Genomic DNA, 57,671 nt, shown 5'->3' on the forward strand with positions numbered 1-57,671 from the left:
CAGCGCAGCTTCCCAGGCCGAGACAGGCGTCTCGGCATGTTTTGGGCCCGTTTTGCGCGATGAGCGCCGCCCGGCAGTCGGCAATACCCTGGTAGACGAAGCGCTGCGAGGTTTCCTTTGCTCCTCCTTTACAATGGACAATGGCCATGAGCGGTTCCGGCATGGAGATGGAGACGCCAAGAATATCGCCGATTGCGTGCGAAACCGGGGAGCCGCCGGGCACGCAGCCGGTGGACGCCGCCGTATGGTTTGCAATTGCCTTTGCAAAGGCGCGGCACGTGGAAAAACCGCACGCCCCGCAGTCAACGTTGGGGAGTGCGTTGTGGATTTTTTCGGCGGTTTCGTCGTTTCGCAGAAGAAAGGTGCGGGATGCAAGCCCGTACAGCAGGCCGAAAAACAGGCCGAGCATTCCGAGAAACAACGCGGGCAGAACAACGGTCACGGCTTATCCTCCTGTGACGCGGGTGAAATGAAGGCCCCAAAAGCCGAGAAACGCAAGGGACATGAGTCCGGCGCTCAGCAGAGAAATGGGAAATCCCGAGAGTGCTTTTGGGATTCTCGCGTATTCCAGGCGCTGCTGTATGCCCGTCATGAGCACGAGCGCGAGCGTGAAACCGCCACCGGTGGCCAGCCCATTGACAAATGCTTCAAGCAGCGTGAACGGCTGGCGGGTGAAAGGGTTGGTTTGCGCATTGATGAGCGCCAACGCGATCACGGCGCAGTTTGCCGCGATGGAAGGGATGTAGACGCCCGCTTTTTCATGGAGCGCGGGCCACAGTTTGGAAATTCCTGTTTCCGCGAGGAGCGAAAGCGAGACAATCACGAGGATGAACACCATGGTCTGCATGTATTCCATGGAGGCGGGCACCAGCACGTATCTTCGGACAGCCCAGGTGAACACCGAGGTGAAACCCATGACGAACGTCACCGCGATCCCCATGCCGAACCCGTCCGAAAGCTTTTTAGTCCTGCCGAAGCAGGGGCAAACGCCGATCAGGCGCGACAGCACGATGTTGTTGATCAGAATCGAGGCGATGCAAAGATCGAGCAGCGCGTGCAGGTTCATCGCGGCCTCTCTCTTTTTCTCAAACGGAGAAAATTATAAAGTCCGAGCACCAGCGCAAGGGCGAAGAATCCGCCGCAGGGACTCGCAAAAACGAGCAGGGGATTTTCCGACGGCACCACCCGCTGTCCGAAAAGCCGGAAGCTTCCGAGGATCTCACGGACAACGGAACAAAAAAATAACGCGGCGATAAATCCGGCTCCCATGGCCGCGCCGTCGATCACCGACGGTACAAGCCTGTTTTTTGCCGCGAAAGAATCTGTCCGTTCGAGGATGAGGCAGTTAACGGCGATGAGCGGCACGTAAATGCCGAGTCTGCCCCTCAGACCGGGGGCATGCGCCTGCAGAAGCATGTCGGCGATGGTTGCAAAGCACGCGATCATCATGAGGCGGCAGAGCGCGGCGACATTCCGGGGAATCAGGTTACGCGTGAAAGATACCGCGGCGGCAGAGGCGACAAGAACTCCCCAAACACAAAGTCCCATTCCAACCGCGTCGCCCACGGTGGCTGTGACGGCCAGCGCGGGGCAGAGGCCGAGGCCGAGCCTGAACAGGGGATTCTGATCAACAATGCCGCGGTTCAATTCGCCTTTCATCATCTGGCCTCCAACGCGGGAGTTCGGGCTGAATCGGGCGCCGGCGGATGAGCCGGCATATTTTGATGGGCCGGTTCAGCCGTTGCGCCGGCCCTTGCGACGCCGGGATTTGCCGCATGGATCATGGCCACGAGAAGACCGCATAAAAACGCGGTGAGGGTTATGGCAAACACGGATTTGACAAACGCGCTACCCATGTTTTCTCACCTCACCGAAATACCGCCGTCTGGTATATCGGTCAAGAATCGGGACCGCAAGGTTCATGAGGAGCACGGCCCAGCAGACACCGTCGGGATATCCGCCGAATTTTCTGATGACAAAGGTAAGGCCGCCGCAGCCGATGCCGAACAGGATGCGGCCCAAGCCGCTCATGGGCGAGGTGACCGGGTCGGCCGCGAAAAAAAACGCGCCGAGCATCGTGCCGCCGCAGAGCACCTGGTAGAGGGCGGCAATCAGTGAGTCCGCCGAAAACAAATCGCCGACGCCGCTGAAAATCCAGAACAGCACGAACAGTGTGCCCAGGAAAAATAACGGCGTCCTGAACCTTATAATGCCCCGGTAAAAAAGAAAAATCGCGCCCGCACCGACGGCGGCCGCGCTTGTGGCGCCCAAACTCCCGCCCACGTTTCCCCAGAAAAGGCTGGGAATCGCATCCTGAAGGTCAAGGGACGTGAAAACGCCGGAGGCCATGGCCGATTTGAAATACGCCAGCGGCGTGGCGGCGCTGATCCCGTCGAGTCCCCGCTGGAGGCCGCACAATGTGCCGTGGGCCGGAACCGTCCACGACGACATGGCGGCGGGGAACGACACCATGAGGAACGCGCGTGCCGCGAGCGCGGGATTGACAAAGTTGTGTCCGAGCCCGCCGAACGCCATCTTGACAACTGCTATTGCGAACACGGCGCCGCAGGCGGCAATCCACAGGGGCAGGCGGGGAGGGAGCGAGAGGCCGAGCAGCAGGCCGGTGAGCACCGCGCTCAGGTCGCCGGTGGTGAGCGGCCTGCGGAAGAAGGCGCACAGCAGCGCCTCGGAGCCGACGGATGCCACAACGCACAGGGCGACGAGCAGCAGCGCGTAAACGCCGTAAAACACCGCCGACGCGGCGAGCGCCGGCGCAAGCGCGATAATGACCGCCAGCATGATGGAAGGCACCGACTCGCCCTGCCGGATATGGGGCGGCGCCGAGACATACAAGAGCGGTTGCAGGCGGGCGGAAGCGGTATCGTTCATGATGCCGTTCCGCCCGGTGTTGCGGCGGCAGACGGCAGGCTGGCGCTGCTGGCCATGTATTTTCCAAGTTTCATGAAATGCACAAGGTTTATTTTTGCGGGGCAAACGTACGCGCACGACCCGCATTCTACGCACGCCATGACACCCCATTCAATCGGTTCAGCCGTTTTTCCCTTGTCAATGAATTTCATGAGAAAAGATGGGTTCAATTTCATGGGACATGCCTGCATGCACCTTCCGCAGCCGATGCAGTCGTACTTCCGAATGCCGGGGAAAAGCGCCGAAAGTGCGACCACGCCCCGCGTGGTTTTGATGATCGGCGCATCGAGCTCGGCCTGCGCGAGGCCGCGCATGGGCCCGCCCATGATTATTTTTTTCACCGCTTTCATGTCGGCGCCGCAATGTTCAAGCACATGCCTGACGGGGGTGCCGACGCGCACCAGCAAGTTTTTCGGCGACGCCACGCACGGGCCGGCAACCGTGATGACGCGCTGGTAAAGCGGAACGCCGGTCGCGACGGCCTGCGCAATGGCGTAGACCGTGGCGGCGTTGTGCACCACGCAGCCCACGTCCGCAGGGCTGCCTCTGTAAGGCGTTTCCCTTTTGGTAAGCGTCTTGACCAGTATTTTCTCTTCGCTTTGCGGATATTTTGTTTTCGTGGACACCAACAAGAAATCGCTCAATTGCGGGTCCTTTACGGCTTGCGACACGGCTTTCAGGACGCCGGGCGTCTCGGCGGAAACCGCAATCACCGCTTTTTTAGCGCCCAGGATTTTTTTTACCATCAGCGCGCCGGTCAGCACGTCGCCGCACTTTTCGACCACCAGCCGGGCGTCCGCGGTCATGAGGGGTTCGCATTCGGTGCAGTTCAGTATGAAGGTGTCAATTTGTTTGCCGGACGAGGCAAGCTTGACGTGCGCGGGAACGCCGTCTCCGCCCATTCCGACAATGCCGCATTCGCGGACCTTTTGAATGATTTCCTCAGGCGCGGCGTCGCGCCACGGCTTCTGCAGCGGCTTTGCGTCGGCCGCCCTGTCCTGGCCGTCGTTTTCGATTTCAGCCGCGAGCACGCGCTCGCCGTTTGGATGAGGAAACTTGGAAACGGAAAGCACGCTCCCTGAAACCGGCGAATGCACTGCGGCGGAATCAAGGCCGGCGGGCTCGGCAATGACCTGCCCCCGTAAAACCCTGTCGCCGCGTTTTACCACCGGGGTGGCGAGGATACCCGCATGCTGCAGCATCGGCACAATTATTCTTGAGGGCGGAGGAAGTTCTTCGATGGCCAAATGCGCCGTGGTGAGCTTGCCGTTTGGCGGATGGATCCCCCCGCGAAAGCCTAATATCCGCAGCACGTCGTGGGTCCTTTACTTGGCAATGGCGTTTTTCCCCTGCTCCCAGAATTTTTCTTCGGACGGGAAGAGCGGCACCACCTTGCCGATTTCAAGTACGTAAAACACGTCCCATACATTTCCTTCGGGGCAGACGATGGCGATGCTGCCGTCCTGTTTCTTGGCAAGGTAAGAAAGTTTGAGGATGGTTGAAAGTGAATAGCTCGCGATCGTCTTGAGCGCTTCGAGGTTGAGCAGAAAATGCTTTTCTCCTCTGCCGAGCTCTTCGTTGAAGACCTCGCTGAGCTTGCGGGCGCCTTCCCAGTTGAGGTTGCCTGCAAGGTTAAAAACGACAAAGCCGTTTTTCTTTTGGGTATTGAGCAGAAACTGCATCGGTTCTCCCGGCCGGTGTTTTTCTCTGTGTATAAAATTATATTTGGACAAGCATTAGCAAAGCCAAATCTTGTTCATCCCAACGGGGATATCATGGGCATCGCAACCGTCCCGCCGCCGGTAAAACTGTTTATCGCGGAAATGTTCGACGCATCGGTGGATCACCGTGAGGTCCAGAGTGTCCTCGCGCAAAAATTCGGCGGCATTGACGCCACCCTTGGACCAATTACGTTCAATTTCACCGAATATTATAAAGACGAAATGGGCGATGACCTGAAAAAAATGTACCTCACGTTCGAACCGCTCATTCAGCGCGACGCGCTGGCGGCCATCAAGATATTCACCAACGACATTGAACGGCGTTATAGGTCAAACGGCGGGCGCAGGCTCAATCTCGATCCCGGCTATCTTGCGCCCGACAAGCTCGTGCTAGCCAGCACCAAGGATTTTTACCACCGGGTGTACCTTTCGCAGGGGATTTTTGCCGAGGTAACGCTGCATTATCGGAAGGGGAGTTACCGGTATTTTTCGTGGACCTATCCGGATTACAAGGAGCCCTCGTTTCTGGAGTTTTTGGAGGGGGCGAGGGCGGGGTACATGAAGGAAGTGCGGAATCCTTCGCGGTAGCGGGATAAAAAAAGGAGGGGACCCTGAGACGGTCCCCTCCGCCGAAATACGGGAACAACTCCTTTACAAAACCGAAATCACCTGAGCAGCACCAGTTTTTTCGCCATCATGGCCTTTCCGTCCACGATCAGCTTCACAAAATACACCCCGGTGCGCGCCATGCCGTTGTCCGCTGATTGACTTAATGCGACAGGATGCCATCCGGCCGGCTGCTTTAAGGCTGGAATGGTACGCACCACTCTGCCGCTCGCATTCATGATTTCAACCGAAACGTTCGCGGGCACGCTGATGAAATACCGTATCTTGTCGCCGGACGCGGCGACCTCCGTTATCAGCGCTTCCTTGAAATTCTGCGGGGACAATGACGGTTTTCCCGCGACCACCACCTGGTCGGTCACCGGCTTGATATCATACGTGGTGGTCGCCGTGGGAGTGGGGAGCCCGGCCACGGTCGCGGTCACCGTGACGGTGCCTGTGGTAAACTGCGACCGCACCGCTACCATGGCCATGCCGCCTTCGATGTTGAGTTCGGGATCGAGGGGCGCGTGATACCCGTAGGCCTGGCCCGTGGTGACGAATTGGTCGCTGCCGCCGCGGTACGTTGCCGGTCCCGAAACGCTCCAGGTGATCTTGCCGGAATCGGTGGGACACCAGTTGTTGTTTGCATCAACGATCGTGGCCTTGATGAGCGCGACATCATAGCCATTTGCGGTGACCTGGAACGTCGAGCCGTCCGGCTTGGTGGTGTTCTGCTCCTGTGTGAGCACGATGTGGTGGGGCGCGCCGGCCGTCACCTTCTGGTCGGAGCACACAACGGCGCCGCTCGCGTTGAGGCCCTCCGCCTTGAGCGTGCCGGCCTGCCAGGCGACATTGGTAAATGTGCATTGGAAGGGCAGCTGCGTGGTGGTGTTGCTCACGTCATTGATGCCGCCGGCAGCTCCCTGCTGGCCGTTGGGCGCCTGCGTTCCTATAACGTTTCCGTTGACGCTGAGACGCACCTGCGGGCAGTTGCTCCATACGTCAACCCGGACCGTGCCCGAGCGGTTCCAGTGGTTGGAGATCGCGATCCTCGGCTGGGTGGTGTAGGGGATCCAGCACACGCCGTATTGATAATAGAGAAACTTCGGGATGCGGCTGAAATCGGTCATGGAAGAACCGAACGAGCGCGCATTGTTCGAGTTCGTGCCGTCGAGGTACGGGCCGGTTTCTCCAGGCGTTTCCATAAAGTACCATTGCGCCATGCCGAAGCAATTGTTCTTGATGCCCGCGGCCCAGTCACGCAAGAATTCACCCGACTGCATGACCTCCCAGTCGTAGGCGAACCGCTGCGAGTGCCTGCCCCAGTATTCGGACCCCCACCACGGGAAGTTGATGTTGTTGCCGAGGGGCTTCTGCTGCGCGTCGCAGCCCGTGAGCGTGCAGCCGTGCAGGTCGAGTTGGCCTTGGGTGAACGGCTTTCCGCGCAGCGCGGTCGCGCGCGGCGCAAGCGAGTCCCACACCGTGCTGAGCGCGCGCAAGGTGTCGGCATAGAGCGAATCCATGTCGCCGTTGGAAGCCTCCCACGCGAGGATGCACGGGTGGCTGCGGTCGCGGATGATCACGTCCCGGTGAATTTCTTTCTTGAGGGGCCGTTTGGAAGGCGTCTGGTCGATGGCCGGGTCGCTGAACGCTCCTTCGCCTTCGCCGGACGGCTGCACGATCATGATGCCGAACGCGTCGCAGGCCTCGACAAAGGTTCTGCTGCACGACGAATGGCCGGGCCGCCACAGGTTGCCGCCGACGTCGGCGAGCAGTTTCGCGTCGCGCCATTCAACCGCGGGCGGCACCGCGGTGCCGAGCGCCGGGTAGTCATAGCGCGAGGCCGCGCCGTACAGATGGTGCACGTGGCCGTTGATGTAAGGAAAATTCTTGTCCCACGTGATGGTGCGGATGCCCAGCGGGCTCTGCACGAGGTCCACCACGGTCGTTCCCAACTTAACAATGTGATAAACAGTGTGGAGGTTCGGCTTGCCCCACGGGCTGTTGTTCGGGTACCAGAGTTTCGGGTTCGCGATGGTGCCCGACTGGTCGAACACGAAGCTTGACCCTGCCGGGATGGACTGCGTCTGGTCTTTCGAGAGCACCACGTTATTATTGGAGGCGTCAACCACTTTTGTGGTGACCGTGACGCTCTGGGCGGCAGTGCCGTCATTGAGCACGTTAGTGAGCATGCGCACGGTCGCCTGTGATCCGTCGGCGGCGACGTTCGTGGTGGCGACATAGGTGCCCCATTGCTTTGTGCCGGAATATTCATTGGTGGGCACGTGGACCTTGTCGGTCAGTATCAGCCACACCGGCCGGAAAGGCCCGCCCGAGCCTTGTCCGAACCTGAACACTGTGGCAAATCCTGGGTCTGCGAACCATGAAGCGTTCATGGCCACGCGGATGGCGATGACGTTGTCGGAACCGTCGGTAGTGACAAGACTGGTGATATCATTAGTAAATCCGGTAAACCCGACAACATGCGTGGCCGTCGTGTTTATTGAGCTGGAGGTGGGAAGCATGGTTCCGTTGACATACACCTGGCAGCCGAGGTGCACGCCTTCGCACTCCAGGAAAACCTTTTTGCCCGCATATTTCGGGTCAAGCGTGAAGTGCTTGCGGTACCAGTAGGGACCGCCCGGAAGATTGCCGCCGCCGGAAGTGTTGTTGACAAACGTCTGGTCTTCCGCCATGCAGTGCGGAACGCCAATGTCGCTCCATCCGGCGTCGTTGAAGGAGGTGGCCTGGGCGCCTGTTACATCAGACTTGCTTATCTTCCAAGACGTTCCGCCGAGATTGAATACCACCCTGTTGCTCGAATCGGGTGTGTACGTCTGAGCGATACCCGAAATGGCGGCAACAAGAACAACGGCCAATATAAAAATACCGATTCGCCTAACCATCGTCTCCCCCCTTTTTTTAATGAAACGCTTAAAAAATGTTTAAAAGGTTGAAATAAATTATTGGATAAACACAGGTTATACCCGTCACACCTCATTAAATATATCGTTTTTGCGACAATTTCGCCATATTTTTATTCTAAGAAAGAAATGTCGGGGCGGAGGTTTCGCGAAAAATTCAAATCAAGCCGGAAATATCGTGTTGACTGTTTATCCAGAAAGCGGTATTTTCCATGATTACTCCAACGGCAAAATCGGATTTTTATCCGGAAAATTATAACGATGCCTATTTATATAGGAACCTTTCTCATCGCATTCTCCACCCTTGCGCTGGAAGTCACACTCTCAAGACTACTCAGTGTGATCACGTGGTACCACCTGGCGTTTTTCGCGGTGTCGACCGCGATGCTGGGCATGACCGCCGGCGCGGTAATGGTGTATCTACGGCCCGGCTGGTTCGCCGCGGGAAAACTGAACAGAACCCTGGCAAAATCTTCGCTGTGGTACATGCTCATCACGCCTTTCTCGCTTATTGTGCTCTGCGTTCTGCCGATAACGTTTATAAGGTCGGTGATGAGCCTCTTCGTGCTTCTTTTCGCGAGCATCGCCTGCTCTCTGCCGTTTTATTTTTCCGGCATCGCGGTGAGCGCGGTCCTTACCAAGAGCAGCCTGCCCGTTGGTAAACTGTACGCGAGCGACCTCGCGGGAGCTTCGCTGGGATGTCTGTTCGTGCTCGCGGGGCTGCAGGTCATGGACGCCACCAGCCTCATCCTATGCTGCGGCGCCGCGGGCGGCATTGCCGCGCTGGCGTTTGCTTGGGGAGATCCGCTGTTCAGGCGCCGCCGGCTCTGCACGGCCGGCATCATCGTGCTTGCGCTTGTCGCGGCGGTCAATTCGACCACCATCTACGGCATACGGCCGTTCGTGGCGAAAAACGTGATCCAGAACCCGCGGGTATTGCTCATGGAACGGTGGAACACCCTTTCGCGGGTGGCGATTTACAAAGGCGACATGGACGCGCCGCAGTACTGGGGCGCGAGCCCGGCGGCGCCCAGGGACGAGAAAATATTCCAATATTACATGAACATAGACGGCGACGCAGCGACCACGCTGCGCGGTTTCTCGTCTGTCAATGACATCGCGCATCTCCGCTACGACGTGACCAACATCGGCTACTACCTCAGACCGGCCGGAAACGCCTGCGTGATCGGCGTGGGCGGCGGCAGGGACGTGCAGGGCGCGATACTTTTCGGCCATGAAAAAGTGACCGGCATCGACGTGAACCCCGTTTTCATCGACCTTGTCAAAAACAGGTTCAGGGAATTCGCGGGGATTGCCGGCCGGCCGGGCGTCACGCTCGTGGCGGATGAAGCGCGCAGCTATCTCACCAGGAACAAAGAAACGTTCACCACCATCCAGATGTCCCTGATAGACACCTGGGCGTCAACAGGCGCGGGCGCGTATTCGCTTTCCGAAAACGCGCTGTACACCGTGGAGGCGTGGCAGGTCTTTCTCAGCCGCCTCGACGAAAACGGCGTTTTCATGGTGTCGCGCTGGCACAACCCGGACAATCTCGGCGAAACGGGCAGGGTGATAAGCCTCGCCATGGCCACGCTGTTCGGAAACGGCGTAACCGATCCTTCGCGCCATATCGCGCTTGTGACCGCCGACAAAATTTCAACGCTGCTGCTGAGCAAGCGGCCGTTCTCCGCCGCCGACCTTGACACGCTGGAAAAAACCTCCGGTGCGCTGCGTTTCACCCTTGCGGTAGAACCCGGCAAAACACCGGAAAACGCGATCCTCCGGGATATCCTCGCGGCGCGTTCGCCGCAGGCATTGAAGGCCGCCACTGTCGGAATGCCGTTCAACTTCGAGCCGTCAACCGACGAAAAGCCCTATTTCTTCAATATGTTCAAGCTGTCGCGGATAAAGGACATTTTCTCGACCGGACCCGGGGTGACAAAGGGGAACGCGGTTGCCACGCTCGTTCTGCTCGGACTCATACTCTGCCTGGCCGTTTTGGCGGTCGCGACCATCATTGTTCCACTTGCCGTCGCGCCAAAGCTGGGGAAGGGCATGGAGGTGAATACGAAAATCATCTGGCCGGGCGCCGTTTACTTCTCGCTCATCGGCGCGGGCTTCATGTGCGTGGAGATCGCGCTCATCCAGCGGCTGTCGGTGTTCCTGGGGCATCCGGTTTACGCGCTGGGAATCCTGCTCTTCACCATCATCGCGAGCACCGGCATCGGCAGCTTTTTAAGCGAGCGCCTGCCGTACCGTTCGCGCGGGGTGATTGTCGCGCTTCCTGTTGTTTCGGCCCTGGCAATCCTCGGCGTGCGGTTCGGGTTGACAAGCCTGATTGCGGGCACGATCACGGCGCCGGTGATGACGAAGATCCTGCTCTCGATCGCCGTTATTTTTCCGCTCGGCCTGGTCCTGGGATTCTTTTTCCCGACAGGAATGAAAATTCTCAAAATGTCAGCGGCGGGCGAAACGCCGTGGTATTGGGCGCTCAATGGAATATTCGGGGTGCTTTGTTCTGCGCTCGCGGTGTTTATCTCGATCTACGGCGGGATTTCAATAAACTTCTACATCGGATCGGTGTGTTATGCTGCACTTATACCTTGCTTAATCATGATGCCTTCCCCGGAAATAAAATAAAAAATCACCGCAGAGACGCTGAGAACGCACAGAAGAAAGAATATTAAAGAATTGTATCGCTTTGAAAATCATTGGGCCTCGGTGACAAGTTTTATCGAATACACGCAATCGTTGACAATCTCAAACGAAAACCTGAACGGATTGTAGTCCCACAGCTCGCCGTTTTTGTTTTTATTTTTTTTCTTTTCAAACGGCGGCCCCAGCGTTTTAAGTACCAAAGAACTCTTGCTGCCCAGCGTGATCCCGGAAAATGAAATGTTCCGGGTGCAATAGGGTCCCGTTAATTGCAATATGACCGGCCTGCTGTTTTTAAACGTGACCATAAGGTACGTGGGCGGCGCCTCCGATGAGTCAACCGTGAAAACCATGGGTTCGCTTCCGTCATCGTTCTTTTTGGCGACTTCCTGCCGGCCGAACATCCTTTGCAGTTGGGGCAGCGTGATGTCGAAGCCGATCTCGTCGAAATGGTTGCAGCCGTTAGGGTCGTCCCGGTGCGCCGAGTCCTTGATGCAGATGATGTAATGGCCGTCGTAAACATATTGGTTGACATAGCGGCTGAATTTGTCGAAATCCGGTTTCTTGACGTTGACGCCCGGAAACGCGCAGCTAAGGATGAGGGCGGAAAGGGGGAGAAGGACGGGGAGTTTCATGGTAGTAAATTAAAATATGCGGAGGGAATAGTTAAGCCAGAAAAAAAACTGGTGCTAGGTTTTTGCTGATGATTCCAACCGGTTTAGCCGTAAATATCAAGGAAATCTTTCGGTTTCAAAACAGCAATTCCTGAAAACCCTGATTTTTCGCGCAGGTGCCTGTCGCCGCTGATCATGACGGATGTTTTGCCGGCAATCGCCGTAGAGAAGAATTTATCGTCGTTGGGATCTTTGCAAAGTTGAGATTTCAATGAGAGCGAAAGCGTAAGGTGGGATTTCAGGGTTATCATTTCGAAGAGATCAGAGATATCGATGGAAGGAAATTGCAAGCTTACCCGCTGGATGATCCGATATTCGTTTAGAATTTCGCGGCTGATAACAATGTCAAGATGTCCTCTCTTCCACATTTGAAAAATGCGAAAGGGTGGATCTTTGAAGAAGATTCCCGAAACCAGGACATTGGCGTCAAGAATTACCCTCATCAGCCCTTCCGAACCTTCTGAATCTCCTTGGCAATAAAAAGAAGGTGAAAATTGTCAAAAAGCTATAAAAATTGATTCAAAAACATTGCACACGCCATGCAGAAGTTTGCCGCCTATCATTTAGCCGCTCGGCGGAGCTTCGCGATATGACGGGCGGCTTTTACCGCTAGGTCTGCGGCAAATTTGGGCGGGCGTTTCCGACTGCATTCATGCCCAGCCTGCATGGCGTTGTTGGGCGGTCGTGACTGGGCAGGTGTTTGATTTGCACGGGCAAATGTTCGAGAATAAACAGAAGACCCGTATATTTGATTTTCGAATTATATGAAATATTGAGTTTCTTTTCAGTCTACTACGTGCACTGTAATGCTCTTGATGCGAGTTAACAATTTTTTTGCAATATTGCGAATATTGCGGTCACCAGATTTATTTGCAATTAATTTATCAAGTGAAGAAATAATCCTTAATCTCATATTCTCCAATTTATCTTTTTCATTTCCATTATAGTCAGTAAACATCGCGTCGGGCAAATCGAGAAGAAATTCTGCAAATTCAGCAGTGTCTTTGGCAAAATATTTAAGCATTTTAGCGGGACGAAAAACAAGTGCAGGGCCAATGAAATAGCAGATTTCTATAAAAATTGCCCCATCTCGACGTTTCCATGACAGAAAAGCGCGCGATAAAATAGTGTCTGCATTTTTTGAAGTATCGATAATAACTGAATAAATACTATCAGTATGGGCTTGAAACCAATAATACGGATGACTTTTATCTTCCCCTTGGCAAATTGAAGAAAAAGCAATTAAAGTTAATATGATAATTGAAATTCTCATAAAATTACCATTAAACAGCGCCTCTGTAAAAAGCCTCCCCGGCGGGGGAGGTTTGGAGGGCGGGCCACAATAAGCATTTTCCTTACCGGATCTAAAGGCCGGCGAGGCCTTTCCATATCATAAATTTGTATTTGTATTTTCATTTTCTTAACCCAAAACTACCCGTGCAAATTGTCTTCCCGCCAGGCATGCAGCCCAACTACAGGTATGTTGCTATCATAAAGCATACCATCTCGACATGCATGCTGTTACCTACCTGCAACATACCTGCCAGGCATTTCCCCTTAAATCAACATTCACGCCTCCCTAAAAGCAAGTCCTGCGATGATTCAAGGCAATAAAAAAGCCCCCCGCTTTTTTTGCGGGAGGCTTTTGGCAATGGCCGCAGTTCCTTCATTTTAAGGGGCTGTACTCTTTCTTGAGCATGTCGGTCATGTCCTTTCGCAACCCCTGATATTTCGCGTAAAGCGCTTTTCTCTGTTCGTTGTACTTGTCGTGGACCGTTTTCTTCTGGTTTTCCAACCCTTGTATTTCCGTTTTTTCCTGTTCGGCAAGGGCTTGGAGGTCTTTGTCCTCCTGCTCCTTCAGCTTCTTGAACTCCTGGTCCTGCCTGGTGTAAAATTCGGCGAGAGCGGGCTCGTATTGCTTTTCGATGTTCAGTCGTTTCGTCTGGTAGCTGTTTTGGAGGGTAATCTTTTGAGTGTCAAGCGCGCCGATCGCGGCCTGCATTTTGTCGCGAAGGGCCTTTATCTGATCATCGAGCGGTTTGATCTGTCCCTGGTACTGGTCGCGCGTGGTCTTGATGAGCGTGTCGATTTTTGCCATGTCGGCTTTCGCGCTGTCATTTACCGCCTGCAGCGCCTGGCGCTCCAGGTCTTTATTGGCCTTGTTCATATCCGGGCTTTTTTGCGCCGGCGGTTGCTGAGGCGGGGCGGCGGGCGCCGCGGTTGCGGAATACGCGACGGTCAAGACCGCAACGCACAGGCCGCAGAAAACCGGACGACTTTTCAGGCAAAACATTTCAACCTCCTTTGTTGATTACGCATGGCAAGAGAAGCGGGCGAGGCGTTCCCCTTGACAATTGGAAAATCTACCTCCTGCGGGCGCGGGGTTCCTGCCTGAATTTCTGATGGCCGTCTCGTTCGTCAAGGTCTTCCCGCTCGGAAGCGGCAATGCGGCCCCGTTCGCCGCCCGGCCCCCATGCGGCGTGTTTTGCGAGGCTGGGCGCCGGCGGCTGTCCATGGTTTTCCGAGGCGAGCAGGGTGCGGTCGCCCCGCGCGTCGCTGCAGTGCCGCGTCTGCTGCACCGTGGGCGGCACGTGGCGCTCCCGGGCGGCGGCGAGTTCCGCGGCATTCGGCCGCGCGTGTGTTCCCGCTGTTCCGCCGTTGAAACTGACGCGGTTTACCGTGACGTTTTTATCAACCACTTTGGTGTAGGTGTTGTGGACCATGGTGACATTCACGTTTGTCACGGAGCGGTTATAGCTGAAAACTCCCTCCCGCCAATACCCGCCAACAAACCCGGTGCCGGTGTAACCGAACCCGTAGCTGATGCCGCCGTAGAAACCGACGTGACGGGCCCAATAACCCTCGTGCCAGAGGTACACGCCGTCGGACCATCCCCAATACCCGGGCGTCCAGAGCAGGCCGGGCCGCGGGGCCATGACCCACGTTCCGGGAACCCAGTAGTAGCCGTCCGGACCGTATGCCCAATAGCCGGGCATCCACAGATAACCCGGACCCGGGCAAACCGGCTGGGAATAGACGGGAAGCGGCGGCGGTCCCACACGGATGGAAACGTCCACCGCGATGGCGGCCGCACAGAGGGAGGCTGCGCAAAGCACGAGGCCAGAAACAAGTGCCGTACGAAAAACGGTTGTGGTACGCATAGGCATGTCCTTTTTTCAAAAGGTTTTTATGATACGTTCACGAACGTTCAGAAAAGAAAACGGACGCCGAGCCCCACCGACGATACCGACATCTCGAAGCTCGCGTCCTTGCGTTCAACGAGCGGCAGCGAGGTGATATACCCCGTGTTCGTGCTCACCGAGCGCTGGTCGATCGCCTTGGAATCGGGATAGAAGATCCCGTTGATGCCGAAGTTTGCAAACAGAGAAAAATGGTTGTCGAACGCGAATCCGGGTTCGAGTCCCACGAAGAAGAACGGGACGATCACCGAATAGGGTTCCGTTATGGTGTAGGTCACATAATTTTTTGCCGGCGGGGCGGGGTACACGCGCGTCGTGTCTTTGAGCTGTACGGCGTCGTACCATTTTTGATAGGCGATGCCGCCGTTGGCCATCACGCCGAGATACGATTTCCATGATGCGGGTGTGAATTTCCAGAACAATCCGAGCTGTCCGCTCACCTCGGAGATGCCCGGGTCCTTCGGCGTGAGCGAGGCGGTATCCGCGTTGGTTGCCGTATTCAAGCCGAAACCGATGGCGCCGTCAATGGCAAGCATCGGCATTACAAAAAGGCGTGCGCCGAGCATGCCGGTATTCCGGAGTCCCTTGGCGTTGTAACTGGAGTTGTTCAGGGTCGTCAACGCATTGGTGGTTACGTTGATGCCGACGCGGACCGGGCTTGTCGAATCCTGCGCCGTCGCGCATAATGCACACAGGCCGATGAAAAGAGCGATACATTTATTGCGCATACCTGCGCCTCCGGATGGTGAAAGGTAAATCGACGCCGCATGCGGGCCTAAGTTTACCGAATGCGGATAAACTCTGTGCTCCCATTAATCGGCAAACGACATGCCAAGGAAAATTCGGGAAAAAAAGGCAAAAAACGAAGCGCTGATTCAACGCTACATTTTCGAGTTACGTTTTGGTGCATGCAATTTTTCGTTTTGGTGCAATATTCCTATTTTATAAGGCGTCCGATTCGCGCGGACCCCTGAACGATAAGGAAAATAAAATATATTTACGTGATTTGGCTTCAGGATTTTCTGATTTTCCACGGTTTAAAATGCGGCGGTGGCGCGAAGATTTTCAGGGAGCGTTGCGTCACCGATAAGGGCGGACTTTGCGATCATCGGAGCAGCAGTGGTTTCATGCAGAAAACGGGAAAGATAAATCGTGCTTGACATGTCGCCCGATTACTATATTTTTTAATGAAAAATAAATGGCAAGGAAATAGTATATGGCTTGCATGAACCTGCAAACAAAATTAAACGAGCCCGGCTGCTTAGGATGTAAGCTCAAAGAGGGCAACGAAATAATAAGGAAGCACATAAATGCAGCGCAGATTGAAGATGGAATTTCTGTTGATCCTGCCTCGACTGCCTGCCCGGTGGCGGAATCCGGCGAATGGGAAAAGTGCATCTATTTTGCGGAGGATGAATAGAACCGTCCGGTTTTCTGTTCCCAATAGTTATTCACTTCACCACGCCCGGCAAATGCCGAGCATCACGGGAAACGGCATGATGCTTTATAGGTTTTGAGGTACCGAAGCTTTTCGGACAGGATTTGTTTGAAAATGTTGACAAAAGGGTATAAGAAAAAGCCCCCGGCACTTTCGGCGTCGAGGGCTTCAATGAGAAAACTGGTCGGTGTGCGCGGAGTTGAACCGCGGACCCCTACCACCCCAAGGTAGTGCTCTAACCAGGCTGAGCCACACACCGACTGAAAATTTTTACAGCCTTAAAATACTTTTCGGGAGACTGTTTTAGAATAAGAATTCAATTTGGGAGATGGGCGTTCCCCTGGCACTTGCTATCATTCGGTACATTTAAAATTTATTTCAGAAGTTTTCACGCATCAAATCTCGGCATCGCGCCAAACAGTGGTTGATAGTAATATGTTCTCCGCCCGCGCGTTAGCAGGACTGGAGGCCGCGCTGGAGCGCGGTGCCGCCCAGCGCCCCGCGAAGCGGCATAGCGCCGTGGCGGCCCGGGCCGAAGGCGAAACCGGAAGGACGGCCGGGAACGCCCAATTTCATTTTTTTAATCTCAAATTCCTCTCCTCCTTGCTCAGCCTGCACCCGCAGTAATCCTGTCGGTAAAGTCCCAGCTCCCTGCTCAACTTGATACTTTTTAAAAACCCGTCGTTCTTCTTGAAATTAAACGGCTCGTACGTCACCCCGAATTCATCAGCTGCGATTTTTCCCGTCTTGTTCAGCATGTCAATCCGTTTGTGCGGGCTGATGCTCATCACCGTGGTGAAGGATGTCCAACCGATTTCCTTGCAGAACCGCGCCGTGTCCCTGAGCCTGAGAAGAAAACATTGCTCGCACCGCGCGCCGCCTTCCGGGGTGTCAAGAAAGTTTATTACTGCGGTCTCCCAGTCTTCCGGTTTGTAAGGCGCGGCGTCAAAGGAAACGCCGTACCGCCGCGCGGTGTTGCGCGCCTCTACAAGCCTCTTGTCGTATTCTTCCCGGGGCTGGATGTTGGGGTTGCAGAAATAGCAGCGCAGATCGTATTCGGCACAGAGCGAATGCACCACCCATGCCTCGTCCGGCGCGCAGCAGATGTGGAGAAGAAGCCTCGGTTTCATGACAGGTATTTTGCCCTCAACTTCCAGTTTCCCACTTTCAACTGTCAAGGTTGTCGTACACCCGCCGCCAGCCAAGCGCACAGCCCCGCCAGGAAAAAATGCCCGTCTGCAAACAGGTTGAAAAGCACCGACCTGCCTATCCGGTGCTCGCGGTTGAACCGCATGAAAACGTACAGATAGAGAAGCGGAATCATCTGGAGAAAAAATCCTACCGACACGTGCAGGCTTTTTGCCGGCCCGACGAACAGGGGAGAAAGCGCGCACACGACGCCGGTGAGCAGGATCACCGCGAGAACGAGTTTTCTGGCCCCTTCCTCGCCGATGATGGTGACCAGCGTTTCCCTGCCCATGATCCTGTCGCCTTCGATATCGCGCAAATCAAAGATCAAGGAGCGGAGAAACGCCAGGACGAAAATGAGTATGAAGCAGGGCATGGTGATCAGTGAGATGCGGCTCGCGCCGCCGGCGCCCGCCATGGGAACGAACGTGAGCACGATGCCCCAGGCCAGCGCAACGAACAGGTCGCGTGACATGGGCACGTCTTTGAGTTTGCCGTACCGGAGGAACTTTCGTAAAAATGCGGGAACGATGGTGATATGATACACCGATCCGGCAAACGTCGCGAATAGCATGAGATAAAAAAGGACCCTGCTTTCAAGAAAACTTATTACCAGGATAAGCAGGATGCACACGGCCACCACCGCATACAGCGCGGGCTTGTGCGCGCTGTAGAAACGGTACCTTCCCACGCCGAGGTGCTGGGTTGCTTCCATGCTCGTGAGGCTGTTCCACAGGTACATTGAAAGGAAATAAAGAAACGAAAGCGCGAAACCGGAAACCGTTTGAGGCAGTCCCTGGAGCACGCACGACGCGTAATAGACGAGCGCCGCTCCGGTCGCTACAAAAATATTGAGCGTGGAAAAAAGGTCGATGACGTGCCGCAGCAGGTTTACCGGCGTGATTTTCCGAGTTTGGTCCATATACAAAAGATAATCCGTGATGCGTTTGATCATCCAGTTGGGCGTTGACGCGCCGGCCGTGATGCCCACGGTCTTGCAGTTGGCGATCTTGTCCCATTCGATTTCTTTTTCGGTCTCGATCCATTGCGTGGGCGTACCGGTTTCCGCCGCGATTTTTGCAAGACGCCTGGTGTTGGCGCTGTTTTTCCCGCCCACCACGAGCACGGCGTCGACCTTTTTCGCGAGCTCGCGCGTCTCTTCCTGACGCCGGTCGGTCGCCGAACAGGTGGTTTTTTTTATCACCACCTCGCCGCCCGCAAAGCGCTTGCGGATTGCGCCGGCGATTTCGTCAAAGGTGACGTTGTCGAAGGTGGTCTGCGAGACAAGGCAGATTTTTTTTAAACCGGGCAGCTTTTCCACATCGTCGGGTGAGCCGACGAGGTGGCCGGCATCGCCCGCGTATCCCTGTAGTCCCACCACTTCGGCATGTCCCGCGTCTCCGGTGATGACGATGGCGTAGCCCTGCGCCCGGTATTTCTCAATGACGCGGTGCACGGTCTTGACTTTTGGGCATGTGCCGTCGATCACGTGGCCGCGCGGCTCCCACGAGCGCTGGACTTCGGGCGCCACGCCGTGCGCGCGGATGAGAATGGACGATCCCGCCGGCGGCGGGTTGCCATCGTCAAGCGCGGTGATGCCGCGCTCCTTGAGCATCTGCACGGTCTGGTTGTTGTGGATGAGTGGTCCAAGGGTGTACACGCCGCCGCCGGATTTGGCCGCCTGCTCGAGCGCGATGTCGACCGCGCGCCGCACGCCCATGCAGAACCCCGCGGTGGTGGCAGTGATGATTCTCATGAATTAAAAATACATGATGAGAATTTTATTTATAATAATAAGAATAGTCGGCGGATGATGTCATCAGGCAACCGACAGCATCTATTTTAAAATAAGCACTTTAAAATCATCGTCGCATAAGGCATTTTTAATCCCTATGTCCGACGCCGTCATTAAAATCCAGAACCTGTTTAAAAGCTTTGGCAAGAACGCAATTTTCGACGACGCCTCCTTGTCCATTATTGAAGGCTGCGCGTTCGGGCTCGTGGGCCTGAACGGCAGCGGCAAGACAACGCTGATTCGCTTGCTTCTCGGCCTTTTGCGTCCCAACCGGGGAAGCATCAACGTGCTCGGATTTGATCCCTGGAGGCACCGGGCGGAATATTTCCGGCGGCTCGGCGTCATCCTTGACCATGACGGGTTTGCCGGCAACCTGACCGTGGCCCAGAACTTAAAAGTCTTTTCCGCGGCAAAGAGAATGGAATGGCGGCACGTGGAAGCATATGTAAACGAGTTCTGGCGGGACACCTTCATCGAGGATGAATTCCGCAACGGAAAGAAAAAAGTTAAGCTGCTGTCGAGGGGACAGAAGGTGCAATGCGCCATTTGCCGCGCGTTTCTCTCGTGGCCCGCCGTGTATTTTCTCGACGAGCCCCTGGTGGCCCTCGATGTTGACGCAAGCGACCACTTTTACCGGCTTGTAAAGCTCGCCAAGGAAAAGGGCGGCACCGTGCTCATCAGTTCCCACCAGCTTCAGGCAATAGAGGATTTGTGCGACACGGTAGGCATGCTTCACAACAAACGCATCGATATTCTCAAGTCGCATGATGAAGCGGCCATGCCGAAACCGTGGTTCGTGCGCTGCGCGCAGGGGCAGAACTTCGGCTCAGTCATAGAGGACATCTGCCGGTTTCATCCGGAGTATGACAATGGAGCATGGCGTTTTTCCGTTGTAGACCCACCCGCGGTTGTCCCGAAAATAGTGTCCGCGCTTGTTGCCGAAGGCTGCGAGATCCAGGAAGTCGGGCCGGAACCGGACGACCTTAAAGACAGGATACGCGATCATTACCGGGAAACAAGAAAATAGCCGCAGAGACGCAGAGAACACGGAGAAAAAGAGCGTTGAAAATTGGATTCGGAATAGACGGGGAATGGATAACCAAATCTTTTCAGTAAATTTTGATTAAACTTGCTTTCACCCTGTGCCTCTGTGGCTATTTTTCTTAATAGGAATAGAAAATGAAAGACACCCTCACCATCATTAAAAAGGAATGGCGCAGCTTCTTCGGAAGCGAAAAGGGCGTTTTTGCCGTGCACGGCATTCTGATTTTTGTTTGGAGTTTTATCCCGCTGAGCAGCGGTTCGGGATCCGTTCTGTCCGGAAACCCGCTCTGGTGGCTTTTCTTTTCGGTCATCGTGAGCGGCAGCTTCGCCAATTCAGTGTTCGTGGCTGAACGCCTGAGCGGTTCCATGGAAATTCTTCTGACCAGCGGATTCCCGCGCAACAGCGTCCTGTTGGGGAAGACCGGTTTTGTCATTCTCATGGCCGTCGTCATCGGCGGGCTGAGCTTCGCGCTGTCGTTTTTATGGGCGAGCCTCATTTCCAAACAGTGTCTTTTTCAAACAGATTCCCTGCTGTTCGGGGCGCTGCTTTACTGCGCGGGCACGTTCATGAACGCGGCCGCCGGCGCGTGGATGTCCATACGCCTGTCGAGCCCGCGCCTGCTGCCCTTTGTCAACTTACTGTTCGTCGGCCTCGTGTGCGGGATCTATTACGCGCTCCGCTACGCGGCCGGCGTGCCCGGATGGCCGCTGTTTCTTTTTCTCGCCGCCGCCGGGATTGCGTTTCTTTTACTTGCCAAAAAGGACTTCAACGGTGAAAAAATCATTGCTCCGCTTGACCTGTAGCGCCGCCGTGCTTTTCGGCATCGGCGCGGCGCTCGCCGGCTGCGCCAGGGTGGAAAAGCACGCCCGGCATTTTTTCGGCCTCGACACGGGCATCGACGTCACGGTGTATTCGGCGTCCTCGCGGGCCGAGGCCGACATCGATTCGTTCGAGGCGCTCACGGGACGGCTCGAGGACATGCTTTCCATTTCCAAGCAGTCAAGCGTGATATGGCGAATCAACCACCGGCCGGATTCCCTGGCGTCCGTTTCAGCCGCATTTTCCCCGATCATTGCCGCATGCAGAAAAGAATATGCGTTGTCCGGCGGGCTGTTCGACGTCACCGTGGAGCCGTTCAAGACCCTTTACGGATTGGAATCGCACCAGAGGGAAAACCACGTTCCGTCGCAGGCTGAAATCGACAGCGTGCTCGCGCTCACCGGGTTCGGCCGCGTCCGGTTTGTTTCGGACAGCGTTTTGGTTTTACCGCGCGGCATGCACTTTGACTTCGGCGGCATCGCAAAGGGGTTTGTGCTGCGGGAAGCCACGAAGTTCTTCAGCGAAAGGGGGCACGCGAGCTTTCTGGTGAACCTCGGGGGCGACCTTGTAGCATACGGCACCAAGCCGTCGAACGAGCCGTGGGTGATCGGCATACAGGATCCGCGCGATTCGGTTAATCTGATCGCCACGCTGTCGTTTACCGGCGGCTGCGTGTTCACCAGCGGCGATTATGAGCGGTGTTTCATTGTCAACGGCAAACGGTACCACCACCTCTTCGATCCGAAAACGGGCAAGCCGGGCTCCCTCAACATGAGCGCGACCGTGACGGGACGCGACCCGCTGGCGGTCGACGCGGCCATTAAGACCGCGTTCCTGATGCCCGCGGAAAAGGCGCTTGAATATCTTTCGACAAGGAACATGTTGGGATTTCTCATTGACAGCACGAAAACGGGGTGGGCGAGCGCGGGGCTGAAGCAGTCCTTGACGCCCAATCCTGGTTTTGTGGTGAATTACCGATAGCAGGGATCGTTTATTGAGGCTTCAGGAAAAATTGGTGCCGATGATTTTTATTTTATCACTCTTAAAATAACAAGCTTATAAAGCCCTGTAACCAAAGCAGTTATCCAGTTAGTCTCAATTGATCCTTCAAGGCTGTTTTTCAAAATTTTTTCCTCTTTTCGCCCAAAAATTACAGCAATTTTATTTTTTATAAACCTCTTCCCATCTTCCGCGATCCCGGGAAAATATTCCAGCGCAAGCACACCTGCGAAAATTGTTTCATCATGCCGCTTGAATATTGCCCGTAAAGTCTGCAGCATCACCGCATGAAAGTTGAAATACGAAAGAATGCTGGAAACCTGGAGCCAAGTCCAGAGCCGCAGCCATTGCTTGAGCGTCGCGTCGACACCCTCGTGCGTGACAAATGGGATAATTTCAATCCGCGTGCCGTAGGAAAAGAACAGATCGACGCAGGCGATAAAAACGAAAAGCACCCAGAAACCGGACATTGGCTTGAAGAATGCTTTGATTGATCCTTTGAGTTGAATCTGAACGATCAACGATGCGGCAACGGCGCATGCGCACAGCGCTTCATAAGAATCTGAGAAGACGATCGCAATGCAGGAGCACAAAAGTATCCATGAAAAGAAATGATTGGATGATGAAGCTCTGATCGCCGGAAGATGGAAATTGTTTTGCGAATCCATAGAGATCATTCCGGGTCCAACCACTTTGTAAACCAGCGGCGCGAGCAGCCCCACGATACCGCCGAAAATGACGGATGCAATGAGCATCACCGGGATCTGGTAAAACAGGTGCAGGTTGGCAGCCATGAGCGCGTACACCGCGCACAGTTGTCCGGCATTGTGGAACGCTGCGCCGATGGTGCCGAGGCCGATGGTCCCGAGAAGCTTGTTTTTTCCGAGCAGGCTCCAGAAGATTCCCATGGTAATGGTCGAGAGAACGCCGCCGCTCATCGCCAGGGATATGGTGAGAAATGAAAAACCGAAATAAAATCCCACGATCCACGTGCGCAACAGGGAAAACAGCACAGCATCAACCGCGCCGTATTCGATGATCCAGAGAATGGTGATGATGTTCGCGAGCCCGGGCTTGAGCCAGGGGAAAAAGGGGAGGCGCGGGATGAAAAATTCAAGTGCGTTCAGGGCCACGGCGCACAAGAGCCACACCGTTTTTCTCACCGCCTGCTGCTGCGCCGCGTCATTGAGTGATTGCATCGATGCCTTTCCCGGACGAAGCTTCAAGTTCGATGAGGATATGGTTCGGCGCGCACACGATCTGCTGGCCAACGCGCCGTATCGCGCCCGCGTGCACGCAGATCTGCTTGGGACAATCCGCCCACGCTACGCGCACGCTGTTGTCGCGGATGGAAAGGGACAGGTCGCCGATTTTTCCCTTCAGGGTGATTTCCTTTGGGGAAGAAAGGGCGTATTGGGCGATTTTCTTGTTTTCGCGGTAAACCACGACGGTGGCGGGCGCGTGGGATTGCATGAGGGGTAAAAAGAGAAGAGCCCCGGCAAGACATGATGCGATGATGACAAAATCAAGGAAGGTGAATGATTTCAACTTGTGAGGCATGATGTATCGGTTGTAAAGATAGTTGATGGATCCATCAGGGATGACTATTCTCCAATGAACCTCGCCGCCCAGCTCCGCACGGTTTTCCCATTGAGCACATGAAAGGTGCGCAGCTTCCGTATCGTTTCCATACTGAACGCCGAAAGCGGTATCCATACGAATCGTTTCTTGAATTTCTTGGCCAGCCCGGTAAGCCGCACACCCGGTTTTTTCGCCGCGACGTAGGGAATAATCTTTTCCCGTGAAAACAACAATGCGCCGTACGCGAGATATTCGGAAAGGCTTTTGAGCTCCGGCGCGTCGCTGAGCGCGAACACGTTGGGAATCAGGCGCGGCGGAAACAGCAGGGAGAGTCCGCCGTATCTCGAGCGTGCGATGCCCGGGCCGATCAGGTCGGCGTACGGGTCGGTGGCGTAGAACGTGAGGGTGGATTCCTGGTCATGCTCGGCGTACCACGTTGCGCAGTGCGGGTAGTTGTCGTCGTGCCCCTCGTCGAAGATGATCACCACCATGTCGGTTTTTCCCTGCGAGGGCGGGATTTCCCGCACGTAAATGTCGGCGTTGAACCAGTTGCGCATGGTTTCGCGGATGTCGATGCCGTCCTTCACCGACACGGTGAATTTCTCCGTGAGCGACCGGTCCTCGCACACCACGGCCCCGGCCTTTTTGCGCACGTGCGCGTTGAACCCCTCGATGCGCCGGTCCTCGGGCACGTGCGAGCACACGGAGCCGGGCCGCCACGAAAAACGGTATTTCTTTTTTGCCAATTGCGAGGGGTCGGGCTTGATGGAAAGCGTCCGCCAGTACACCCGCACGTCGCGGAACATGTTGATTGCCGGCCTCGCGCCGGCATCCCCGGGCAGCTCCACTTTGTCAATTCCAACGGAGAGCAGCGGTTTGTCAAGTTCAAAGGGCAGATACGGATAATATTTGGCGCTTTTAAGGATGTGGAGCGCATAGGCGTTGCCGCCGACGCCCTTGGCGGCCGCCACGATGTCGAACAGCGTCGGCATGAATCGGCGCTCGCTCACCGTGAGGTTGCGCAGAAACGTGAGGCCGGCCTGGATCCGGGCCGGGGAAAGAAAGGCCGCGTCCTCGCTCGCGTCGGAATATTCGTCGCGTGTCTCGATGAAAAGGCTCTTCACGGTGTCGGCCGGGTTGACGCGCCGCGAAAACGGCTCATACCGTTCGCGCTCGAACTTGCCGGCGACGTACGGCAGTTCGCCGAGCGCGAAGTAGAGGTGGTCGGGGTTGACGAATTCCCTGGTGATGGCGTACGAAGGCGTCTTTGCAAAGGAGAGGTTGTAGGTTTTCTCCTTTTTAAAATGGCGCACCACCGCGCTATAACGGTTCATGTGGACCAGCGCGAGAATGTTGCGATAATCGCAGCGCAACTGATGAAGCCTGAACGCGGTGAACTGGGCGCCGGTTTCCTGGTCATGGAAATGCTCGGATCCACTGGCGCCGATTTCGGGATGGCCCGACGCGATCACACGCAGGCACAGCGACGCATAAGCGTCAAAGCCGAGCTGCGCCACGGCATAATCGTCTGGAAGCGGCGGGAGCGGCGCAGGGGCACTTAGCTCAGCATGGCCGATGCAGAAGCACCGGACATGGTTCTGCCCGCTCTGGCGCATCGCCTCAATGGACGCATCGCAGGGATCCGCAGGCGCGTAATACACCGTTCCGTCCGCACCCCGCGCGATCACGGCGGAGATGTGCGGCAGATCGTGGATGGCGTCGAGCAGATGCTCCTCGAAGCATTCCGGAATGTCAACGGCGATGCAGTCGAATTTTTCCTGAAGGCACAGGTCGCGTATGTGCTGGGCAAAGGTGAGTTTTCCGTGGATATAGGGGACGAGGGTGATGGAATCCGCCAGCTTCATAGCCAGCCTCAATGGTCCTTGGCGTCGGGATTGAGGTCCTCGTCGTCAGGAAAGAAATAATCGCCGAGGCTCATATCGGGCAAATGTTCGCCCGACAGTTTGCGTTTCGCGGCAAGCGCCTCAAGGTCGAGCGCCTCATCGCCGAGAATCTGCCTGACGGAATCCGCAAACAGGTCCTTTACATTCGCGCCTGAGCCGTTTTTCCGCTTTTTGAGGGTGTAGCGGATGGCGTTGATGCCGTCGCGCACCGAGTAGGGAAGGTCGAGGCCGTGCGCCTGCTGCAGATAGTCGACGCACATGTCAAGTATTTCCTCGGGGCAGAACGGCAGGTTGTACGAGAGGATCTTCAGCTCGTCTTCGCGGCTCGGAAAGCAGATTTCGATGCCGGGCTGGAGCCGCGACATGATGTAGTCCGGGATTTCGTACGTGGAGGAATCGTCGTTCATGGTGACGACCGCCCTGAATTCCGGGTGCGCCTTCACCACGATGCCCGCCACCACGGACTCGGCCATTCTCCTGTTGTCAAAAAGGCCGGCAAGCGATGCCCACGATTTCTCCGACATCCGGTTTCCCTCGTCGAGCACCGCGATGCCGCCCTCGATCGCCGCGGACAAAAGCGGGCTCGCATGGTAGGCTATTTTTCCCTTCTCGGAAAGCACCGGCGTGATGAGCAGGTCCTCGGGCCTGGTGTCCGACGTGCACTGCAACACATAGACGCTTTGCCCGCGCTTCTGCGCCGCCGTGATGCCGAGCGTGGTTTTGCCGATGCCCGGCACGCCGATGAGCCTCGGCGTGAGCGGCAGGTCGTCTTTCGCGACCGTGATCCAGCACGCGAGGAGCTGGCGCAGCGGCTCCTGCTGGCCGATCCACTCGGCCTTCACGTCCACGGGGTGGGAGAGGACGACTTCTACATTGTCAATGATCGTTGTTTTCATCGCGCTATTTCTTGCCGTTGATGCGGTCGAGGTCGCCCGATTTCTCAAGTTGTTTGCCGAGCAGTTTGCCCGTCTCCTCGCACGCGTTAATGAAGGGCTTCACGTCCTTCCAGTGCCGCTCGCCGATCCCGTCGATGGTCACCGTGAGGCTGGGCGCTGCGGCGGAGGGCGTCTCGAAGAACGAGAAGGTCATGCGCATCATGCCTTCTTTCTGGCCGAACCTGGCCGGCCTGGTGGAATATGATTCGAGCTGCGGCCTGATGACATACGCCTTGCACTGCTGCGCTCTGTCGAGCGCGCCGCGGGACGCGGTGTCGACGCCGGGCTTGATATAATCGGAAAGCTTGTCGGCGAGCTTTTCGTACGCCTCGCGCCAGTCCCGCTCCTCCAGGTCAAAGCCGATAATGCCTTTTTCAAACGGCGCCATTTCGATGTAGGCGCGCTTGTCGCATGATGGCTCGCTTGACGGCTGATCCCTGCTTGGCGTTTCCTTGCGGCCTTCTTTGCGCTCCGAGGCCTGCGGGGCGGATTTGGGCGGCGGCTCCTGTCTGCAAAGTTCCTGCGCAAGCTTCGGGAGGCGCCCGACCATGTCTTCAAGGTCTCCCTTGACATCATCGGAAACGGTCCTCGAGATTTTTGCGGTCTTTATGTCGATGAGGCGCAGGTTGAGCATGAACATGGAGCCAACTTTACCGAGGGAGCCCGACACGAGCTTCTGCACGCCGAGGATCTGCCCCATCTCGATGAGGCATGATTCGTTGGTGCACGCGCCGGTCTGCTGGAACCCCTGTTCCTTGAGGATCTCCGACATCTGCTCGCGCTCCATTACGTCAACCATTCCGGTCTTGAAGAACTCCACGCGCAGCCGGTCGGAAATCAGCTCGGCCTCGTCCTTGGTGACGCCGGCGCCGCCCTTGAGCGTCATGATGGCGACGGTCTCTTTTTTCTGCTGAGCAAAGCCGCAGAGCACGGCAAGACAGATCATGAGAATCGAGGTGGTGATTTTAGATTTCATGGCGAAAACCTTGCCGGAAAAATGTTGAGGACAATCCGGTTTTATCTGATTGGAATCCGAAAAAATATACCTTATAACGGGCGGGAAATCCATCAAAGCCGGGAGTTAAAAATGGTTGTCATCGCTATCCGTCAATATTCCGCTGATCTGCTGTGGAAAACAAGAAATCCTTGATATTCTTGTACCACCGCTTGTACCACGGCGCCTTTTGCGGTTTCTGCGCCGGGTGCCGCCGCTGCGCTTCTTTTTCCAAATCCCCCAGCAGTTGGGGAAGAATGAGCCCGGTCGCCATGCTGATCAGCCAGTGCGGCATGGGATCACGCACCCAGCCCTGCGCCACGATTCCCACCCTGCAAGAGTCGCTGCCAATGGCAAGGATGAACGCGGCAAGATACACGCCATGGGTGCGGTAGTTGATGAATCCGTTTATAGAGTGATTCCATTTGCTTTCGAGGGTCTGGTCCTCGTTCTGGTGCGCAATGAACCGCAGGAGAGAGGGGTCTTTCCATCCGAGCGTGTCGATGTTTCCGATGGCCCACACCCGCGCGATCGCTGCCCGTCCCTCAACGTACCATGTTCCGAGACCGGACACGCGCCGGGCGGGCTCGGTGATGCGGTCGCACCGGTAAACGTGCCTGAATATCTTTGAATAATTGCCGAAATCGGTGGCGATGCCGGCAATGGTCGCCGCGGGATGGCCGAAGTTCCACACGCCCCAGGCACGGTAGGTGACGGGCGTGTCCGCCACCTGCTGGAATTCCACGTGGTCCGGCGCGCCCATTTTCAACTGGTTGATGATGAAACTGTAGTCGAACGCGCCGGCGCGGGCACAGTATGCGAGCGCGGGGATAATAATTATTGCTATTATGGATTTATAACGCATTTGATTTTTAAAAGCGGTAACAAGTTTCAATGTGCCAGCACAGTCAAAATATAACTTTTTGGTTTGACTTTGTTACTCTGTTACTTTGTCACTTATTTTTTCATTAAACCATTTTGCTAAATCAATTATCTCCTGCACCGCGGACGGACTCCATCCCGGAAGCTGCGTGATGAAATAGGTGTCGTTGTGCGACAGCGGCGTTTCAAGGAGCTGAGGAAATTGCCCGGAATAGTTTTCAAAGAGCGGTGTTTTGGGAACAGGGGAGAAGAACACCGGTTTGGCCTTGACCGAAAGCGTGGCCACGAACTTTATCTCGTCAGCCACATCCTGCGGTGTTTGGCCCGCCAGCCCGGCCATCACATACACGCCGATGTCATTTCCGGAAAAACCCGTTTGCAGTGCGAGCCCGGTTTTCTTTTTTAATTCCTCTTTGCGGGCTTTTCCTCCGGTATCGCGGCGGAACGCCCTGCTGCCGCTTTCATACCCGAAGCGCAGCGTTTTAAACCCGCCGGAGCGCATGACTTCCAAAGTCTCTTTTGTCAGCCACCGAACATGGAGTCCGTTCGGCGCGTGAAATGTGGCCTTAACTCCCGCATGCACCATGGCTTCCATCAGGGAAATGAAATGCCGGCGCGGCTGGTATAACAGCGCGTCATCGTACCAGGCAAAATGCCGGATGCCAAAACGGTTTTGCATAAACGCAAGCTCCTCTGCCACGATGGAAACAGGCCTTGCTTCATACTGATTGTGCAGAAACCTGGATGCGCAATATGAACAACGGAGCGGGCAGCCACGTGATGAAAGCGCCGGGCCGTGAAATTGAATACTTGCCACGTCAAATGCTGGAATGAGCGAGGCGCTGCTGTCAAGTGCTTTCAACGATGAAAGGCTGGGGACTCCTGATCCGGCTAATGCCTTTTGGTTAAAAAGGCTGCCGGTAAAAATCCGGACATCCGGCATTGAAGCGGTGATGAATGAAGGGATAAGCACTGCTGATGTCCCGCCAATAACAATCGGAACTCGTGGAAAAATCCGTTTGACAGCATGTACGGTTTTCTGTATTCCTAATATCCAGTATGTCATTGAGCTGCCGATAAATACAATATCAGGTTCAGGTATTGAATGAAGATATTTCTCAAAGGATTCTTCGGATTGACCGTACAACTTATAATACCGCCTTATACTTTTGTAAAGGTCAGGTTTTGGAAATTGTCTGAAAGGAAAATTTCCTGTGGCGTTTGGTTTTGAGGAAATGCCGTCTTCTCTTGAAAGGCAGTTATAATAACTGACATTTAATCCGTTATGCCTCAGGAATACGATGAGCCAGTATAATCCCACCGGGTGCATCCATTCATCATATAGTTTAAAATCGGTCACCCAGGGATTTATTACAAGTGAATGCGCAATCATAAAAACGCAAAACTTTCTTTTTCAAGCAATTTGTGGTATAATCAATAAACAAAAATACTTTTACGCGTTTGCCGTTGGCATGCAAGTGAACATTGTTTTCTGAAAGGCGCAAAGGTATTTTTTTAATTTCAATTTCTTTCGGGGTATTTGCAATATCTGTAAGAAACCGGTTTAATTGAGAAATTTACTAAAGCGCTTCATCTGGGGAAGGACATGATTTCGGAAGGTGTATATCGCGATGACCATTGAAACGCAAAAGAATTTCCTTGGAAAAACGCAGACCATACTCATGGCCGAGATCGAGTCAGAGCGATGGAGCTCGTGGATCAGGCTTGGTATAGCGGTGGGATATTCGCTCCTTGCTTTTTACAGTTATTCGGTTGATGATATTTCGGTGCGGGCGTTTGCGCTGCAGATGGGCGCCGTGCTCACCATGCTTGCCTACAGCGGTTATTATCTGACACGCTACAGCACCACCCGCGCGCGGACCTATTCGTCTTTCATTCTCGTCATACTCGACGTGCTCGTCATCACCACAGTGCTGGTCTCGTATTCACTCATGGGCGCGCCGTCTGCGCTGCTCTGCGGTTCGCTCTTCAGCGTCTATTTTATCGCGATCATCTTTACGGCGCTGCACAACAAGCTCTCCCTCTCCATTTTCAGCGGTGTGTTTTCTGCCGTGTGCTATAGCGCATATTATCTATATATATTCCTGTTTAAGGGCGGGCCGACGGACACCTGGATTTCGGATTTTTCCATCCGGGTGGTACTGCTGCTGATCGTCGCTGCCATCGCGGGCATCATCTCCCGCAAGAATTACGCCACCATCAACAAGGTCATCAGCTCGGAACAGCGTTATCAGAACCTCGTGCACCGCCTGCCCGAAATGCTTTTCACGCTTGACGAGCGCGGAAAATTCCTGTGGTCGAACAACACGTCGTTCGCCCTGCTCGGCCTGCCCGCCAAGGTGCTGCCCGGCAGGAACATCAAGGATTTTCTGGCGCAGCCCGGGCAGCTCAAAATTGACAAAGCTGAATTCAAGGGCACCATTCAGATCAAGGACCTCAACGGGCGCACCAAATATGTCGACTGCACGCTGCAGCCGACCTCCGAGGTGGAAAAACCGCTCATCTACGAAGGCATCATGACCGATGTGAGCGACCGCGAGCTCGCGCTGTCCCAACGCGAGGAAATGGTGACGCGGCTGCACCAGTACCAGAAGATGGAATCGCTGGGCACGCTGGCGAGCGGCATGGCGCACGATTTCAACAACATCCTCCAGACCGTGGACGATATCACCGTTCAGGTGCAGAAAGACACGGCTGAGCCGGAAACAAAAAAACGCATGGAGGTCGTCTCCGAGACGCTGGTGGAGGCAAAGCTCCTGATTTCCGAGTTGCTCGCGCTCGGCCGAAACAAGCTGCTCGACTACAAGAACATCCATCTTCAGGGTTTTTTCGAGGACATTATACCGCTGTACGGAAGCCAGCTGGGATCCAAGTTCCAGGTGGTGTTCAAGGCGCCCGACGAACCGCTCTGGATCCAGGGCGACGATGATTATTTCAAGCGGGTGTTCCAGAACCTCATCGGCAACTCGCGCGATGCGATGGAAAACGGCGGCACCATCACCATCGAATGTTTCGCCGACCGCAGGCACGGGGAGAAGACCGGCACCGTGGTGATCCGGTTCACCGATACGGGCACGGGCATTCCGCACGAAGTACTCGACAAGATTTTCGACCCGTTCTTCACCACGAAGAAGAAGGGCAAGGGCACGGGCCTGGGACTCGCGCTTGTCCAGAGGATCGTGTCGCTGCACAACGGCCGCGTCTTCGTGGAACGCACCGACAAGCGGGGCACCACCTTCCGCATCGAGATACCGGAAAGCGAGGGCGGCGAGGTGGAGCACGACACCACCATGATCATGCTCAACCGCACGCCGTCTATGGTGCTGCTCCTCGACGACGACCCCAAGATCAGGGCGATCCTGCGTTTCTTCATGAACGAATTCAAGTATGCGGTGTGCGAGGCGTCCACGGTGGAGGAGGGCGCGCGGGAGCTCAACAAACATCTTGCTGAATGCGAAGTGCTTATCATGGACTGGAAACTCGGCAGGGACGATCCGCACGCTGCCATCGCGAGGCTCCGCGCCATCAAGCCGTCGCTCATTGTGATCGTGGTGTCGGGATATCCGCCGGAGCAAAAAAGCGTGGAGGACATGAAAATCTGGAAATGGTTCACCAAGCCCTACGACAAGAACCAGCTCGACCTCGAAATCCAGAAGGCGCTTTTTTACGCGAAAAAGGGATCGAAGAAAGCGGGGAAGCAGGGGAACGGCTAGGCGACCTGGTTGTCCTTCCGGTACCTTAGCGGCGTGGTCCGGCAGATCCTGGAGAAATATTTTTCCATTTCACCCACGTTTTTGAACCCGCACGACTCAGCGATCGAGGCGACGCTTGAATGAGAGGAGCGCAACCGCTCCTTTGCGATTTCGATGCGCTGCGCCATGATGTAATCGCGGAAATTCTTCCCGCCGCATTTCTTCAACACCGCGCTTATCCTGCCCTGGGTAAGCCCGAGTTTTTCCGCAGCCCAGTCCAGCGAGAGCTCCTTAAAGGTGATGGCTTCATCGATGAATTGACAAACTTGGTCCGACAGTTTCTTTTCCTCTTCGGTCTGCTCGAACTGATCGAACGACATCGTCCGTTTCCTGATGAAGAAAAATACGCCTCCTCCAAGCAGCGCGAGGAGAAGGCCCGCGACGAAGCTCATGAACCATTGCATCCATCCCGAGGAGAAAAACGGTTTTGGCAGCAGGGTCACCGTGCCCCAGGTATACGGGCTGAGCTGGTCCGATTCCGGAGATTCGGTCCAGGAAATACTCGTTATTTGGCCGTTTTCGCCGGGCAGCCGCACGACCACATTGCACCCGAACGAGTCGGGGAGCGTTGCACCGAAAAGCGCGGCGGGCACCGTGACGTCGATGGTGAAACCTTTGCCGTCCTCCTTATGGACTTCGTTGGCGCATGCGTATGGTTCCCGTTCGGTTGCGATGCTGAAGGATCCGTCTTCTGAAAAAACGGGCTTGTAAAGAATGCGGAACGGAGGGCCGTCGAGTGGCACCGCAAAGCTGAAGGCCTGCTGCGGCGGATACGGTTTACGAGAAAGAGACGGGTCGATGCAAACCTCGACCCCCATGGCGGCGAGCTTGTCCTTTGACGCGCCGCTGAAATTGAACGCAGCTTGGGCTTTGGTTAAAATGGTGATACCGCCTTTATTCCAGCATGCCGCGACATGTGCGGCGCCAGGCGCGCGGCCCGCTGCAACGTTTTTGGCGAAAAGCAAGGAACCTTCTCCTTTTGCAAACGGAATTGCCGCGGCAAAAAAGGGAACCGGTTTGTTGGCGATGAACACTCCTCCCTGCTTAAACGAAACGCGCTGGCCGTTTGTAAAGGACGCCTCGGCGATAAGGGTCATGCCTTTGTAAAGCTGGTTGGGCACCGAGCCGGCGTTCCAGACAAATGAGAAGAGAGGGCGCTTGACGCGGCCGAGCGCGACCAAGGTGTCACGGTTTTGCCCCGCCAAGGAATAGCGGGCGGAAAAAGTGATTGAACCGACCTGGTCGCATGCCTTCACCGCCACCGTGCAAAGAGGCGCGGACACGACCGCCCCGCTTCGCGGCGATTCAAAGCTGATGCATGACGCGGCCGCTCCGGCCCTGACGGTGATACCCATGCCCGCGGCGAGCACAAGAAAAAGAGGCACAAAATAACGTTTCATAAGGCTCTGACGACATCTGCCAAAGCGGAAACTGGCAGGAACAGGCGTTTCGTGCGTTGAAGGGAAATGGGCGCACCTGGATTCGAACCAGGGGTCTCTGCGATGTGAACGCAGCGCTTTAACCAGCTGAGCCATACGCCCATGAACAATAAAAATAGAAAACCCGTATCATTCAATCAAGGGTTTTGATTGAGGATGTACGTTTATGGATTTGTTTTATTTGATTATCCGGCACAATAAATAAGTTATTTTACCTACAACCCGGCGGCGATTTTAACGGCAAAGGGCATGACCGTACCCGTTTTTCCTGAACTGCTATAAATATTTTTCATTGTTCATCCGTAAATACTGTATGAAAAACAACAACCGCATGTTTTTATCGTGCTGGTGCTTTTCCGCCGTTTTTTTCACCGTTAACGTATTCCCCGCTACAAAGAATCTCTACTCCGACGACACGCGGGAATTGTTTTACCTGCCGCGCTCATCCGCCACCGGCGGCTCGGACATTGTATTTGAAAAGAGCGGCTCGCCGCAAGCCAACACTGCGGTGCTCGGCCTTGATTCCGCAAACGACTTGACGCTTTCGTATTCCTCGTATTATCAGAACACCTTCAGCGCCTCGGTGCTCTCGTATGCGGGCGCCATCGACCGCGTCTCGGGCTTCTGCCTGTCGCTGAGCTATCTTTACAATCCGGGAATACCCGGCACCGACAACCTGGAAATCGGCAACGACGGCCAGCCGGTGTACGATCCCACCCGTCTGCAGTATTCGTCGGAATCGGTTATCCTTTTTCACGCGGGATACGGCTATAAATTCACCATTACTCCCCGGATAAACCTCGGAGTGGGGCTCGGCCTCAATGCCCAGCGGCACCGCCTTCCCTTTGACCTGTACCGCGGGTACGGAATGGGCTTCGACGCCGGCGCCGCGATTGATTTTCCGAGGCCCGGCATCCGGCTCGCGCTCGATTGCGACAATGTCACCTCGAATTACACGCGGTGGAGCTCGACCTATTCCGAGCTCGCGTATCCGCATCTGCGGTTCGGCATGGGATGGCAGACGGATATCCCGTACATTTACGGCCACCTTGCCATCCAGTACAAAACGCCGGACCTGCTTTCAAACGAGGGCGCCAATGCCGAAGACCTGTCGTCGTTGTTCGGCGCTAACGACACTGTAAGCTCGACTGACCAGAACCTCAACATCCCGAGCGACACGCCCGGCGTTGCCTCACTCAGATCCGATCCGGTGACTTTTTTCATGAGCGGCAGCATCGGCTTCGAATACAGGATCATGGATATTTTCGCGGTGCGCGTGGGTCACAGCGTCATGAACGCCTGGACGTTCGGCTGCGGCCTTTCGTTGTTTAAAAAGAAACTCGGGCTCGACTTTGCCTGTCTTACCCATGAGCTTGCGCCGACGTATCAATTGAGCGTGACCTATCGCCATTAGCAGTGATATATGATCAGTGACGCGGCATGAGCAGGATTCCGCCTTTTGCCTGCTGTTCTAAGTAAAAAGTCCGGGAAGAAGAGCTGTTCGCGATGAACATCGGTGAAGAATATCTTATTCTCATTGTTGATGATGACAAGACGCTGTGCGACGCCCTGTCCAAATTTCTTTCGGGGCTCGGATATAAAACGGTGCTCGCCTTTAACGGGCTCCAGGCCGTCGAACTCTTCAACGAGCTGCGGCCCCATCTGGTGATCCTCGACATCCACATGCCGGTGATGGACGGCATCCAATTCCTCAACAAGACCAGGAAAAACGCGACGGCCATCCCCGTGATCGTGACCACGGCGCATCCGGACATCAACACCGCCATCGAGGCGATCCAAAGCGGCGCCTTCGACTACATTGTAAAGCCGTTCGAGCTCGACGTGCTCCAGCAGAAAGTGGCGCGGGCGCTGCAGACCACCAAGCTGGTGCGCGAGAACACGCTGCTGTCGCAGCTCGTTTCGCTGCACGAAATAACGCAGAAGCTCACCAGCACGCACGACATCGAAGACCTGCTGGACGTCACCTTTCATTACTGTCTCACCGTGTCCAAGGCCGAAAGCGGCTCCATCCAGCTGGTGTACAAGGACACCAACGAGCTCGTCATCGTCCGGCAGAAAGGCATACAGCTGACCCAGATCCGGTCGCCGATTGACAAAACAGACGAGTGGGCGATTTCAAAATGGGTGCTCAACAACGGACGGTCCCTGCTGCTCTCCGACGCCGAGAAACTGCCCGACCTCAACCTGCGGCTCAACCGGCAGGAAATCGGCTCGTCGCTCAGCGTTCCGCTCAAGGTGGCGCAGGAAGTCATCGGCGTCATCAACCTCAACCGCGGAAAAAACCAGGAACAGTTTTCCATGGTCGAGCTCAACATCATCAACATGCTCGTGGCGCAGGCGAGCATCGCGATCAACAACGCCAACCTGCTGTCGTCCATCAGGCAGAAACTCGACGAGCTGTCGCTCATCAGCACCTACTCGGAGCAGCTCATGGGGCTCGTTGACGAAAACGACGTGATCAGGAGCCTTTTTTCCACCGTGCAGAAGCATTTTCCCATCGATGTGATTGCGTTTCTCATCGTGCAAAAGCGCACGCACGAACTGCTCTACTGGACGCGGGGCGTTCTGGCGCAGCCCGACATCGAGAAGGTCTGCGCCGAGGTGATCGTGGAATACAACCGCGCCACGCACAGCAGGGTGCAGCAGAAACGCGTCGCGTTCCGCCAGCTCATGCCGCCGCTTGAGTTCGCGCCGAACATCGTGATGCCCCTGGCGTTCAAATACTCGGTGCCGATCGTGGGCGAGGCGTTCGATTACGGCGCGCTGTATTTCGGCGCCATGAAGGACCTCCAAGGAAAACACGAACAGCTAACGCTTTTGTCAAGCATCGTGAGCCAGACGCGCATCGCGCTCACCAATTCAAAGCTGTACAACGACATGAAGGAGAACTACATCCGCACCATCAAGGCGCTGGCCATCGCGGTTGACGCAAAAGACACGTACACCCACGGCCATTCCGAAAACGTGATGAACATCGCGGAGGAAATCTCGAACGAGATGGGCGTCGACACCAAGAAAAAAAGCAGCATCCGCGACGCCGGACTGCTTCACGACATCGGAAAAATCGGCATCCCCGGCTATATCCTTAACAAAACGGGATCGCTCACCTACGAGGAGTTCAACGGCATCATGAAGACCCACTCGTCCCTGGGCGCGAACATCGTCAAGGACGTGCCCTTTCTCCAGGACCTTTACAAACTCATCCTGTACCACCACGAGAACTTCGACGGCAGCGGCTACCCCGACGGCCTCAAGGGCGAGATGATCCCCATCGGCGCACGCATCATCCGCGTCGCCGACGCGTTCGAGGCCATGACGTCGAACCGTCCCTACCGCAACAGCCTCGGCAAGAAGGAGGCCATCAAGCGCCTCAAGGAAGGCTGCAACGTTGAATTCGACCCGGACGTCGTCGAGGCGTTTCTGCGCGTGGCCAAAAAAAAGAAGTGGGTGGATGATGCCGACGTTGCTTGATTTGTTTTTAATCTGATGATGACACAAAGCGTTCATGAATTGATGCGTTAGTTCGTTAAAACCCGCCGGCGAAATTCTCATTTACCACTCATTCTCACCGGGCTTGATATATATTTTTTGTTCCTTTCTTATTCCATTCTATCAATTTCAACCTTGAAAGGCCGGTTTATGAAGAAATGCTTGATGGTCATTCTCATGCTCATGGTAAGCTGCGCGACCGACAAAGCTTCAAAGCAGGGCGTGATATGCGTCAATGGCACCTGGATAAAAAAGGACAACATCGAACGGGTGCTCGAGATGTATAAACAATCGGCGCCGCAACAGGTGCTGCAGGGGCTCCCCGCGACGCTCAAGAAAAGCGTTGCCCGGCAGCTCGTCGCCACCGAGCTGATGATCCAGGAGGCCAAAAAGCGCCAGATAGGCTTCGATTCGCTCGTGGCGGTAAAGCTGATCGACGACATCAAGAGGCGCTTTCCGGATTCGGCCACTTTCGACAGCGCGCTGGTCAAAATGGGGCAGACCCGCCGGGAAATGTGGCAGCAGGCAAAGGAAGGGCTCATGGTGGATTCAATGATCAAGATCCTGATCAAACATGTCGACACCGCCTCTGCGGCAGAGTGCCAGGATTACTACGAAAAAAATATGACGAAACTCCCTTCGGAGAAGCGTTTCCGGGTCAGCCAGATCATGTTCACGGTAAAAAAAGACATGCCGGCTGATAAGAGGGCCGCCGTCGCCCAAAAGGCGGAAAAAGTCCTGGCTGAAATACGGGCAGGCAAGGACTTCGCCGCCGCTGCCAGGAAATATTCCGATGACACCAGTACCGCGAAAGCGGGCGGAGACATCGGCTGGTTAAAAAAAGGAGATTTTAAAAGAGAATTGGACTATGTGGTGCTGTCGCTCAAACCGAATGAGGTAAGCAGCGTGGTCCAAACAGATGCGGGATTCATAATATTTAAAAAGACGGGAGAGGAAGCGCTTCCGCCCCCGAAGTTCGACCAGGTAAAAGACCAGATCAAGGCGACACTCATTTTGAAAAAGCAGAATGATGTCGTCACGCATTTCATTGACAGCCTGGTTGCCAGGTCGAATATCATTTACACGGATACCTCATATAAAATGGCCGAGGAATCCCGGTCACGCTGACAATGGGGCAGGCTTTTCGAGCTTGGCCAACCGGTAAGATCCGTATTTGAGCTTGCAGTCGTGCAGGAGCCAGTCGTCGCCCTGAGGGCTCATGCCGGCTTTAAAGATCGTGTCCATTACCGTTAGCTGCTCCACATTTTTCCTGAGCCGTGCCGGGTTTGCCACAAATACCTCGGCAAGGCTTTTTTTTATCCGCCAGTCCTGCTCGGCCTTGTTTGCAAGCCGGATGCCGTAAGGGCCGAGCTCCTGCTTGAAAGAATAAATATGGCGTTTGAAATCTCTGTCAACAAGTATTAGCTCGAGGATTCTTTCAATTCCGAACCATAGCGCCCTGAATGCGGCTGCGACAAGAAGGGAGAGCCAGATTGATTTTGTGATAAACAAGTAGCATGCGATGCCGCAACAGAGGGATACGTACAATCGATAGAATCCCAAAAACCACATAGAAGGTCTCTTTTTTAAAATAGTTTATTGAAATAAGTCCGCGATTATAGATTTTGACAAAAGCTGCATGAAACCCATATATTATCATGTGAAAAGGAGCGTCCGGAAGGAGGGCAACGGATGGAGTTGATGGTTGTCCTGGGAGGATCTGCAGCCTGTGGACAGCTTGCTAGCGGCTAATAAAATTGATGCGGTGACCGGGGCGTCTATGCCGTGGACGCCATAGACGCTACCGGTTGGCTCAAGAGGTTGCGTTACACCCTGAATTCCCGGTCCACGATTTCGTTGATGAACCGGTCGAGCGATACGGGATAATATTTGAATTTCGGACCGAAAATAAGTCCGGTCCGGATGTTCTCCTGACTACACAACTGGTCGTGAACCCTGTTGAGGTGTTCTTCGGGCTTCTCGTCGAAGTTCTGGACGTTGAAATACTCGCTTTCAATCTTCATGTTTTTCTTGTTTGCATAGGCGAACGAGAACATCCTGCCCTGAAGCTCCTTATCAAACGTCTCCGGGTCAAAAACGTCACCGAAGGTCTCGCCGAGCATCGAAGGGGTGATGATGAACTTCGGCGACACGTTTATCTTCCCGTTGATTTCCACGGACGCGGATTCGTTGGCTTCATCCGGCGCGACCAAAATGTAGGGGAGTTCGTGATAACCGGAAACAATGCCGGAAATGGGCTTGCGCAGAACGTTGGTTCTGTTAAAGATTTCCTTGAGGTATTGGTTTTTATCGTAGTCGAACATATGATAAAAATAATTTATTGAGAAATAAACGGCTTACTGAATCATAAAAAGATTCTTCTTTCCTAAAAAAATTCGTTTATGTCGGCATTGATATTTCATCGATTCATGACATACTCATCCCATTCACTGACATGCCCGGTCCAACGAAATGCCGCTCTTCACCATTTCCCCCGGCCGATAACATTTGTGTCCCTTCGCAAGCGTAAAGACAACGTTCTGCATTGAACAAAGAAACATCCTGACGCCTGACCCGACCGGGATTTTCCTGTCGAGCATGATGTCCACCGCAACGGTGTCTTTTTCATACCGCACGGCACCGACCATTCCGATCAGTTTCTCCTTGTAGTTTTTCATCGTGAAGACACGCAGGCCGGGCATGAGCGCCTTGTAGGCGCGGCTGTCGGCGAGGATTTCTTTGGAAGGGAAGTGGTAGAAGAGGAGGTATTGGTCGGGGTGGCAGGAAAAAAGAAAGGTTAGCAGGAGGAGGAAATTGATGAAAAAATATTTTTTCATAAGTTTTTGATAAAGTTAAAGGCATACTACTGGCGTAGGTGGCACCTTAAAATGAATAACGTCACGAGGACAGTAATATTTATGTTGTTTGGAGAATTCGATAGTAAAACGCGGTGATAAAGGACATGGAGAATAACTAATTTCAGATCCAACTTGAATTTGTCTATCAAGCATTGCCCTAACATCAACACTATCATTCAAAAAAGAGACTTGTGAAACCATACCTATAAGAACGCCGTTGCTGTCAACTATCTGTAATCCTGGCTTTAATTACTGATATTCTCTTTGATTTTTACCGAGACTGTCTGCTGGCCATCGAAAAGTAATCAAATACTGTGTATTTTGTTCCTGGTGGCAGAAAATTGTTAACACTTGAGCTGCAAGAAGGATAAGCAAAAAGATTTTTTTCATTTTAATCTTGCCTTGTAAAAAATAATCCTATCCACCAATTATTCATCACGCATTCTGTTATTTGAACGTCTATATTTGAAAATTTGTTACAGAAATATCATTTAAATTCCATACTGTCTATCGCCATTAAAAACAATATCTTATTCAAATCATGTCAACTATCTTATAAAGTCATATTTAATCAAATTATTGACAAAATATTTTAAATCCATTATATTTTTCGACCAAAAAACCAATTCGTTCGAAAGGTCTAATTATGGAAAAACCCGATGCCGGCGATGCGGCCACAAGACAGCTTATTCTCAAAACCGCCGGCGATTTCTTCGCAAAGTACGGTTTGTCCAAGACCACGGTTGACGACATAGCAAAGTCTGTCCGCATGGCCAAGAGCTCGCTGTACTATTATTTCAAAAGCAAGGACGAGATGTTCGCCGCTGTTCTCGAAAAAGAGACGGAGCAATTCAAACAGAAAATGACCGCTGCTCTGCAGGCAGTCGAAGATCCCCGGGAGAAGATCAAAACCTACGTGCTCGTGCGTATGCAGTGCATGCGAGAACTGCTCAACATGTACAACGCGCTGAGGGACGATTACCTCAGGCATTATGAATTCATTCAGAAAATGCGCGAAACCTATGATTTTCAGGAGCGGGAGCTGATGAAGATGCTTCTGCATGAAGGAAACAGCAAGGGCATCTTCAACATAAAAGATATTTCACTCACCAGCTATGCAATCATCGTGGCTATAAAAGGTTTTGAATATGATTGGGCGGTGCGATCCGGTGGGCAGACTGTTGAAAAAAACATGGATTCGCTTCTGGACGTGCTGTTCATGGGCATCGTAAAACGGTGAAAAGGGGCATCGAGGCGTGAAAAAGTTTGCCGACTTTGTTTTCAGGTTCAGAATTTGGATCGTCATCGTCACCGTAGGCATCACTGCTTTTTTCGGTTACCAGCTCAGGCACCTTCGGGTGAACAGCGATGTGATAAGCTATCTGCCCAAAACAGACAAGGCAGTGACGCTGTTCAACGAGATCGGAGAGAAATTCAATGGAAATTCCCTTGCGATCATCGCGGTTGAAGATCCGGCGCTGTTTTCGAGGCCGGCCCTTCTGCGCATAGACTCGCTCACGGAAAAGCTCAAGCTCGCTGAGGGCGTGTCGTCGGTGACAAGCCTTGCCAACATCATCGACGTCAAGAAAACGCCGGACGGCCTGGAAATAAGCAGGCTCGTTGACCTTGCCGAAATGCCGGATTCGCAGGCAGCATTTGACCGGCTCAAGGCCTACACGCTTTCCAAGGAGTTTTACAAGGGCAGGCTCGTTGACAGCAGCGCCAAGACCACGCTGGTGGTGTGCCAGCTCGCGGACAAAAGCGACAAGATGAAAACCGTTGAGGGCATCAAGAAGACCGTTGCCACGATGCATTTCCCGGCGCGCGTGTATTTCGGCGGCATGCCCGAAATGATTTATCAAATATCAATGGATATTTTTTCCGACCTCGCCAAGCTTGTTCCACTGGTAAGCCTGCTTATTATTCTCACGCTGTTCGTCAGCTTCGGCACGGTGCGCGGTGTGCTGGTGCCGCTTTTATCAGTGCTTATTGCAACGGTGTGGACGCTCGGTACCATGAGCCTGCTGCGCATCCCGCTTACCATCATCTCCGACATCATTCCCGTGCTGCTCATTGCCGTGGGAACGGCGCCGTGCATCCACATTCTCGGGAAGTTCGACGAAAAGCCCGAGGAACGCTACGGAAACCGCGGCGATGAACCGAAACGGGCCTTCCGCGAAGTCGGCACTCGCGTGATCCTTGCTGCGATCACCATCATTTTCGGGTTTACAAGCTTTATTTTCGGCTCGTACCTTACCATGATCCGGGAGTTCGGGATATTTTCGGCCCTTGGTGTTTTCTTTTCCCTCATTATTTCTACCATGTTTGTGCCGTCGGTGCTCACGTTCGTCAACGTAAAGCGCAGGGAAAATGCCGTAATAAAACCGAAAAACACCCTTTCCGGCAGGATCATGGCGGGCGCGGGCGCTTTTGTTCTTAAAAACGAGTTCCTGATTATCGGCTGCGGCATTCTTGTTCTTATTGTCGGCATTGTCGGATTTCCCCGCATCCAGCGCAAGGTTGACATTGTAGACTATTTCAAGGAAGGCACGGCGATAAAAACAACGGAAAAGATTCTGGAAAGCAGGTTCGGCGGGTCGCGGCCGATCTACATCCTTGTCAGAGGCGACCTGCAGAGCCCGTTCGTGCTCAGGGAAATGCGCACCATTTCCAAGTTCCTCAAATCCCTCGGCTGCGTGCAGAACCCGCAGTCTGTCGCCGACCTGATCGCCGAGATGAACGATGTGATGACGGGCGAGCGCATCGTGCCGGACTCACGGGCAAAGGTGGGCAACCTGTATTTCCTGCTCGAGGGACAGGACATTGTTTCCCGACTTGTCAACAGCGACAAGAGCGAGGGGGTGCTCATCGCGATGGTGGGCACGCTCGACGTAAAAAAGATGCGGACCATCGTCGACGGCATCGAATCGTATATCGCCGGCCTCGACACGGACCTCGCCGTGTTCAGCCTCTCGTCCGTTCCCGAGGCGGCTCGGCAGACGCTTTACCGGAATCAGATTTCCAGGATAAGCAAACAGGTCGAATATGATTGCAGGACACGCGCTCCGGTATGCAACGTTACAAAGGAGAAAGTCGAGGAGTTTCTCGGAAAACAGGGATATATGGCGTCATTTTCAACGGCTTCGGATTCACTGAGAAAATCGGTTTGTGTCGCTGTCCGCAATTCATTGATAGCCTCGTTGTCGGCCGGCCTGCGGTCCGACAGCGCCCTGTGCGCAATGCTCACCGAGGACATTCTCGAATTGTGCCACGACACCATCGCAGTGGGTGCAAACGTTTTTAGCAGGTATAAAACATTGTCCGGCCTTTCTGCCGGCGCTGTATCGTTTTCAATCGGGCACACGGGCATGCCGCTTATTTACCGGCACCTGGACGACAGCCTTGTAAAAAGCCAGGTGCAAAGTTTCATCATTGCGCTCGTTTTCATTTACCTCCTTATCGCATTCCAGCTCCGTTCATTGGTCGGCGGGCTTTTCGGCCTCATCCCGATCCTGCTTACCGTGGTGCTCATGTTCGGCATCATGGGTTTTGCCAAAATCCCCATTGACGTGGCGACCGTGCTCGCGGCCAGTGTGGCGCTGGGCATCGGCATCGACTATTCCATTCATTTCAGCGTGCGGTTCAAGACGTTTTACAAAGGCGGCGACAGGGTGGGTGAGGCGCTTGACAATACGCTCAGGACCACGGGAAGGGCGATCGTCATCAACGTGCTGGCGGTCTTCATGGGATTTGTCACGCTGCTTTTTGCCCGGCTCGTGCCGCTGCAGCATTTCGGCGCGCTGGTCGCCATCACCATGATCGGCAGCGGCCTCGGCGCGCTCACCCTGCTGCCCGCGACCATCATCATGACCAAGGGGGGTTTTATGAAAAAGTGGCAGGAAAGGGGAGAAATCCGGGAAGATTTGAATTAAGGAAAACGACTGTTTACAAACAATCATCAAAGGAAGTGTTACATGAAACAACTGGCTCTTATCGCGGTGCTGGCGTCGGGTCTTTTGTCGGCGGCATTTACCCAGGAAAAGGAGCTTAACGGTGATGAAATTCTTAAAAAGGTCGATGACGTTCTCTACGCCTCTAAGGACAAGGACATGCAGGTGCGCTTCGTGTTGATTGACAAAAACGGAAAAGAAAGCGTGAGGGACATGGTAACGCTTGAGAAGGGGCCCGACAAGCGGCTCATGAAATTCACCGCGCCCGCGGACCAGAAGGGGATTGGGTTTCTTTCCCTTCCGGACGAGGTGATGTATGTGTACCTGCCGGCATTCGGCAAAACGCGGCGCATCGCCTCGCATGTTAAAAACACCAAGTTCGCCGGCACCGATCTCACCTACGAAAATCTCGAGGCGAAACGGTATTCCGACAGCTGGAACGCCAAACTTACCTCACAGGACAGTGAATTTTACGTGTTGGAGCTTGCCCCAAAACCCAAAACGGTCACGGATTACTCAAAGCTTATGGTCAAGGTCAAAAAGGGTGATTTCCTCGCCGTCAAGATCGATTATTTCGACAAAAGCGGGACCAACTGCAAAACCATGGACCGAGGCAAGTTCGAAAAATACGGGAATTACTGGGAGGCGACCGAATCGGTGATGACCGACTTGAAGGAACAGCACAAGACCAAGCTGATTATGTCGGCGATCAAGCATGATACGAATATTCCCGACGATAAATTCAGTGAGAGATATTTGATGAGATGATTGTTTGTTAACGCAGGTTTGTGAAATTGTCATGCCCGGCTCAGACCGGGCATCCAGTGTGCAGATCAATGGAAGAATGGATTCCCGCTTTCGCGGGAATGACAATCGCAGGTTGTTGAAGAAGTGTTCCTTCACCTTGTATAGGGGGAATGTGACGATATGCTTAAACAGTGCTTGGTTATGTCAATGATCATGGTGGTATCCATTTTTATCCCTGCAAGGGCGCAGGAGGAAACCACGCCGCTTACCCTGTCGTGGAACGGTTATATCCTGGCCGACGACAGGGCGCATGTGAGCGGCGTTTACGATATGGCATGGCAGGAATACCGGCTCGACCTTAAAAGCGAGGTGAAGGCGTTCGGCAAGGCGAAATTCGCCAGCGATCTCTGGATACGCTCTCTCGGTTTCCCGTCCCCCGCAACCATAGCCGACCTGCAAAACACCGGCACGGTCTCCCCGCTGAACATTTCGCTGCGCGAGGGGTACGTCGACCTGTACGGCCTCGGGTTGAAGGACCTCGACGTCACCGTGGGGCGCCAGCGCATCGCATGGGGCACGGCAGACAAGATTAATCCGACCGACGTCATCAATCCCTACGACCTCGAAGACATCTGGGATTTCGGAAGGCATTTGGGGTCGGACGGAATCAAGGCGGTGTATTACATCGGTAATTTTTCGATTACCGGCGTGTTCGTGCCGCTGTTCAAGCCCGACGTTCTGCCCTTCGGCAATTATGTGAATGTGTTCATGCCGTCGGTGGGCACAATACCGTTTGTCAATATCAAAAACTTGAGGGACACCGTCATCATGCCGCCGCTCACGCTGCGGGACAATGCCATCGGCGGCATAAAGTTCGGGGGAAGGGTCGCCGGCGTTGACTTTTCCGTGAGCTATGCCTATTTCCGCGACGGCCTTCCGATTGCCGGCGGCCTCACGCTCGTGCCCGAGGCGACGAATCTGAGCGACCTGACTGCGGATTACATGAGAGACAGTCTCATTGACATAAAAGAAGCAACGATACGGCTGGAATACCCGCGGCTTCACATGGCCGGGGTCGATTTTTCCAGTGCCATCGCCAAGGTCGGCGTCTGGGGCGAGCTGGCGGTGTTTTTCCCGGAAAAAAGGACCGACATGGCCGTGACGTTCGGCGGCAACGACACCCTGGCGCAGTTTTTGTCGGGCATGGCGGCGGCGTCGGGCCTGACGTCCTCGCTCCCGCCGGCGCTTGACAACAAGCCATACGTGAAGTTCGTTGTCGGCATCGACTATACGTTCCCGGCCGACATCTACATCAACGCGCAATATATCCACGGGTTCATCCACGAAAGGGGAGACAGCATCGAGGATTACCTGATGGCCAACCTGGACTGGAACCTGCTCAACGACAAGCTCAAGCTGACGCCGATCGGGGTCGGGCTTGAGATCAAGAATTTCTCGAAGATCGCGGACAACTACGCCGTCGTCGGCCAGCCGCAGGTCACCTGGTATCCAATTGACAATGCGGAAATCGCGCTGGGCGCGCGGCTGATTGACGGGAAAAACGGAACGTATTTCGGGAAGATAAAAAATGATGACGAGGTGTTTGCGAGAGTGAAATATAGTTTTTAAGCAAGATTGGATGTGCTGACCGGTGGCTGGTGATTGCTCCTTCTTTTTATTCCCCGATAACTTCAATTCCATTCTGTGAATCAGGCGGACTTTTTTTTGCCGTGTCGGGCGCAAGCGCCTTTTTCATGCGGACATCCCGCAGGGAGTCCGCGGCAAGGTCCCTGCCCATGGCTCCCTGTGAAATCGCGTGAAGCCACCATCCGATGTTGCCGTCGAATTGTCCCAGGGTATAGATGATTTTATTGAGGGGGTTTTTTCCCGCCCATTCCAGTTCTTTTTCTATGCGCTTCCTCCGGGCGGCTTCCTGCCGGCCGAGCTCCCGTTTTTCGGTAAAGATGGGATAATAAACGGTCGCCGAGTTGCCGTGCAGATCGTACACCTTGATCGCAAGCGTCGAATGGGAAGAGTCGATTTTGAGGGTCTTAACGATCCCCTCGCGTTTCGAGCCCTTGAAATAAATACTCTCGTTGTAATCGTCCGAGCTCAACAGCGCTTCGCGTAGGCCGAATTCGCTTGTTGCCGTAAAGGCGACCACGAGCTGCTGCAGACTGTCGTTGGAAAGCGAGACGTTTTTTATTGCCGGACCGGCGCCGATGTCCGTTTCTGGAGCAAGGCGCATCGGATTGAAATACCAGGCGAGTTTATACGCGGCAGAGCCGGAATCGGTGCCATGCACTGGCAAGGGAAGAGGATATTGGACCAATCCTGCGTGTTCATCAAGTACGAACCCCATGCCCGCCATGCCGAAGGAAAATGCTATGCGGAGGCCGTTTTCGGTCCCTTTCGCGAGCATGGCGGAGGAAAAACTCCTCGAAAATTCTTCTGCTCTGTCAATAATTCCGAGCTTTGCCGCAAAGGACGTGTCCAGAAGCACCGGCGTGACGCCCTGAGCCGCGGCGCAGGTGCTGCAGGGAAAAAACAGCGTCTTGTTTTCGCTGCCGGAGGTGTAGTGCACCACGGCGGAATCGAACCGGAGCGCCTGTGGCATTGCGGAGAAAAAATAAACCGCCTTTACGGAAAGGTCCCTCAAGCGGTAGAGGCGGTCGAACCTTACGAGCACGTAATCGAATCCGCATTCATACGCCATGTGCTTGATCGAGTTTAGATCGTAGAGCCACTCGGCCCTGGTTCCCTCGCAGTAAGCGCATTCGTTGAAAAGCTGGGACCGCGGAGGGTTGAGCGGTAACACAAGGGGTTCTCCAGATACAATAACAAGCGAATCGGGATGCGATACCGGTATATTCGTCCGCGGCTGTTCACGGTCGTTGTTGAGGGCAACGGCGGGGATAAGCAAGCATAAAATAACCCATATATTGCGTTGAATCATCATAATTGGCGAATCGTTGAACCGGGTTTAAAAAACGATATAAAATACGCCTCGGTTATAAATAATATTTCGCGCGGCCCTACTTGTTAGCAATAACGCGAATGGTAATTCGTATTTTGAACTAAAAGTATTGACAAGTAACTCAAAATTCATTATATTTGACTTCTAAGTCAAAATAATATTATAGGAGTCAATATGGATCCTCGGCCCCGAGAAGTGCGCGATCAATTGGTCCATGATGCAAAGGTAAATCTTATTTTGGACGCTGCGCTTAAGGTGTTCGCGGAAAAGGGCTATCATGAGTCAAGACTTGAAGACATTGCCGCAACCGCCGGTTTTTCAAAGGCTTCATTATATAATTACCTTGAGGATAAGGAAGAGATTTTCCTTCTTATTCTTATAAGGTTGCATGAAAAAATCGTTGATGTCCTGAAAAAGGAAATCAAACCGGACCGTCATTTAAAAGACAACCTGCGCGAGATGCTCATCGCGATCCTTAAAATTTATAGTGAAAATTTTTCTTTTTCAATGAGTATGACCGATCTGAAAACCATGGCGCCAAACAGCATGCAGCGTTTCCAGGAACGCCATCAGCAATTGACCGCCCGCTTCAAACATTACAGCAAGGAAATGCTGGATTTATCGGCCGCGGTTTTTGCCGCCGGACGGAAGCGTGGTGAAATCGCCTCGCTCCTCGACGATAAAACGCTGTCGCAATTCGTTTCATCCATTGTCCGCGGCGTGATGTTCGAATGCAAGAGCTCCGGTAAGGTGGGAGAGGTAACGGCGCACGCGGACAAGATCATGGATTTCCTGACGAACGGACTTGGATTTACCAACGTACCGGCCCGCGGTTGATGACCGGCGCAATAGGTACTCAAGATTAAAACAGCGGAGTTGAGCATGGCGTATCAAAGGAAATTTATCCTGGCGGCATTGGGCGCGGCCGTCATGGTCTGCGCGCAGGCGTCCGGCCAGCAGTTGAGCCTGGAGCAGGTGATCAGTGAGGTTTGCACCAACAGCGATTCTGTGAAGATGATGAAGGAGACGGTCAAGAAGTCGGAACAAATGGTGCGCGAGAACTGGGCAAACGCTTTGCCGTACATTTCTGCGACAGGCGCCTATGTTCACAATTATGGATCCCCGTTCAGCAGCAGCGGCAGCAGCAGTTCGGGTTCCTCTCGTCCGCTTGCCAAGGAAGCCAGCACCTTTACCCCCATGGATTCCGCCATGGTTTCGGCTTTGGAAAGCGTCGCGCCCCTGCTGAAATCTTTTAGCAGCCTGTCCAATCCGGTGCATTCTAATATTTACATGGCAGGAATTTCATTCAATCAGCCGATTTATACTTTTGGAAAAGTCGGCCAGGCGATACACGTTGCGAAAACCTACAACCAATCGGCTCAATACAATTACCAGCGCAATATGCAGACGCTGCAACTCGGGGCGCTCGACGTGTTCTTTGGCGCTCTCACGTATCAAAAGAAAGCGGAAATTGCCGCACATTCGCTTGACCGAAAGAAAGAATTGAACAGTTTTCTGGAACGAAATTTTCGGAATGGGTCCGGAAGCAAAGCGCAGGTCCTCAAGACGAGGGCGGACGTCGCCGATCAAGTGGCCCAGATTATTGTCGCACGGCGTGATGCCAAGGTGGCGCGGATGAATCTCAACATGATGATGGGGCGGGCGCTCACCGATTCAACGGCAGTGGATACGGTTTCAATGCTCGACAAGGTCGTTGCCATGAACATTCCGCAACCCGAAGACGCCGCAAAAACAGCCTTGACAAACCGTGCTGATATCAAATCATTGAGGCTCCTCGCCGAAAGCACAAAGGGCGGGGCGAAAATCTACCGGGCCATGTACCTGCCGACAATAGGGGCGACGGGCTCGGCCGGATATACGAGGATGAACTCTGATCTCTCCTTGCTGAGCAACAACGGCAGTCCAAGCTGGTCGCTGGGCGTGGGCGCCCAATGGACGCTTTTTGACGGTTTTGCGAACAGCGCCAAGGCCGCTCAATACATGAGTGACGCGAACAAGCTCGAGATCGTCGCGTCCACCATGGAAAAAATGGTGGAAATTGAAGTTCGTTCGGCAATTCTCGAATGCGCGGCCGCGGACAGCAATTTGAACTCCTCAAAGGAAATGCTCAGCGCAGCGCAGGAGACCTACGACTTGACGAACAGCAACTTCAAGCAGGGGAGCGGCCAGTTTTCCGACCTTCAGCTCGCGGATGAAACCTTCCAGCAGGCTGAACTGGGAATGATAAATGCGAAATACCGTCAGACCAGGAGCCGCGCCGCTTTGCAGGTCGCCATGGGCTGTGACATTATCAAGATCAAGTAGACCGGATGATTTCAAGAACGTTGGAGGAGCTATGAACGCACGAAAAATGAACATTCCAATCATATCGGCAGCGGCCACCGTATGCATCGCCGCGGGTGCGGTGCTCATTGGCTGCAGTGGAAAGGACCCGCAGAAGCAACCAGCGGCTCTCCAGAACCGCGTCGATTCGGCCATGATCAAGGTGGTTGTTGCCGATGTCAACGAAGGTCCGTTCGAAGACTGGGGCAGCTACTCCGCCGACTTGCGAGGCATAGAGGATGCGAACCTTATAGCACCGGCGCAGGGCGGTCGCGTCAATTCTGTGAGGCAGGTCGGGACGTATTTCAAAGAGGGCGACGGGCTGTGCGATATCGACGGCGATAAGTATGGCGCCGCACTTGAAGCGGCAAAAGCCCAGGTCGCGGTAGCAAAAGGCGATCTCGACAGGGCCACTGCAAACGTTCAGAACGGTTCTCTCGGGCGCTCCGCGGTGGACGCGGCCAATCTTGCGTATCAGAACGCGAAAATGGCGCTCGCCACTGCAAGAAGGGCGTGGGAAGACTGCCAGTGCCAGGCACCGTTTGACGGCATCCTGGTAAGCCGGTATGTCGACAGGTTCCAGACCGTCGCGCCGGGGGCCTCGACGGTCCGGGTATCGCGCATCGGTCAACTGGAGGCCGTTATCGCCATACCCGAAGCCGAGGCGTTTTCCTACGAGGAAGGGATGAAAACCGAATTCCGGCTGCTCCAGCATCCAGAAAAGCCTTATGACGGCGTGCTCAGGAGTCTCGACCGGGCCGTCGATTCAAAATCGAGGACCGTCACGGCCCGCATTGTGGTTTCGAACAGGGACGGCGCACTCAAACCCGGCATGGTGGGACGCGCGAACATTCTGCGGAAGAAATATGCAAAGGCGATTGTCATTCCGTCAACCGCCCTGGTGCGCCTACAGAACGGGGTTGCGGTGATGGTGGTCGAAAACGGAGTCGCCAGACAGCGTATTGTCTCGGTAGGTGCAACAAACACGGACACCTCGCTTATCACGAATGGACTGCACGCCGGCGACAAGCTGATCGTCGCCGGAGCATTCCAGGTGAGCGACGGTACAAAGGTGGCGTTCTGAAAGAGCCGCGTGCGAGCGTCGGCTGCGTTTACAAAAGGAAGCGAGACGTGCAATGACCAAGTTTGCGCTTAAAAACCCGGTTTCGGTGATCGTGCTTGCGGCGTTGCTGTTCATTACCGGCATGGTGAGCTTCGGCGGATTGAAAAGGGAATCTTTCCCGGAAATCAAGATACCGTACATTTACGTCACCACGGTCTATTCGGGCGCGAATCCGCCCGAGGTGGAAAATCTCATCACTCAGAAGATCGAGGACAAGCTCGACGGCATCGACGGGGTCAAACAGATGACCAGTTCGAGCAACGAGAGCTATTCGACCATTTTCCTCGAATTCCAGCCCACGGTGCAGGTGGAAGACGCGCTCCGCCGCGTCAAGGACAAGGTGGACCAGGCCAAAAGCGACCTGCCGCTTGACGCGGAAGAACCGATCACCCAGGAGCTCAATTTCTCCACCATACCGGTTGCCAACATCGCGTTCTACGCCGATTACGACATGGAGCGCCTTGAGAGTCTCGTTAATAACCTTAAGGACCGAATGGAGAAAATCCCGGGCGTTCTTGAGGCCAAGGTGCTTGGAAAGCAGGAAAAAGAAATTGCCGTGGATGTCGACCCCGCGCTGCTGAGGGAGTACGGATTGACGTTGTCGGACATATCCAAAGCCATAACGAACCAGCATACCAACGTTCCCGGCGGCACCATGATCACCTCGGGTTACCGGTTTTCCATAAAGATCACGGGTGAGCTGACCGATCCCGACCAGTTCAACGACCTCATCGTGCGTTCGGTAAACGACAGGATGATCCGGATCAAGGACGTGGCCAAGGTATCATTCACCTACACCCGCGACCGGCAGACCATCTCGCGCACCAACGGAAGACCGTCGCTCACTCTCACGGTTGCGAAGCGCACCGGAGAAGACATCGTCCGCATCGTCGATGAAGCAAAGAAGGTCATTGCCGAAGACCAGCAGCACTGGCCGGCGGGGACGCATTACGAAGTCTTCTACGACATGTCGAAAAACATCCGGCAGATGGTCTCCGAGCTGGAAAACCACCTTCTCATGGGAATCCTGCTCGTGCTGCTGGTGTTGAGTTTCTTTCTCGGCGTGCGCAACTCGCTGTTCATTTCCACGGCGATCCCGTTCTCCATGTCCATCGGGTTTATTGTGCTGAGTCAGCTTGACGTTACGCTCAACATGGTGGTTCTTTTCTCGCTGGTGATGGTGCTGGGAATGCTGGTGGACGACGGCATTGTCGTGGTGGAAAACATCTACAGGCATTTGGGAATGGGCAAGAGCAGGCACCAGGCTGCCCTCGACGGGACACGGGAAGTAATGGTGCCGGTATTTACCGCGACGCTCACCACGGTCGCGGCCTTCACGCCCGTGCTTTTCATGCCGGGCGTGATGGGCGAATTCCTGAAATACCTTCCGGAAACGGTCGGAATAACACTGTCGGGCTCACTGTTTGTCGCCTTCATCTTCAACCCGGTGTTCGCTTCGCTGACCATGTCGAACAAGGAGGCCCACAAGCTTGACGGCGAGGAAAAAGGCTGGTTCGAGCGGTTCAAGGAATTTTACAGAAATGTCCTGCGCCGCTCCCTTAAGCATCCGTGGATCCTTGCCGCATTCTGCCTTGCCTTCGTCTTGTCCGGCATTTTCGCCTATTTCAAATTCGGGCCCGGTGTCGTATTCTTTCCTGTGATCGAGCCCGATGTTGCGTCGGTACAGATCGAGGGTCCGCTTTCGCAGGACATTGCAATAACCGATGCGATGATCAGGAAACCAGAGTCGGTTGTGCTGTCGATGCCTCCGCGTGTTGCTTCGGTAAAGACCGTAAACACCATTGTCGGCTCCGGAAAAACGTCGAGGATGGTTTCAAGCGCCCAGGCGGAAAGCAACAAGGGGTACCTCGACATCGTTTTCAAGGATTTCGAAGAACGCGACGTTTCGTCTTATAAAACCATGAAATGGCTCGAAGACACCCTTCGCGGCATTGTTCCGGGATGGAAATTACAGGTGATAAAGCAGGCCATGGGACCTCCGACGGGAAAAGCGGTGGAGCTGGAAATAGGCGGCGACGATTATGCGCAGCTGAGTCTTCTTGCCGACAGCATCATGGCTGTTATCCGCACCGTGCCCGGACTGACGAACGTTACGACGGACTACGACCCTGCGCGACCGGAGATCCGCGTCAACGTGGACCGCGAGCAGGCAAAACGCATGGGATTCTCCACCCTCGATGTCGCATCGGCGGTCCGCGGCTCGATTTACGGATACGAAGCGGCGAAGTACCGTGTGGGAAAGGACGAGTATAAAATAATGGTGCGGCTCGCGCCCGACGTGCGCGAAAACCTGAACGGGCTCAACGAAATCGTGATCTCCAAGGACGGAAAGGAAGCGCCGCTGTCAAGCGTTGCAACAATTGCCCAGGGAGCCAACATCGCGTCGATAAAGCATATCGACGGCAAGCGCTCCATCCAGGTTACCGCCGAACTCGCCCCCGGACAGAAAGACGAACGCGGTCCGAAGGCGATGGCGGTTGCGGCCGTCAGGAAAATCCGTGCACCCGCCGGGTATAGCGTGCGCCCCGGCAGCGGCAACAGGATGCAGGCCGAATCCAGCAGTTTTCTTGTCAAAGCGTTTTTTGTCGCGATGGGACTTGTGTTCCTCACCATGGTGTTCCAGTTCAATTCGCTGTATCAGCCGTTCCTTATTCTCATCGGCATCTTTCTTTCGCTTGGCGGAGTGTTCTGGGGGCTGCTGATCACCAACAAATTCTCTGCGTTTGTCAATCTCATTACGGCCGGCAGGGCGGACATGCGCGACGTGACGTTTGCAATCCTGATGAGCGGCGTGGGCATTATTGCGCTGGCGGGGGTGGTGGCCAAAAACGGCATCGTTCTCATCGACTTCATGAACCGGCTCAAAAAAAGCGGCCGCCCGCTGCACGAAGCGGTCGTCGAAGGCGGCGCCACCCGTCTGCGTCCCGTGCTTCTGACCGCCATCACGGCCATGATCGGCCTGCTGCCTCTGGCGACGGGGTACGGCATTGATTTTCTTCACCTCGGTTTCATGTCTCGCTCGGCCACCACGCAGTGGTGGGCTCCCATGGCATGGGCGATTTTCTGGGGGTTGCTGTTCAATACCCTGCTCGTCCTCATTGTGACCCCGACATTCTATTATACGTGGGAAAACTGGCGCGCCAAGGTAAAATCACGCAAACTCGCAAAGTCTTAGCCGGCGCATAAAACGGCATGCCAGGCTTCAACGGCAATAGGGTTTTTTCCCGCCTTGTTGCGCAGGAAACCTTTTCCAATGAGACAACTGAGCGGCTGATGTTGTAAGACCGCAAAAAAACAATGTATTTTGAAATAAAAAATCGGGGCGATTCTTATTAACAAACAGGAACAACGATGGCAAAAGTCCTTTTTGTCGAGCCGCCGCCCACCCTTGATTGGACCGTAGGGTCCAAAGTATCGAAGGCGGGAAGGCGCCATCCCTGCCTGAACGAGACCGGCGAACAGGTGTACAGCTACCAGAACCTTTCCTGCGCCGCGGTCCTCCGCAATTCCGGCCATGCCGTTGCATACCTTCATTGTCCCACACTGCAGCTCGATCTCAAAATGACTAAGGACGAAATTTCAAAACGCAGGCCCGACGCGCTGGTCATCATGGTCGAGCACATCAATGCGCCCGTGGCGTGGGAGGTGAGCAGGCACGCAAAAGATTCAGGAATCACCGTGATCTGGGTGGGGCCGTTCGTAACGGCGCTGCACGAAAACGAAATCAAGCGCGCATGCGCTGATTTTATCCTGCGCAGGGAATGGGACTACTCGGTGGGGCGTCTGCTCGACACGCTCAAAAACGGAAAAGACTTTTCAGAGATAAGAGGTCTCACCTGGAAAGACCCATTGGGTGCGGTGAGGATCAATGAAGACGAGCCCGCCGTCGAAGACCTCGACCGCCTTCCCATCCCGGCGTATGATCTTCTTGATTTAGGCAAATTCTACGAAAGCGTCTTTGTCGCGTTCCCGGCGGCCACCATGATCACCTCGCGCGGCTGCCCGTTCAACTGCATCTTTTGCTCGTACCCGCAAACGATCTACGGCCACAAGCACCGCGCCATGTCGCCGGAGCGGGTGGTGCGGGAGATCGAGTATCTGGTCAACGACCGCGGCGTGAAGGAAATCCGCATCGACGACGACACCTTCAACATCGACCGCCAGCGCGTTATTGACATATGCAAACTCATGGTCGAGCGAAAAGTGAAAGTTGCCTACTCGGTGCAGGCGCGCGCCCAGCTCATGACCGAGGAAATGGCATACTGGCTCAAAAAATCGGGGTGCCGCATGGTGCTCTACGGCGTGGAATCGGGCAATGAGGAGGTGCTCAAACACATGCGCAAGCGCACCACCAAGGACGAGATACGGCGCGGCGTGGCCATCGCCAAGAAGCACGGCATCGACGTGCTCAACTGCATCATGCTCGGGTTTTACTGGGATACCAGAGAGACCATGGAGGAATCCATCCGCTTCGCCTTTGAGCTGAACGCCGAGTTCACGCAGGTGTCGGCGCCCACGCCGCTGCCCGGCACCGATTATTACAAGCTTCTTAAGGAAAACAACTGCCTTCTAACCGAGGAATGGGACCAGCACGACAGCGTGCACCATTCAGCGGTTGCGCTGCCCAACCTTTCGAACGAGGAGATCAACCGCTATCTTACCTCGTTTTACCGCAGGTATTACCGGAGGCCGAAATATTTGTGGATGATGGCGCTGCGGGCGCTGCGGTCGTGGGGGAATTTTACGCAGAGCGTGAGGAAGGCCAATGTGTTGTTTACAAAATAAAAATCGGCCTTTTGATGCCGGTACCGCTGATGGCCCTCGCGCAAAGACGGCGATGTCGGTGTGGCGGGGCTGACGTGCACAGGCACGATTTTACCCGCGGCAATGATGACATCCTCGAATCACTGTAAGGAATCGTCCGGTACGATACCGTGGAGTCGCTTGTTGTCAAGTATCGTGCACGGCAATCGATATCCGGAATGTCTAAATATAGATCCGCGGCTAAATCCTGTTGGCGGAGTGGCGCAGTATTAAAAGCCGGTTCTGCAAAGGTAGTGAGCCCGTCTTGAGGAGACCTTGTCATCCAATCGCATTGTACATCGCTCAGGCATCAATCATTTTCCCCCGCTTCTCATGGCGACCCTCTCAGTGCATCACACCCGGCACAAGCGAGATCAGGATTTCCAGAAAGATGAGCGCGATGATGATCCATTCGAGCATTTCGAGGCGCTGGCTCGCGGCGGTGTCGTGGATCTGTTTATAGAAATCCTCTATGGTGTCGAGCTTGCGGAGGATGCTCGAGTTCCATTCGCTGACGTGGAACCGCTGTGAGGCGAGCCGGTACACCCGCGCCAGGAACTGGTCGCCCAGGAGTTTTGGCGCGTTGCTCACGCGTTCGAAAAGAATGGCGCCCTCGAGTTGCATGGTCGATATGCGGCGCGCGATGCGCGGCGTCCATCCGGGCACGAGGCGCAGGAGCCTTTGCGGCCGCGCCGACAACTCAAACGATGTATCGAGCGATGAATCAAGCTGGTAATCGAGAAAGCGGAGCTCGAGCAGCTCGATGTTGGCGAATTCAAGCACGGAACGTATGTCTTCGGCATCACGGTCGAAGATCATGGCCGCGTTCCAGTCCACCAGGGTGACGTCGCCGTCGCCGTAGGAGATGCGGCAGGTGAGCGCGTCCGCGGTTTCCGATTCGGAAAGCGATCTGCGCTCGGCGCGCAGGACCTGGGCAAGCAGGGCGCCGGCGCGTTCGTGGAGCGTTGCGGCAGGACCTCCAAGCTCGAAATCGCCGATTTCGAAGATAAGATAGTCTTCCACGGGCACCGATACGAGCGGGTGATCAATGGCGTCGCCGAGCGCCTTGGTGACGTTGCTGGCCCTGCGGCGCGCTTCCGCGGGCAAGGTCTCGCTTTCGTCCACCGCGATGCTCAGGTCGCGCAAGTCGGCAAGAGCGCCCGACACGGGGATGTCGTAGGAAATAGACAGCGCGCCGAAATCGTAGAAGGTAAGCGATACGGCCCGCGACAACTCGCGGCCGCCGATACTCGGGATTTCCCGCGAGACCTGTACAACGGAGAGCGGCTGCGGGTCAAAGCCGAAATACTTGGGCGCGCGACGGTTTTTATTCAGCAGCGTTGCATGGCCGCCGAGCGCGGGAATGCGTTCCAGGCATTTCGACAGATTGGTGGCCCTGCCGATGTCGAAGGCATATAAAACGTGGCATATTCCTTTGCCGATCGTCACAGGCTCTCCGCTGCTTTTCATGGGCCATCCTGATGGGAAATTTTAAATTAAAATAACCGCCGCGACGGAAAAGCGTGAAGGATATTTGAGGGGATGAAGCAAAACCTACGAAACAGCCTTTTCCTCCTCTTTAATCGGCACCCAGAACAACAGCGTCATCGCCGGGATTGAAACGCAGAACGCCATGATAAACATGTTGAGGTAGCCCATGCGCTCGACGATCACGCCTCCGAACCCTCCAAAAAACGTCGAGAACAGCGACATGATGGCAGACCCCACCGCATAATGCGCGGCCTTGAATTGTGGTTTACAGGTGCGCAGGATGAAAACGATGAGCACCGCGTTTCCGAGTCCGGCGGCAAGCTGCTCGTAGCAGTGGACGGCCGCGAT

Annotated in this window: 51 protein-coding genes and 2 tRNA genes (2 of these 53 running past the window's edge); 20 read left to right on the forward strand and 33 right to left on the reverse strand. The window is 54.6% G+C overall.

Annotated elements, in window-relative coordinates; translation table 11 throughout:
• The 7 genes in view from VLX68_01525 to VLX68_01555 are tightly spaced (at most 12 nt apart) and all read right to left on the reverse strand, a layout consistent with a single transcriptional unit that may run on beyond the window.
• Positions 1–442: the start of an RnfABCDGE type electron transport complex subunit B gene (locus tag VLX68_01525; protein HUI90902.1), read on the reverse strand. 578 nt of this gene lie to the left of the window's left edge; only the first 442 of its 1,020 coding nucleotides appear in the window; its start codon is at positions 440–442; its stop codon lies beyond the left edge, outside the window.
• Positions 443–445: 3 nt separating this feature from the next.
• Complete coding sequence (locus VLX68_01530; GenBank protein HUI90903.1) at positions 446–1,066, reverse strand: Rnf-Nqr domain containing protein; 621 nt, start codon at positions 1,064–1,066, stop codon at positions 446–448.
• Positions 1,063–1,662 carry an Rnf-Nqr domain containing protein gene (locus VLX68_01535; protein ID HUI90904.1) on the reverse strand — a complete coding sequence of 200 codons (600 nt, stop codon included), beginning with the start codon at positions 1,660–1,662 and terminating at the stop codon, positions 1,063–1,065. The genes VLX68_01530 and VLX68_01535 overlap by 4 nt, the downstream gene beginning before the upstream one ends.
• Positions 1,659–1,856 carry a hypothetical protein gene (locus tag VLX68_01540; protein HUI90905.1) on the reverse strand — a complete coding sequence of 66 codons (198 nt, stop codon included), beginning with the start codon at positions 1,854–1,856 and terminating at the stop codon, positions 1,659–1,661. Before VLX68_01540 ends, VLX68_01535 begins: the two co-directional genes overlap by 4 nt.
• Positions 1,849–2,889 carry an RnfABCDGE type electron transport complex subunit D gene (locus tag VLX68_01545; GenBank protein ID HUI90906.1) on the reverse strand — a complete coding sequence of 347 codons (1,041 nt, stop codon included), beginning with the start codon at positions 2,887–2,889 and terminating at the stop codon, positions 1,849–1,851. The genes VLX68_01540 and VLX68_01545 overlap by 8 nt, the downstream gene beginning before the upstream one ends.
• The gene (rsxC, locus tag VLX68_01550; protein ID HUI90907.1) at positions 2,886–4,241 is read right to left on the reverse strand and encodes an electron transport complex subunit RsxC; all 1,356 of its coding nucleotides are present in this window, start codon (positions 4,239–4,241) and stop codon (positions 2,886–2,888) included. Before rsxC ends, VLX68_01545 begins: the two co-directional genes overlap by 4 nt.
• Positions 4,242–4,253: 12 nt before the next feature.
• On the reverse strand, positions 4,254–4,610 hold the full coding sequence (locus tag VLX68_01555; GenBank protein HUI90908.1) for an STAS domain-containing protein: 357 nt from the start codon (positions 4,608–4,610) through the stop codon (positions 4,254–4,256).
• Between the two features lie 93 nt (positions 4,611–4,703).
• On the opposite strand from VLX68_01555, the gene VLX68_01560 reads away from it, so the two are divergent.
• Complete coding sequence (locus tag VLX68_01560; protein HUI90909.1) at positions 4,704–5,237, forward strand: DUF4416 family protein; 534 nt, start codon at positions 4,704–4,706, stop codon at positions 5,235–5,237.
• A 77-nt stretch (positions 5,238–5,314) separates the two neighbouring features.
• On the opposite strand, the gene VLX68_01565 is transcribed toward VLX68_01560, so the two are convergent.
• Positions 5,315–8,161: a DUF4982 domain-containing protein gene (locus tag VLX68_01565; protein ID HUI90910.1), complete on the reverse strand. Its 2,847-nt coding sequence runs from the start codon at positions 8,159–8,161 to the stop codon at positions 5,315–5,317.
• A 279-nt stretch (positions 8,162–8,440) separates the two neighbouring features.
• Here VLX68_01565 and VLX68_01570 point away from each other — a divergent pair, with 279 nt between their 5' ends.
• Entirely contained in the window at positions 8,441–10,819 is a 2,379-nt protein-coding gene (locus tag VLX68_01570; protein HUI90911.1) for a hypothetical protein, read from the forward strand.
• A gap of 68 nt (positions 10,820–10,887) precedes the next feature.
• Here the strand turns inward: VLX68_01570 and VLX68_01575 are convergent, their stop codons facing one another.
• The 6 genes from VLX68_01575 to VLX68_01600 form a co-directional block, all read right to left on the reverse strand.
• Positions 10,888–11,469, reverse strand: a complete 582-nt coding sequence (locus VLX68_01575; protein HUI90912.1) for a hypothetical protein — start codon at positions 11,467–11,469, stop codon at positions 10,888–10,890.
• Positions 11,470–11,552: 83 nt separating this feature from the next.
• Positions 11,553–11,951: a putative toxin-antitoxin system toxin component, PIN family gene (locus VLX68_01580; protein HUI90913.1), complete on the reverse strand. Its 399-nt coding sequence runs from the start codon at positions 11,949–11,951 to the stop codon at positions 11,553–11,555.
• A gap of 341 nt (positions 11,952–12,292) precedes the next feature.
• Positions 12,293–12,781: a hypothetical protein gene (locus VLX68_01585; protein ID HUI90914.1), complete on the reverse strand. Its 489-nt coding sequence runs from the start codon at positions 12,779–12,781 to the stop codon at positions 12,293–12,295.
• A 393-nt stretch (positions 12,782–13,174) separates the two neighbouring features.
• On the reverse strand, positions 13,175–13,801 hold the full coding sequence (locus tag VLX68_01590) for an OmpH family outer membrane protein (protein HUI90915.1): 627 nt from the start codon (positions 13,799–13,801) through the stop codon (positions 13,175–13,177).
• 70 nt (positions 13,802–13,871) lie between these two features.
• A complete protein-coding gene (locus tag VLX68_01595) occupies positions 13,872–14,669 on the reverse strand; it encodes a YXWGXW repeat-containing protein (protein ID HUI90916.1) in 798 nt (265 codons plus the stop codon).
• 47 nt (positions 14,670–14,716) lie between these two features.
• A complete protein-coding gene (locus VLX68_01600) occupies positions 14,717–15,436 on the reverse strand; it encodes a hypothetical protein (protein HUI90917.1) in 720 nt (239 codons plus the stop codon).
• 488 nt (positions 15,437–15,924) lie between these two features.
• Between VLX68_01600 and VLX68_01605 the strand changes: the two genes are divergently transcribed.
• On the forward strand, positions 15,925–16,128 hold the full coding sequence (locus tag VLX68_01605) for a hypothetical protein (GenBank protein ID HUI90918.1): 204 nt from the start codon (positions 15,925–15,927) through the stop codon (positions 16,126–16,128).
• A gap of 199 nt (positions 16,129–16,327) precedes the next feature.
• On the opposite strand, the gene VLX68_01610 is transcribed toward VLX68_01605, so the two are convergent.
• The 4 genes from VLX68_01610 to ispH all read right to left on the reverse strand — a co-directional run bounded on the left by VLX68_01610 (position 16,328) and on the right by ispH (position 19,090).
• Positions 16,328–16,405: transfer RNA gene (locus tag VLX68_01610), tRNA-Pro, on the reverse strand.
• A 194-nt stretch (positions 16,406–16,599) separates the two neighbouring features.
• On the reverse strand, positions 16,600–16,722 hold the full coding sequence (locus VLX68_01615) for a hypothetical protein (protein ID HUI90919.1): 123 nt from the start codon (positions 16,720–16,722) through the stop codon (positions 16,600–16,602).
• Positions 16,719–17,276, reverse strand: a complete 558-nt coding sequence (locus VLX68_01620; protein ID HUI90920.1) for an epoxyqueuosine reductase QueH — start codon at positions 17,274–17,276, stop codon at positions 16,719–16,721. Before VLX68_01620 ends, VLX68_01615 begins: the two co-directional genes overlap by 4 nt.
• A 44-nt stretch (positions 17,277–17,320) precedes the next feature.
• Positions 17,321–19,090, reverse strand: coding sequence for a 4-hydroxy-3-methylbut-2-enyl diphosphate reductase (ispH, locus tag VLX68_01625; GenBank protein ID HUI90921.1), 1,770 nt, complete (start codon positions 19,088–19,090; stop codon positions 17,321–17,323).
• Between the two features lie 136 nt (positions 19,091–19,226).
• Here ispH and VLX68_01630 point away from each other — a divergent pair, with 136 nt between their 5' ends.
• From VLX68_01630 to VLX68_01640, 3 genes are all read left to right on the forward strand, one after another.
• On the forward strand, positions 19,227–20,156 hold the full coding sequence (locus VLX68_01630) for an ABC transporter ATP-binding protein (protein ID HUI90922.1): 930 nt from the start codon (positions 19,227–19,229) through the stop codon (positions 20,154–20,156).
• 152 nt (positions 20,157–20,308) lie between these two features.
• The gene (locus VLX68_01635; protein HUI90923.1) at positions 20,309–20,977 is read left to right on the forward strand and encodes a hypothetical protein; all 669 of its coding nucleotides are present in this window, start codon (positions 20,309–20,311) and stop codon (positions 20,975–20,977) included.
• Positions 20,946–21,974 carry an FAD:protein FMN transferase gene (locus VLX68_01640; protein ID HUI90924.1) on the forward strand — a complete coding sequence of 343 codons (1,029 nt, stop codon included), beginning with the start codon at positions 20,946–20,948 and terminating at the stop codon, positions 21,972–21,974. Before VLX68_01635 ends, VLX68_01640 begins: the two co-directional genes overlap by 32 nt.
• A gap of 47 nt (positions 21,975–22,021) precedes the next feature.
• Here the strand turns inward: VLX68_01640 and VLX68_01645 are convergent, their stop codons facing one another.
• From VLX68_01645 to VLX68_01675, 7 genes are all read right to left on the reverse strand, one after another.
• Positions 22,022–23,191 (reverse strand): Gx transporter family protein, encoded by a 1,170-nt coding sequence (locus VLX68_01645; protein ID HUI90925.1) that lies wholly within the window; start codon positions 23,189–23,191, stop codon positions 22,022–22,024.
• On the reverse strand, positions 23,175–23,552 hold the full coding sequence (locus VLX68_01650) for a NusG domain II-containing protein (GenBank protein ID HUI90926.1): 378 nt from the start codon (positions 23,550–23,552) through the stop codon (positions 23,175–23,177). The genes VLX68_01645 and VLX68_01650 overlap by 17 nt, the downstream gene beginning before the upstream one ends.
• 44 nt (positions 23,553–23,596) lie before the next feature.
• Positions 23,597–25,438: a hypothetical protein gene (locus tag VLX68_01655; protein ID HUI90927.1), complete on the reverse strand. Its 1,842-nt coding sequence runs from the start codon at positions 25,436–25,438 to the stop codon at positions 23,597–23,599.
• Between the two features lie 8 nt (positions 25,439–25,446).
• Positions 25,447–26,373: an AAA family ATPase gene (locus VLX68_01660; protein ID HUI90928.1), complete on the reverse strand. Its 927-nt coding sequence runs from the start codon at positions 26,371–26,373 to the stop codon at positions 25,447–25,449.
• A 4-nt stretch (positions 26,374–26,377) separates the two neighbouring features.
• Complete coding sequence (locus VLX68_01665; GenBank protein HUI90929.1) at positions 26,378–27,388, reverse strand: hypothetical protein; 1,011 nt, start codon at positions 27,386–27,388, stop codon at positions 26,378–26,380.
• A gap of 124 nt (positions 27,389–27,512) precedes the next feature.
• Positions 27,513–28,271, reverse strand: a complete 759-nt coding sequence (locus VLX68_01670) for a hypothetical protein (protein ID HUI90930.1) — start codon at positions 28,269–28,271, stop codon at positions 27,513–27,515.
• Positions 28,272–28,343: 72 nt separating this feature from the next.
• On the reverse strand, positions 28,344–29,231 hold the full coding sequence (locus VLX68_01675; GenBank protein HUI90931.1) for a radical SAM protein: 888 nt from the start codon (positions 29,229–29,231) through the stop codon (positions 28,344–28,346).
• On the opposite strand from VLX68_01675, the gene VLX68_01680 reads away from it, so the two are divergent.
• Both VLX68_01680 and VLX68_01685 read left to right on the forward strand, forming a co-directional pair.
• On the forward strand, positions 29,119–29,397 hold the full coding sequence (locus tag VLX68_01680) for a hypothetical protein (GenBank protein HUI90932.1): 279 nt from the start codon (positions 29,119–29,121) through the stop codon (positions 29,395–29,397). The two genes, VLX68_01675 and VLX68_01680, sit on opposite strands and share 113 nt — an antisense overlap.
• A gap of 522 nt (positions 29,398–29,919) precedes the next feature.
• Positions 29,920–32,022: an ATP-binding protein gene (locus VLX68_01685; GenBank protein ID HUI90933.1), complete on the forward strand. Its 2,103-nt coding sequence runs from the start codon at positions 29,920–29,922 to the stop codon at positions 32,020–32,022.
• Here VLX68_01685 and VLX68_01690 read toward each other — a convergent pair.
• Together VLX68_01690 and VLX68_01695 are read right to left on the reverse strand one after the other, a co-directional pair.
• The gene (locus VLX68_01690) at positions 32,019–33,461 is read right to left on the reverse strand and encodes an AraC family transcriptional regulator (protein ID HUI90934.1); all 1,443 of its coding nucleotides are present in this window, start codon (positions 33,459–33,461) and stop codon (positions 32,019–32,021) included. The genes VLX68_01685 and VLX68_01690 overlap by 4 nt on opposite strands.
• Before the next feature lie 67 nt (positions 33,462–33,528).
• Positions 33,529–33,602 (reverse strand) — tRNA-Val (locus tag VLX68_01695).
• A gap of 211 nt (positions 33,603–33,813) precedes the next feature.
• On the opposite strand from VLX68_01695, the gene VLX68_01700 reads away from it, so the two are divergent.
• From VLX68_01700 to VLX68_01710, 3 genes are all read left to right on the forward strand, one after another.
• Positions 33,814–34,914 (forward strand): hypothetical protein, encoded by a 1,101-nt coding sequence (locus VLX68_01700; protein ID HUI90935.1) that lies wholly within the window; start codon positions 33,814–33,816, stop codon positions 34,912–34,914.
• A 92-nt stretch (positions 34,915–35,006) separates the two neighbouring features.
• A complete protein-coding gene (locus tag VLX68_01705; protein ID HUI90936.1) occupies positions 35,007–36,992 on the forward strand; it encodes an HD domain-containing phosphohydrolase in 1,986 nt (661 codons plus the stop codon).
• Between the two features lie 168 nt (positions 36,993–37,160).
• A complete protein-coding gene (locus VLX68_01710; protein HUI90937.1) occupies positions 37,161–38,138 on the forward strand; it encodes a peptidylprolyl isomerase in 978 nt (325 codons plus the stop codon).
• Here VLX68_01710 and VLX68_01715 read toward each other — a convergent pair.
• The 3 genes from VLX68_01715 to VLX68_01725 form a co-directional block, all read right to left on the reverse strand.
• Complete coding sequence (locus VLX68_01715; GenBank protein HUI90938.1) at positions 38,130–38,582, reverse strand: hypothetical protein; 453 nt, start codon at positions 38,580–38,582, stop codon at positions 38,130–38,132. The two genes, VLX68_01710 and VLX68_01715, sit on opposite strands and share 9 nt — an antisense overlap.
• A 254-nt stretch (positions 38,583–38,836) precedes the next feature.
• Entirely contained in the window at positions 38,837–39,334 is a 498-nt protein-coding gene (locus VLX68_01720; GenBank protein HUI90939.1) for a hypothetical protein, read from the reverse strand.
• 123 nt (positions 39,335–39,457) lie between these two features.
• The gene (locus VLX68_01725) at positions 39,458–39,847 is read right to left on the reverse strand and encodes a hypothetical protein (protein HUI90940.1); all 390 of its coding nucleotides are present in this window, start codon (positions 39,845–39,847) and stop codon (positions 39,458–39,460) included.
• Positions 39,848–40,514: 667 nt separating this feature from the next.
• On the opposite strand from VLX68_01725, the gene VLX68_01730 reads away from it, so the two are divergent.
• From VLX68_01730 to VLX68_01745, 4 genes are all read left to right on the forward strand, one after another.
• Complete coding sequence (locus VLX68_01730) at positions 40,515–41,108, forward strand: TetR/AcrR family transcriptional regulator (protein ID HUI90941.1); 594 nt, start codon at positions 40,515–40,517, stop codon at positions 41,106–41,108.
• Positions 41,109–41,124: 16 nt separating this feature from the next.
• A complete protein-coding gene (locus VLX68_01735) occupies positions 41,125–43,800 on the forward strand; it encodes an MMPL family transporter (protein HUI90942.1) in 2,676 nt (891 codons plus the stop codon).
• 42 nt (positions 43,801–43,842) lie between these two features.
• Entirely contained in the window at positions 43,843–44,586 is a 744-nt protein-coding gene (locus VLX68_01740; protein ID HUI90943.1) for an outer membrane lipoprotein-sorting protein, read from the forward strand.
• 159 nt (positions 44,587–44,745) lie between these two features.
• Entirely contained in the window at positions 44,746–46,194 is a 1,449-nt protein-coding gene (locus tag VLX68_01745; GenBank protein HUI90944.1) for a DUF1302 family protein, read from the forward strand.
• A gap of 46 nt (positions 46,195–46,240) precedes the next feature.
• Here VLX68_01745 and VLX68_01750 read toward each other — a convergent pair whose 3' ends face one another.
• The gene (locus VLX68_01750; protein ID HUI90945.1) at positions 46,241–47,383 is read right to left on the reverse strand and encodes a hypothetical protein; all 1,143 of its coding nucleotides are present in this window, start codon (positions 47,381–47,383) and stop codon (positions 46,241–46,243) included.
• Positions 47,384–47,716: 333 nt separating this feature from the next.
• Here VLX68_01750 and VLX68_01755 point away from each other — a divergent pair, with 333 nt between their 5' ends.
• The 5 genes from VLX68_01755 to VLX68_01775 all read left to right on the forward strand — a co-directional run bounded on the left by VLX68_01755 (position 47,717) and on the right by VLX68_01775 (position 55,814).
• Positions 47,717–48,379 carry a TetR/AcrR family transcriptional regulator gene (locus tag VLX68_01755; protein ID HUI90946.1) on the forward strand — a complete coding sequence of 221 codons (663 nt, stop codon included), beginning with the start codon at positions 47,717–47,719 and terminating at the stop codon, positions 48,377–48,379.
• A 45-nt stretch (positions 48,380–48,424) separates the two neighbouring features.
• A complete protein-coding gene (locus VLX68_01760) occupies positions 48,425–49,867 on the forward strand; it encodes a TolC family protein (protein HUI90947.1) in 1,443 nt (480 codons plus the stop codon).
• 31 nt (positions 49,868–49,898) lie between these two features.
• Positions 49,899–50,969 (forward strand): efflux RND transporter periplasmic adaptor subunit, encoded by a 1,071-nt coding sequence (locus VLX68_01765; GenBank protein ID HUI90948.1) that lies wholly within the window; start codon positions 49,899–49,901, stop codon positions 50,967–50,969.
• A gap of 52 nt (positions 50,970–51,021) precedes the next feature.
• Positions 51,022–54,204, forward strand: a complete 3,183-nt coding sequence (locus tag VLX68_01770) for an efflux RND transporter permease subunit (protein HUI90949.1) — start codon at positions 51,022–51,024, stop codon at positions 54,202–54,204.
• A 176-nt stretch (positions 54,205–54,380) separates the two neighbouring features.
• A complete protein-coding gene (locus tag VLX68_01775; protein HUI90950.1) occupies positions 54,381–55,814 on the forward strand; it encodes a radical SAM protein in 1,434 nt (477 codons plus the stop codon).
• A 363-nt stretch (positions 55,815–56,177) separates the two neighbouring features.
• Here VLX68_01775 and VLX68_01780 read toward each other — a convergent pair whose 3' ends face one another.
• Both VLX68_01780 and VLX68_01785 read right to left on the reverse strand, forming a co-directional pair.
• Positions 56,178–57,302 (reverse strand): hypothetical protein, encoded by a 1,125-nt coding sequence (locus tag VLX68_01780; protein HUI90951.1) that lies wholly within the window; start codon positions 57,300–57,302, stop codon positions 56,178–56,180.
• Between the two features lie 84 nt (positions 57,303–57,386).
• Positions 57,387–57,671: the 3' portion of an MFS transporter gene (locus tag VLX68_01785; GenBank protein ID HUI90952.1), read on the reverse strand. 1,020 nt of this gene lie beyond the right edge of the window; 285 of the gene's 1,305 nt are visible here — the last part of the coding sequence; its start codon lies beyond the right edge, outside the window — the gene reads right to left on this strand; its stop codon occupies positions 57,387–57,389.

This window comes from Chitinivibrionales bacterium (assembly GCA_035516255.1).
In the GTDB taxonomy this organism is placed as follows: domain Bacteria; phylum Fibrobacterota; class Chitinivibrionia; order Chitinivibrionales; family FEN-1185; genus FEN-1185.

Excerpts from the sequence above, each read along its gene's own strand:
- VLX68_01530 (HUI90903.1), bottom strand. The coding sequence starts at position 1,066 with ATGAACCTGCACGCGCTGCTCGATCTTTGCATCGCCTCGATTCTGATC.
- VLX68_01535 (HUI90904.1), bottom strand. The coding sequence starts at position 1,662 with ATGATGAAAGGCGAATTGAACCGCGGCATTGTTGATCAGAATCCCCTG.
- VLX68_01540 (HUI90905.1), bottom strand. The coding sequence starts at position 1,856 with ATGGGTAGCGCGTTTGTCAAATCCGTGTTTGCCATAACCCTCACCGCG.
- VLX68_01545 (HUI90906.1), bottom strand. The coding sequence starts at position 2,889 with ATGAACGATACCGCTTCCGCCCGCCTGCAACCGCTCTTGTATGTCTCG.
- VLX68_01555 (HUI90908.1), bottom strand. The coding sequence starts at position 4,610 with ATGCAGTTTCTGCTCAATACCCAAAAGAAAAACGGCTTTGTCGTTTTT.
- VLX68_01560 (HUI90909.1), top strand. The coding sequence starts at position 4,704 with ATGGGCATCGCAACCGTCCCGCCGCCGGTAAAACTGTTTATCGCGGAA.
- VLX68_01565 (HUI90910.1), bottom strand. The coding sequence starts at position 8,161 with ATGGTTAGGCGAATCGGTATTTTTATATTGGCCGTTGTTCTTGTTGCC.
- VLX68_01570 (HUI90911.1), top strand. The coding sequence starts at position 8,441 with ATGCCTATTTATATAGGAACCTTTCTCATCGCATTCTCCACCCTTGCG.
- VLX68_01575 (HUI90912.1), bottom strand. The coding sequence starts at position 11,469 with ATGAAACTCCCCGTCCTTCTCCCCCTTTCCGCCCTCATCCTTAGCTGC.
- VLX68_01580 (HUI90913.1), bottom strand. The coding sequence starts at position 11,951 with ATGAGGGTAATTCTTGACGCCAATGTCCTGGTTTCGGGAATCTTCTTC.
- VLX68_01585 (HUI90914.1), bottom strand. The coding sequence starts at position 12,781 with ATGAGAATTTCAATTATCATATTAACTTTAATTGCTTTTTCTTCAATT.
- VLX68_01590 (HUI90915.1), bottom strand. The coding sequence starts at position 13,801 with ATGTTTTGCCTGAAAAGTCGTCCGGTTTTCTGCGGCCTGTGCGTTGCG.
- VLX68_01595 (HUI90916.1), bottom strand. The coding sequence starts at position 14,669 with ATGCGTACCACAACCGTTTTTCGTACGGCACTTGTTTCTGGCCTCGTG.
- VLX68_01600 (HUI90917.1), bottom strand. The coding sequence starts at position 15,436 with ATGCGCAATAAATGTATCGCTCTTTTCATCGGCCTGTGTGCATTATGC.
- VLX68_01605 (HUI90918.1), top strand. The coding sequence starts at position 15,925 with ATGGCTTGCATGAACCTGCAAACAAAATTAAACGAGCCCGGCTGCTTA.
- VLX68_01615 (HUI90919.1), bottom strand. The coding sequence starts at position 16,722 with ATGAAATTGGGCGTTCCCGGCCGTCCTTCCGGTTTCGCCTTCGGCCCG.
- VLX68_01620 (HUI90920.1), bottom strand. The coding sequence starts at position 17,276 with ATGAAACCGAGGCTTCTTCTCCACATCTGCTGCGCGCCGGACGAGGCA.
- ispH (HUI90921.1), bottom strand. The coding sequence starts at position 19,090 with ATGAGAATCATCACTGCCACCACCGCGGGGTTCTGCATGGGCGTGCGG.
- VLX68_01630 (HUI90922.1), top strand. The coding sequence starts at position 19,227 with ATGTCCGACGCCGTCATTAAAATCCAGAACCTGTTTAAAAGCTTTGGC.
- VLX68_01635 (HUI90923.1), top strand. The coding sequence starts at position 20,309 with ATGAAAGACACCCTCACCATCATTAAAAAGGAATGGCGCAGCTTCTTC.
- VLX68_01645 (HUI90925.1), bottom strand. The coding sequence starts at position 23,191 with ATGCAATCACTCAATGACGCGGCGCAGCAGCAGGCGGTGAGAAAAACG.
- VLX68_01650 (HUI90926.1), bottom strand. The coding sequence starts at position 23,552 with ATGCCTCACAAGTTGAAATCATTCACCTTCCTTGATTTTGTCATCATC.
- VLX68_01655 (HUI90927.1), bottom strand. The coding sequence starts at position 25,438 with ATGAAGCTGGCGGATTCCATCACCCTCGTCCCCTATATCCACGGAAAA.
- VLX68_01660 (HUI90928.1), bottom strand. The coding sequence starts at position 26,373 with ATGAAAACAACGATCATTGACAATGTAGAAGTCGTCCTCTCCCACCCC.
- VLX68_01665 (HUI90929.1), bottom strand. The coding sequence starts at position 27,388 with ATGAAATCTAAAATCACCACCTCGATTCTCATGATCTGTCTTGCCGTG.
- VLX68_01670 (HUI90930.1), bottom strand. The coding sequence starts at position 28,271 with ATGCGTTATAAATCCATAATAGCAATAATTATTATCCCCGCGCTCGCA.
- VLX68_01680 (HUI90932.1), top strand. The coding sequence starts at position 29,119 with ATGAGCGAGGCGCTGCTGTCAAGTGCTTTCAACGATGAAAGGCTGGGG.
- VLX68_01675 (HUI90931.1), bottom strand. The coding sequence starts at position 29,231 with ATGCCGGATGTCCGGATTTTTACCGGCAGCCTTTTTAACCAAAAGGCA.
- VLX68_01685 (HUI90933.1), top strand. The coding sequence starts at position 29,920 with ATGACCATTGAAACGCAAAAGAATTTCCTTGGAAAAACGCAGACCATA.
- VLX68_01690 (HUI90934.1), bottom strand. The coding sequence starts at position 33,461 with ATGAAACGTTATTTTGTGCCTCTTTTTCTTGTGCTCGCCGCGGGCATG.
- VLX68_01700 (HUI90935.1), top strand. The coding sequence starts at position 33,814 with ATGAAAAACAACAACCGCATGTTTTTATCGTGCTGGTGCTTTTCCGCC.
- VLX68_01705 (HUI90936.1), top strand. The coding sequence starts at position 35,007 with ATGAACATCGGTGAAGAATATCTTATTCTCATTGTTGATGATGACAAG.
- VLX68_01710 (HUI90937.1), top strand. The coding sequence starts at position 37,161 with ATGAAGAAATGCTTGATGGTCATTCTCATGCTCATGGTAAGCTGCGCG.
- VLX68_01715 (HUI90938.1), bottom strand. The coding sequence starts at position 38,582 with ATGTGGTTTTTGGGATTCTATCGATTGTACGTATCCCTCTGTTGCGGC.
- VLX68_01720 (HUI90939.1), bottom strand. The coding sequence starts at position 39,334 with ATGTTCGACTACGATAAAAACCAATACCTCAAGGAAATCTTTAACAGA.
- VLX68_01725 (HUI90940.1), bottom strand. The coding sequence starts at position 39,847 with ATGAAAAAATATTTTTTCATCAATTTCCTCCTCCTGCTAACCTTTCTT.
- VLX68_01730 (HUI90941.1), top strand. The coding sequence starts at position 40,515 with ATGGAAAAACCCGATGCCGGCGATGCGGCCACAAGACAGCTTATTCTC.
- VLX68_01740 (HUI90943.1), top strand. The coding sequence starts at position 43,843 with ATGAAACAACTGGCTCTTATCGCGGTGCTGGCGTCGGGTCTTTTGTCG.
- VLX68_01745 (HUI90944.1), top strand. The coding sequence starts at position 44,746 with ATGCTTAAACAGTGCTTGGTTATGTCAATGATCATGGTGGTATCCATT.
- VLX68_01755 (HUI90946.1), top strand. The coding sequence starts at position 47,717 with ATGGATCCTCGGCCCCGAGAAGTGCGCGATCAATTGGTCCATGATGCA.
- VLX68_01760 (HUI90947.1), top strand. The coding sequence starts at position 48,425 with ATGGCGTATCAAAGGAAATTTATCCTGGCGGCATTGGGCGCGGCCGTC.
- VLX68_01765 (HUI90948.1), top strand. The coding sequence starts at position 49,899 with ATGAACGCACGAAAAATGAACATTCCAATCATATCGGCAGCGGCCACC.
- VLX68_01770 (HUI90949.1), top strand. The coding sequence starts at position 51,022 with ATGACCAAGTTTGCGCTTAAAAACCCGGTTTCGGTGATCGTGCTTGCG.
- VLX68_01775 (HUI90950.1), top strand. The coding sequence starts at position 54,381 with ATGGCAAAAGTCCTTTTTGTCGAGCCGCCGCCCACCCTTGATTGGACC.
- VLX68_01780 (HUI90951.1), bottom strand. The coding sequence starts at position 57,302 with ATGAAAAGCAGCGGAGAGCCTGTGACGATCGGCAAAGGAATATGCCAC.